Here is a 56,348-nt window from a genome sequence, read left to right on the forward strand (position 1 = left end):
GATCTACGCCTGGGACGTCGTCAACGAGGCGTTCGCCGACGGTGGCAGTGGCCGGCTCCGCGACTCGGTCTTCCAGAAGGTGCTCGGCGACGGCTTCGTCGAGGAGGCGTTCCGCACCGCCCGTGCGGCCGACTCCTCCGCCAAGCTCTGCTACAACGACTACAACATCGAGAACTGGCCGGACGCCAAGACCCAGGGCGTCTACCGCATGGTCAAGGACTTCAAGTCCCGCGGCGTGCCCATCGACTGCGTCGGGTTCCAGAGCCACTTCGGGGCGGGCGGCCCGCCGGCGTCCTTCAAGACCACCCTGGCCGGCTTCGCCGCCCTGGGCGTCGACGTCCAGATCACCGAGCTGGACATCGCCCAGGCATCACCCACCCACTACGCGAACACGGTCAGCACCTGCCTCTCCGTGGCCCGGTGCACCGGCATCACCGTGTGGGGCGTCCGTGACAGCGACTCCTGGCGCCGCGGCGAAAGCCCCCTGCTGTTCGACAGCGACGGCAAGCCCAAGCCCGCCTACACCGCCGTCATGAACACCCTCCATTCCGGCTCCGGCACCACTCCGGCCGAGCCGAACGGCGGTACCGGGGAGATCAAGGGCGTGGCCTCCGGCCGCTGTCTCGACATCCCCGGATCCGCCACCGCCAACGGCACCCGGGCGCAACTGTGGGACTGCAGCGGACAGACCAACCAGCGCTGGACCCACACCGTCGCGAAGCAGCTGAAGGTGTACGGCAACAAGTGCCTGGACGCCCAGGGCAAGGGCACCACCAACGGCACCCCGGTGGTCATCTGGGACTGCAACGGCGGCACCAACCAGCAGTGGAACCTCCACACGGACGGCTCGATCACCGGCGTCCAGTCCGGGCTGTGCCTCGACGCCGTCGGCGCCGCCACCGCGAACGGCACCAGGATCCAGCTCTACACCTGTGCGTCCGTCGGCAACCAGAAGTGGACCGGCCCCTCGTGGACGGGCGACGGCACGTGCGCCCTTCCGCCGACGTACAAGTGGAGTTCGACGGGTCCCCTCGCACAGCCGTCGAACGGGTGGGCCGCGGTGAAGGACTTCACCCACGTGATGCTGGGCGGCAAGCACCTGGTGTACGCGTCGAGCGCGTCGGGAAGCTCGTACGGCTCGATGGCGTTCAGCCCCTTCACGAACTGGTCCGACATGGCGTCGGCCGGCCAGAAGAAGATGAGCCAGAACGCGGTGGCGCCCACCCTGTTCTACTTCGCGCCCAAGAGGATCTGGGTCCTCGCCTACCAGTGGGGTGCGTCGCCCTTCAGCTACCGCACGTCCAGCGACCCCGCCGACCCCAACGGCTGGTCCGCGCCGCAGCCTCTCTTCACCGGCAGCATCCCCCGCACCGAATCCGGCACCGGCCCGATCGACCAGACCCTGATCGGCGACGAGAAGAACATGTACCTGTTCTTCGCCGGCGACAACGGCAGGATCTACCGGGCGAGCATGCCGATCGGGAACTTCCCGGGCAACTTCGGCTCGTCGTACACGACGGTCATGAGCGACACGGCGAAGAACCTCTTCGAGGCGCCGCAGGTCTACAAGGTCCAGGGCCAGAACCAGTACCTCATGATCGTCGAGGCCCGGGGCGCGAACGAGCGGCGCTACTTCCGCTCGTTCACGGCCGCCGGCCTGAGCGGCGCGTGGACCCCGCAGGCCGGCAGCGAGAGCAACCCCTTCGCGGGCAAGGCCAACAGCGGCGCCACCTGGACCGACGACATCAGCCACGGCGACCTGGTCCGCACCGACCCCGACCAGACCATGACCGTCGACCCCTGCAACCTGCAGTTCCTGTACCAGGGCAAGTCCCCCACCGCGGACGGCCCCTACGACCAACTGCCGTACCGGCCGGGCGTCCTCACCCTGCAGCGCTGACCTGCCCGACCCACGGTTCCCCAAGGAGAAACACCCCCCATGAACAACCCCACGAACGGCGGGCGCCGCGGACGCCACCGCCGTCGCAGGACCGCCACCGTCCTGCTGCTCGGAGTGCCCGCCACCGTCGTGCCGTACCTCCTGTTCGTGCAGGACGACTCGCAGGCCGCGACGGTCGACGACAGTGCCTACTACAAGCTGGTCTCCGTGCGCAGCGGCAAGGTGCTGGACGTCAACGCCTTCTCCACCGCTGACGGCACCCGTATTCAGCAGTGGACCGACCAGAACACGGCCAACCAGCAGTGGAGGCTGAGGTCCACCGGCGACGGCTACTACGAGCTGGTGAACCGCAACAGCGGCAAAGTGCTCGGCATAGCGGGCGATTCGCCCGCGCAGGCGGCTGCCGCCGAGCAGCAGACCGACCGCTCCTCCGCCTCCCAGGAGTGGCGGATCGACGACGTGAGCGGTTCCGGCGCCGTCACCCTCACCTCCCGCAGGAGCGGCCAGGTCCTGGACGTCTCCGGAGGCTCCACGGCCGACGGCGCGGCAGTCATCCAGTACCCCGGCCATGGCAGCACCAACCAGCAGTGGAAGCTGGTGAGGACGGCCGAGGCCCCGGCCACCGGGACCGGGCCGTACGTGTGGAACAACGCCCAGGTGGTGGGCGGAGGTTACGTCACCGGCCTGGTGTTCAACCCGCGGGAGAAGGGCCTGCTGTACGCGCGTACCGACATGGGTGGCGCCTACCGCTGGGACAGCGCGGCCGAGCAGTGGATCCCGCTGACCGACTGGATCGGCGAGAAGGACTGGAACCTCCTGGGCATCGACGCGCTGGCCACCGACCCCGTCGACCCCGACCGGCTCTACCTCGCGGCCGGCACCTACACCAACGAGTGGGCCGGCAACGGCGCACTCCTGCGCTCCACCGACCGGGGCCGCACCTTCCAGCGCACCGACCTGCCGTTCAAGCTGGGCGGCAACGAGGACGGCCGCGGGGCGGGCGAACGGCTCGTGATCGACCCCTCGGACCACCGCACCCTGCTGCTCGGCACCCGCAAGAACGGCCTGTGGCGCAGCACGGACAGCGGCGCGACATGGCGACAGGTCTCCTCGTTCCCCGTCAAGGACGGAGCGAGCAGCGGCGCGGGCATCTCCTTCGTGACGTACGGCCCGGCCGGCAGCAACACGGTCTACGCCGGCGTCGCCGACAAGTCCACCTCCCTGTACCGCTCCACCGACGGCGGCACCACCTGGCAGGCCGTCCCCGGTCAGCCCACCGGCAGGTTCCCGCAGCACGGCGTCCTCTCCGGCGACGGCGCGCTCTACCTGACGTACACCGACGCCCTCGGACCGAACGGTGTGACCGCGGGCTCGGTGTGGAAGTACACGCCGAGCGGCGGCGGGGCGTGGAAGAACGTCTCCCCGTCCAGCGGCTCCTACGGGTTCTCCGGCCTGGCCGTCGACCCGCGCAAGCCGTCCACGGTGATGGTCACCAGCCTCGACCGCTGGTGGCCCGAGGACGAGATCTACCGCACCACCGACGGCGGCACGACCTGGAAGGAGCTGGCGGACAAGTCGGTGCGGAACGCCTCCGGCGCTCCCTACGTCGGCACCCACACCGGGCACTGGATGACCGCCCTGGCCATCGACCCGTTCGACTCCGGTCACGTGCTGTACGGCACCGGCAACGGCATCTGGCGCAGCAAGGACGCCACCGCCACCGACAGCGGCGGCACCAGCCACTGGGCCGCCGGGGCGCGGGGGCTTGAGGAGACCGCGCTGATGGACGCGATCGCCCCGCCCGGCGGCGCCGCCGTCATCACCGCCATGGGCGACCAGGGCGGCTTCCGGCACGATGACCTGACCAGGGTGCCGACCGGGCGGCTAGACAACCCGATGATGACCAACAGCACCGACATCGACTTCGCCCAGTCGAACCCCGGGGTGATGGTCCGCGTCGGTCGCGGCGGCGCGCAGGACGGCGCCTACTCCACCGACGGCGGCAGCAGCTGGAACGGCTTCAAGACGGAGCCGGTGGCAGGTGCCCAGGACGGTCATGTCGCGATCGCGGCGGACGGCTCCACCATCGTCTGGACCCAGGCCGGTCAGGCCCCTTACCGCTCGACCGACAAGGGGGCGAGCTGGTCGAAGGCCGGCGGCCTGGGCACCGACGCCGTCGTCGTCGCCGACCGCTCCTCGGCCGGGACCTTCTACTCCCTGTCCGGTGGCACGCTCCACGCCAGCACCGACGGCGGCGCGACCTTCACCGCCCGCGCCACGAACCTGCCCGCCGGCCGGCTCACCGCCGTTCCCGGCGTCCCGGGGGACCTGTGGATCGCCGGCGGCGCCCAGGGGCTGCTGCACTCCACCGACGGCGGCCGCACCTTCACCACGCTCACCGCGGTGCAGTCCGCCTCCGCCCTCGGCTTCGGCAAGGCCGCACCCGGCGCCTCCTACCAGGCGCTCTACCTGATCGGCACCGTCAAGGACGTCACCGGCGTCTTCCGCTCCACCGACAAGGGCGCCACCTGGCTCCGCGTCAACGACGACGCCCACCAGTGGGGCAGCATCGGAGGCGTCGGCGTCATCACCGGCGACCCCGACACCTTCGGCCGCGTGTACGTCGGCACCAACGGACGCGGCCTCCAGTACGGCGACCCGTCCTGACGCCGACACCGGTGCGGACCCGCGTCTGACGTCCGCGCCGGCGTGACGTCCGCGAGGGGAAGCCGCCCTCCTGACCGGTGCGACATCCGGTCGGAGGGCGGTCTTCCGTCGCAGCGCACGGCACCGTTCGCGGTGCAGGGCCGGATCTCCGGGATGTGGTCGACTCGTACCTCGCCGACCGGGCCGGGACCATCGCGCTCTGCCTCCGGGACACCACGGCCACCCGCCCCGGCGAATGGTCCGACCCGGATCTCCTGAACCCGTGATCCGCACCCGGTCAGCCGGTCAGCCGGTCAGTCCAGGATCGTGGCGATCCCGCGCCGCCGGAGGTCGTCCAGGCCGTTCCGCATGGTCTCGATCTGCTCGGGCGAGTGTCCGGCCCAGTCCGTCAGCTCCGACACGACCCGGACCGGCTCACGGGTGCGGTAGGAGCGGGTGGGGTTGCCCGGGAACTTGCGGTCCGTGACGTTCGGGTCGTCCTCCAGCTCACCCGTCGGCTCGACCACGTAGATCCGCCCCGGGCCCTCGCCGGCCGCCAGCTCGGCACCCCACACCGCGGCGTCCAGGGTCTCGGAGACGTACACATGGCGGGAGGTGCGCCCCTCCTCGTAGTTGGACGAGCGACCGGGCGTCAGCAGGTCGCCCGGCGCGAGGTCGGCCTTCGTACCGTGGAGGTACGTGCCCTCCGCGTACACCTGGAAGGGGACAGGGGCGTTGGTCATGGACTGCTCCTTCGACCTGGACGGCAGGGACGACCTGGACGGCAGGGACGGCCTGGACGGCCTGGACGGCCCGGATGACCTCGGCGACCTGGACTCGTGGCTCCGGACGACCAGGGAACCACGAGCCCGGGTCGAGCGGGGGCTCAACCGGGCAGCAGCCGCCGTTGCCCGGCCGGCAGCCTGGGCCACCAGTGGGCGTAGCGGTGGTAGAGCCGCGGATCGCGCGCCGCCAGCAGGGAGTACAGCGCCAGGGCCTCCTCCGCCAGCGCGTCCCACACCTCTTCCGGCAGCTCGTGGAAGGCCGTCGCCTCGATCCCGCCCTCGACGGGCCGCCACACCCCCGCGACCCAGCCGTCGACCAGCAGCGTCGGCAGCACGTCGCCGTTGACCCGGATCACCGCCCGCCGGTATTCCGGCGGCACCACCCGGCCCCGGTCCGCGTACGCGAGCAGGACGCTGTCCCACATGCCGAGCAGCCGCGGCGGCGCGGGCGTCTCGCCGGCCGGCCGCCCGGCCCCCGGCAGGTCGAACAGCTCGCCGCCGTCCGGCCCTTCGAGCCGTTCCACCGCGTCGTCCAGCTCCCGCAACGCCTCCCGTACGGGACCTCGCCGCACCATCGCGAACTGCGCCACGTCCGCCACCGACGCCGGCCCGAAACCCTCCAGATAGCGCACGACGAGCCGCCGCAGTGCCCCGGGCTCCCCCTCGCGCCCCGCAGCCGGTGGACCGCCGCCCGCCGCCACGTACGACGGGCGCTCCCCGAACGACCAGGGCCCGCCGGTCGGATGGTGGTGCAGCGGCGCGTACCCGCGCAGCCCCCACCAGGCCCCGTCCCGGGCCGCCGCGCCCACCCGTTCCGCGAGCCACCCCTTGATCTCCGCGGTGCCCCGCGGCACCTCGGCGAACGCGAGCAGTCCCGGCACGAGGTTCTGCACCTCGGTGGGCGGCAGCCCGGTCCGGGACCCGAGCCGCGACGCGTACAGCGTCGGTTGCACGGCCTCCCGGAACACCCGGTAGTCCTCGGCGTGCACGGCGTGCAGCGTGATCCGCATCAGCGTCGCCTTGACCACCTCGCGCTGTGCGAACGCGGCGTCCAGCGCCGCCGGATCGAACCCGGACAGCCGGTTCCACAGCGCCACATACGGCGAGCCGGCGTGCTGCGCCTGCAACGCGACCACCCGCCGCACGCCCTCGGCGACCTCCAGGGGTGCCCGCTCCAGGAGCAGTTGACGGTGGAGGGTGGCCCTGTTGAGTTCACGCGCGCTGATCCTCACGGTCCGCATTCTCCCGGCCGGCCCGCCAGGAAGCGACGGTGGGGCGGCACGCGGGGTGTGGCGAGGCACCGGTCCCGAGGGGACCGGTGCCTGCGGGCGTCCGGGGACGCGGCGGTCGTCAGGTGCCGTCGGCCGCGCCGGTCGTCCTCGTATGACGGAGCAGGGCCGTGGCGGCCAGGGCGATCACCGCGGCGGAACTCAGCACCGCCAGGGCCTGCGCCCAGGCGAACCGGGAGCCGAGACTGCTCGCGAGGAGGTCGACGGCGCGCACACCGGCCAGCGCGTGGAGCCCGACGATCCCGACGGCGACCGCCGCCGCCGCGGCCCAGGCGGTGACGCTGTCCCGTACGGCCACCCACATCGCGGCGATCAGACAGCACGCGGTGACCACGACCGACACCATCGCCGCGGTGCCTCCGGAGCGCAGTCCGTGCACGTCGGTCGGCAGATGGATCAGGCCGCAGGCGAACAGCGCGGCCGCCGCGGGCCAGCGCAGCGCCGACCGCAGCGCGGTGGACGGGGTGTGGCTGCCCGGACCCGCCGCCAGCGCCTGGTTCAGGGGCGATCTGGCCGACCGCAGGGCCTCGCGCACCCGCTTCGATCGTCTGCCGTCCGCCGACATCGTCGGCACGGCCGCTCCGGCGGCGGCCGCCCGTGCCGGGGCATCCGCCTCACCACCCGCGGCCGAGCCGGTGCTGGTGCCGGTGCCGGTGCCGGTGCCGGTGCTGGTGCCGGTGCCGGTGCCGGTGGCGGTGCCGGTGGCGGTGGCGGTGCCGGTGGCGTTGCCAGGGCCGGCGGCGCGCCAACTGCTGCCGTCGGCACCGATGATGTTCACGAGCTCGACGATGTCCTCGATCGGCCGGCCCAGCGCCGCGGCGCGCAGCGTGGTCTCGGCCTGGTGGAGGTCGTAGCCCGACTCGTTGAGCAGCACGACCAGCTGCCGCACCTCGTCGAGGGGGCGGGAGACCGCCGCGGCGCGCAGCGCCACGTCGGCGGGGGAGGACACCTCACCGGACTCCTTGAGCTGGGCGACGAGCGCGGCGACCTCGGTCACCGGACGCTCGGTGGCCGCCGTCCACAGCAGCGTGTGGATGGCTTCCTCGCCGTCCTCGTCCTGCGGCGCGCGCTCCGGCGCCGGCTCGGGCGTCTCCGGAGGCGGGGTCCCGGGCGGTACGGGCTCCGGTGCGGTCGTCCGCGGGGCTACCGGCAAGGGAGAGCCCGACAGCGGTGCGTCGTCCCCGGGTGCGGCCGGGGTGGCCGAGCCGGCCGGGGCGGCCCGGGCGGACTCGACCGGGTCCGTCGCGGCCGGCTCCGGCGGGTGCGGGGATATCGGCGGCGGGGCGGGGGAGGTCGGGGAGGTCGGAGCCGGTGCGCGGAAGGGGAACGGCCGGGGGCCGTCGTCCGCGGGATCGCTGTCGAAGAGGTCGGGGGTCATGGTGCTCCGTTCGTGGACACCCAGTCAGGGCGTCCACCGTGACTGACTCGCGGCGCGTCGAAGAAACGCCCACGTGGACACCACTAGTGCGCAGTTCGGCACGTTGCGCCATCCGGGAATCGTCCCTGATGGGCCGACGGAGCGAAAGAAAGGTCCTCGGGGGTTTCCCGGGCTTGCTAACGTCGGTGTGTGACGCCTTGCTCGGAATGCGGCTTCGTGTACGACCTCGCCCAGGGCCCTGGAGTCCCGGCGCTCGCCAGAAGTCTCGCGGACGACTACGCCGGGCTCCTGACGGCGGAGCCGTCGGTGCTGCGGCGGCGTCCGGCGCCGCAGGTGTGGGCGCCGCTCGAGTACGCCTGCCACATGCGCGACGTGCTGCTCGTCCAACGGGAACGCCTGCTGGCCGCGCGGCGGTACGAGACGCCGGTCGCCGAACCCATGGGGCGTGACGAACGGGTCGAACACGACGGATACGCGGAGCAGGAGCCTGTCGACGTCGCCCGCCAACTCCGGGACGCGGCACAGCTGTTCGCCCGTTCCCTCGACCGCCTGCCGGCCGCCGACTGGGAGCGCACGCTGATCTACACCTATCCCGAGCCGACGGAACGCTCCCTGCGCTGGCTCGCCGTGCACACCCTCCACGAGCTGCGCCACCACCTGCTCGACATGCGCCGCCAGCTGGAGCGGCACGGGTCCGCCGCCCCGCGGCTCGGCGTGCCGGAGGCGTAGGGCGGCCTCGGTCAGGGCGTCAGCGGGGTGAAGAGGTTCTCCTCCGCGTGGTCGAGGAGGAAGCCGTTGTCGAGGCGGACGCGCACGGTCACCCGGGTGCGGCGCTGCTCGTACGCGTGCCACTCCGGCTCCAACGCCGCCACCTGCTCCTCCAGTTGCCTCCTACTGGCGGGCGGCATCTGGGGGCCGTAGGCGTCGAGGAGGGACGCGAGCCGGAGGTATTCGCGCGCCTCGGGAGTCTCGTCGCGGAGGTGCTCGGTGACGCGCTCGACGGTGCCCTCGTTGCCTGCCGCGAGGAGCAGGGAAGGCCCGTCGAAGTCACCGGCCAGGGGCAGCTTCAGCTCGCTCGCCAGCCGCACGCGCCGGCCCTCGTCCAGTGTCATGCCCCCATTAGGCCACATCGGCGCCCGGACGCTCCCGCAAGCCCCCACAGCCCCCGGCGGGACGAGCGGACCGGGTGCCGGGGCGGCGTACGGCCCGCTCTGCGGGGTCAGGGCTGTGGGGTCCCGCCGCGGCGCTGGTCGCTCTCGTTGCGGAGGTCGGTGGTGCGGCGGGTGAGGGTGTCGACGCGCGCGGCCAGGTCGGGGGGCAGGGGGGGATGGGCCGTGTGGGTGCGGGCGAGGGGTTCCAGGAGACCGGCCGGGTCGACGTCCGCCAGGGCCTGGCTGAGGTCGCGCCGCAGGCCGCCGGCGAGGTTGTCGAGGGAGCTGATCTGCGCGGCGAGCAGGCGCAGTTCGGCGGCGTTGTCGCGGGCCCAGCTCGTGACCGAGCGGTCGGCGGCGCGGCGGTCCCGGGTCGCCTGGACGCGCTGCTCGCCGGTGGCGCCGGGGCGGCCGGGGCGCACCCGCAGATAGCGGCGCTCCGCGGCCTGCCGGCTCGTGACGCCGAGGGGCTCGGCGAGCTCGGCCCAGCTGGCGCCCGCGTCCCGGGCGGCCTCGATCAGGCCGGGCTCCCAGCTCGCGAGCTGCTCGCGCAGCTCCCGCAGGAGCAGCAGCGCGGCGAGCGCCTCCTCGGAGGAGGCGCTCGGAGGCGCTGCGGGGGCGGCCGCGGAACGGGCCGCGCGGACCGTTTCGTCGATCGCGGCGAGGGCCGCCAGGGCGGCACGGAAGGTGACGGGGTCGTCGCCTTCGGTCATTCGGATCACACTCCCGGACGTCGTCATTCCGTTGACGACACCACTTGTCGTCCATCCGTTGACATGTTACAACGGTGTCAGGTGAAGCGCATTGGCAACCAAGCCTGGACCGATGGAGGTGTTTCACGATGTTGATGCGCACCGACCCGTTCCGTGAACTCGATCGCCTGACCCAGCAGATGCTGGGGACGACCGGCACGTGGTCACGTCCCGCCGCCGTCCCGATGGACGCCTACCGCGAGGGCGACGCGTACGTGATCATGATGGATCTGCCGGGCGTCTCGCCCGACGCGATCGACATCGACGTCGAGCGGAACATGCTGACGGTGAAGACCGAGCGCCGGCCGGTCGCGAAGAGCGACGACGTGCAGATGGAACTGTCCGAGCGGCCTCTCGGCGTCTTCTCGCGCCAGCTGATGCTGGCCGACACCCTCGACACCGAGAAGATCTCGGCGGACTACACGGCGGGCGTGCTCACGCTGCGCATCCCGATCGCAGAGCGGGCGAAGCCCCGCAAGATCACCATCAGCGACGGCGGCAGCCGCAGGGAGATCAGCGGCTGAGCCGGCACAGCGGGCCGGGCGCGGAGGGCGGCCGTCTCCCCCTCCGCCGTCCCTCCGCCCCGGCCGTCACCCCGTGGAAGAGCCGTCACCCCGTGGAAGAAGGGGCCGCGTCATGAGACTGCGATGGCAGACGTTCCTCGACCAGGTGCGGGAACGCGGTGACTACGGAACGGAGCACGAGGCCGAACGCGTCTCCCGGGTCGTGCTCGCACTCCTCGGCGCCCACCTGGTGGGCGACGTGCGGGCCGCGCTCGCCGCCCGCCTGCCGGAGACCTTCGCCGTCATCCTGCTCAACCCGCTCCAGGCCGGCGAACCGCTCTCGCCGGAACGCTTCGTGCGCGCGACGGCCGCCTGGATCGAGGGAGCCACCGAACGGACGGCGGCCTGGGACGTCAGCGCCGTGCTCAGCGTCGTCGCCGACGCGGCCGGCGAGGAACTCACCAGCCGGATGCTCCTCCAGCTCCCACCCGGATACGACCTCCTCTTCGGCCGGCCGAACCTGCCCGACTGAGCCCGGCCCGTCCCGTCGACACCTGTTCGCTCCGCCCGGCCCCGACCGCCGGGCCCGAAGAGAACGGCGACTGACCGCCATGACCCTGCAGACCGAGACCACGACCCCCGCCGTGTCCGCGAACGGCCACGGCGGGGCCTCCTACACCGGCCTGCTCGAACGCGTCCGATACGAGGGTGCCTACCCCACCCGCGACCGCGCCGAGCAGGCGGTCCGCTCCGTCCTCGCGGCCCTGGGACGCCAGCTCGTCGGCGACGAGCGCGTCGAGCTCGCCGCCTGTCTTCCCTTCGAGGCGGCCCTGGTCCTCACCGCCCAGGTGCCCGCCGTCACCCCGCTCACCGGCTGGGAGTTCATCAAGGACCTCGCCGAGCGCACCGGCGGCGGCCTGGCCACCACCCGCTGGGATGTCGGAGCGGTCCTCGCCCCCGTCTCCCGCCTGGCCGGCCCCGAGCTCACCGACCGGGTCATCCGGCAGCTCCCCTCCGGCTACGCACTCCTCTTCGGCAAGGCCGATCTGCGCCCCGCCGCGCGTCCGTAACGAACGCGAAGGAGAACGCGCGTACGGGCGGGGGCGGTGGAGGGGACGGGTGGTGCGAAGGTGCCGGGCGGCGTGCGGCGAGGGTGCGGTGCGCGCCCTCGCGCACGCCCGCGCAACGGGATTCCGCTCAGGAGGGACGGCGCCTCGTTGAGGCGGGCCGCGGGCGGGTGGAGGAGGCTCCGGTCCGGTTCCGGGAGGGACGGCGGGCGTGCCGGGGCGGCGAGTTTCGGCCAATCATCCCCGGACCGACCCGGGGTGGGTGATACCAGACTCCCGTGCTCTACGGGTAAGTTTGCCAACTGCGCACCGCACCCGAACGGTTGACGACTACAGTGGCTGCCTGGTGATCATCGGTAGGCTCATCACACCCACGTAGGACACCTCCCCCGTAGTGCACCCCCGTAGTACGCCGAATCCTGGGCACGTACCAAGGACACTCATGTCTCAACTTCGCGCACCCGCCGCGCGGTCCGACCGCCGCGAGGGCGGGCGGCACGGCCGGTCAGGCGCCCGCGCCGCCGTCGGCACGACCGGCGCCGGCCCCGCTCAGCAGCCCGCGCCGCTCCCGACCGAGGCGCGCATACGCCCCCAACTCCTGCGTACCTCCGTCCTTCCGGCGGTCGCGGTGGCGCTCGGCGGCGCCGCCGCCGTGCTGTTCACGATCCGTTCCACCGGCGCCCCCATGACGCCCGGCCTGTGGGCCGCGCTCACCGGCGCCGCCGCGCTCACGGTCGCCTCGGTGACCGCCGCCGCGCTCGGCGCCGACCGGGCCGCCAAGGCGGTGCTCGACCGGGCCACCGCGCTGCGCCGCACCACGGCCCGCGACCAGAGCGAACTGCGGACGATCGTCGAACAGTTGCGCAGGGGCGAGAGCCTCGCGCCCCGGCCCGCACTGCCCTCCGGCGGCGCCCACGACGAGTTCGACAAGCTCGCGCAGGAGCTGACCCGCTCCCACGAGGCCGCCGTGGCCTCCGTGGTGCAGGCGTCGCAGCTGTCCAGCAGCGTCGGCAACGAGCAGAAGGTCGAGGTCTTCGTGAACCTCGCCCGCCGGCTCCAGTCCCTCGTCCACCGCGAGATCCAGCTCCTCGACGAACTGGAGAACGAGGTCGAGGACCCCGAGCTGCTCAAGGGCCTGTTCCACGTCGACCACCTCGCCACCCGCATCCGGCGGCACGCGGAGAACCTCGCCGTCCTCGGCGGTGCCATCTCCCGTCGCCAGTGGTCGAACCCGGTCACCATGACCGAGGTGCTGCGCTCCTCCATCGCCGAGGTCGAGCAGTACCCGCGCGTCAAGCTGGTGCCGCCGATCGACGGTACGCTGCGGGGCCATGCCGTGGCCGACGTCATCCACCTCCTCGCCGAACTCGTCGAGAACGCGACGCTGTTCTCCGCACCGCACACCACGGTGCTGCTGCGCGCCCAGTACGTCACGGCCGGCCTCGCCATCGAGGTCGAGGACCGTGGCCTCGGCATGCCCGTCGACGAGCAGAACAAGATGAACGCGCTGCTCTCCGACCCCGACCAGGTCAACGTGGCGCACCTGCTCCAGGACGGCCGCATCGGACTCTTCGTCGTCTCCGCCCTCGCCCGGCGCCACGGCATCGCCGTACGCCTCCAGTCGAACATCTACGGCGGCGTGCAGGCCGTGCTCGTCCTGCCGCAGGGCCTGCTCGGCGCCGACCCGGAGGGCCTCGCCCGCCGCGAGGGCCAGGCCCAGGACCAGGCGCAGGTGCACGCGCAGATGCAGGGCGTCCAGACCCAGGCCGTCCCGCTCACCGGCGCTCCCGCCGCGAAGCCCGCGCCCCAGGCACCCGCCGCCCCGGCCGCGCCCGCGCCCGGCCCCGTACCGGCGCAGGCGCCGAACCACGCGCCGGCCCAGGCACCGAACCACGCGCCGGCGCCGGTCCACGCCCAGGCGCACACCCCGCACCACCAGCCGCGCACCTCCGCGCACCCGTCGGCCCCCCAGCCGGCCGGCGCCCCCGCCGCGGCTCCGCTCACCGCCCCGTTCACGGCCCACGCCGGCTCCCCGTACGGCAGACCCGGCCTGTCCGGGGTACCGTCCCAGCCCACCCCCACCCCCGCCGAGCCCCCCCGGCCCGGCACCGCTCATCCCGCTCCGGCCCCCGGCGAGGTCCCCCCGGCCCCGCGCTCCGGAGCACCCGGCAGGCCCGACCTCCCCAAGCGGCGCGCCCAGGAACACCTCGTCCCGCAGCTGCGCGACGAGCCCGCGGTTCGCAAGCCCGAGGAGCACGCCCTGCACGACCCGGGCCTGATGGCCGCCTTCCAGCGCGGTATCGGCCTCGCAGAATCCCAGCCCCCTGCCCCCCGCGAACCGCTGCGTCCCGATGACGCGCACAAGGAGTAGATGCACCATGGCGAGCAATGCGCCGAACGGCCATTCCGCGGATCTCGACTGGCTGCTGAGCGGCCTGGTCCAGCGGGTCCCCTACACCCGCAACGCCGTACTGCTCTCCTCCGACGGCCTGGTCAAGTCCGTCCACGGTCTCGACCCCGACGCGGCCGACCACATGGCCGCACTCGCCTCCGGCCTCTACTCGCTCGGCCGCAGCGCCGGCGCGCGTTTCGGGGACGGCGGCGAGGTCCGCCAGGTCGTGGTCGAGCTGGACTCCACGCTGCTGTTCGTGTCCACCGCCGGCTCCGGCACCTGTCTCGCGGTGCTCGCCGGCCGCGAGGCCGACGCCGCCGTTCTCGGCTACGAGATGGCCATGCTCGTCAAGAGCGTCCGGCCGTATCTGGTCACTCCGGCCCGGCAGGCCGCGGGCATGGTGGGCGGCGCGGGACAGTGACGATCGGGTCCCACCAGGAAGGACCCTGGCTCGACGACGCGGCGGGCCGGCTGATCCGTCCCTACACCGTCAGCGGTGGGCGGACCAAGCCCACCGCCGCGCTCGACCTGCTCTCGATGGTGATGGCGACCGGCACGGCACCGCAGCCGCACATGGGTCCCGAGCACAGCCTGGCCCTCGGGCTGTGCGGCGGGCCCACCTCGGTGGCGGAGATCGCGGCGCACTTAAGGCTCCCGGCCGTCGTCACCAAGGTCCTGCTCTCCGACCTCGTGGACTGCGGGGCGCTCACCGCCCGGGCGCCCCGCTTCCACGCCAATCCAACCGACCGTTCCTTGCTGGAGGCAGTGCTCGATGGCCTACGACAACGGCTCTGAGCGCCACGACCGGGGCCCCGACGCTCCCGGCGGCTTCGCGGCCGACCCCTTCCCCACCGCGCTGAAGATCCTGGTCGCCGGCGGGTTCGGGGTGGGCAAGACCACCTTCGTGGGCGCGGTCAGCGAGATCGAACCGCTCAGCACCGAAGAACTGCTGACCTCGGTCAGCGCGGCCACCGACAGCCTGGAGGGCGTGGAGTCCAAGACCACGACCACGGTCGCGATGGACTTCGGGCGCATCACGCTCGACGACCGCCATGTGCTCTATCTGTTCGGCACCCCGGGCCAGGAGCGCTTCTGGTTCATGTGGGACGAACTCTCCGAGGGAGCCCTCGGCGCGGTCGTCCTGGCCGACACCCGCCGGCTCCAGGAGTGCTTCTCCGCCGTCGACTTCTTCGAGCGGCGGGGCATCACCTTCGTGGTGGCGGTCAACGAGTTCGACGGCGCCTTCCGCTACGACCCGGACGAGGTACGGGCGGCCCTCGACCTCAAGCCCACCGTGCCGGTCGTGCTCTGCGACGCCCGGATCTCCAGCTCCGGAATCCGCACCCTGCTGACCCTCGTCCAGCATCTGCTCACCACCATCCCGGCCGCCGTGCCGAGCTACGGAGTCACGCCATGACCTACGACCCGACCGGCCACATGCTGCTGACCCCGATCGACAAGGACGCGCCCGCCCGGGTGCGGCGGCTGCGCGAGCTGGGCCTGGGCGAGCAGCCGGACCCGGCGTTCGACGAGTTCGCCCACCGCCTCGCGGAGGTGACCGGAGCCCCGTACTCGATGGTCAACTTCATCGACGAGAACCGGCAGTTCTTCGCGGGCCTGCACACCCCGGCCGGTACGCACTCGGGCTCCGACCTCGGCGCCAACGCGGCGGGCGGCGGCGTCGGCCGCTTCATGGCCCGCGACCACGGCTACTGCCCGCATGTGGTGGTGCGCCGCAAGGCCCTCGTCCTGGAGGACGTCTGCGACTACCCGCGCTTCGCGGGCAACCCGGTCGTGGACGAGATCGGCATCCGCTCGTACATGGGCGCCCCGCTCATAGACCGCACGGGTGTGGCGCTCGGCACGATCTGTGTCGTCGACACGGACGTACGGCCCTGGGGGCGGGCCGGTCTCGAGACGATCAAGGCGATGGCGGCGGAGCTGGTGGAGCAGATCAACCGCCGTGAGGACGGCCTGATCTGACGCCTGCTCGCGGATGTCGTACGGGTGCCCCGGGGTTCGGCTTCGTCGCCGGACTCCGGGGCACGGTGCTTCTGCCGGCCGTGTCAGCCGGGCCGTCAGGCGGCGTGGACGGGCTCCGGGGCCGGCGTGCGGACCACGTCGGAGAGCCGCTCCGACCAGCTGCCCTTGTCCTGGCCGAGGGCGACCTCGGCGAGGCGCAGGAGCTGGATGTCGGACGTGCCGGCGGGCGCGAAGATGTGGTGCGCGTCGCGGAGGTAGCGCTCGATGGGCCGGTCGGTGAAGAGGCCGGCGGCGGCGTGGATCTCCATGGCGTTGCGGCCGGAGTCGATCGCGGACTCGACGTTCACCAGCTTGGCGTTCATCAGCTCGGTGTCGCAGGACAGGCCTTGGTCGAGCAGATGCACCGCGTGGTAGGCGGCGAGCCGGGCCGTCATCAGGCGCGACTGCATCTGCCCCAGCTTCAGCTTGACGGTGGGCAGCGCGGCGAGCGGCTTGCCGTAGCGGATGCGCTCGGTGGCGAAGCGGGTGGTCTCCTCCAGGATGGCCTGGTGGATGCCGAGCGACACGGCCGTGAGGTTGGCCCGGCCGTAGAGCACGCTGGAGGAGTACGCGACGGAGAGGCCGTCGCCCTCGTCGCCGAGCCGGTTGGCGGCCGGCACCCGGCAGTTCTCGAAGATGAGCTCGCCGAAGCTGAAGCCGTGCAGACCCATCGAAGCCTGCTGCGGACCGGTCCTGAACCCCGGGCGATCGGATTCGACCAGGAAGGCGGTCAGTCCCTTCGAACCGGGACCGGTCCGGACCACGACACCGTGGAGGTCGCCGACGTGGCTGTTGCCGACGTACACCTTGCGGCCGTTGAGGACGTAGTCGTCGCCGTCACGGACCGCGCTCGCCTCCATGCCGAGGACGTGGCCGCCGGACTCGTACTCGGTGACCGCGATGGTCGGCAGGCACTCGCCGGCGGCGATGGCCGGAAGCCAGGTCTTGCGCTGCTCGTCGCTGCCGAAGTGGACGATCTTGGCGGTGCCCAGCTGCGACGCCTGGACCATCGCGCCCATCGCGCCGCTGACCCGGGACAGCTCCTCGATGATGATCGTCTTGGCCAGATGGCCGGCGCCCATGCCGCCGTACTCGTGGCCGATCGTCGCTCCCAGCCAGCCCTGTTCGGCGATCAGCCGGGACAGCTCGTGGTGCACGGTGCGCGACGCTTCCATCTCCGGTATCCGTGGCCGGACCTCACGCTCGGCGAAGTCCCGTACCGTCTCCCGGAGCTGATGATGCAGCCGACTGCTGAAGTAGCCGTCCATTCGAGTCCTCCCCTGCGAAAAGCCTGCCCGTCGAGTGGTCCGAGCAGGTGGAGCATCGGCAGTGGTCCCGTCCCGAACAGGCCGACCACTTCATGGTGTTGATCTTTGGGGGGCGGATCAATATCGCCACCAAGGTTGTCCGAAACAGGACCGGTTGACGTTTGATTCCGGCTGTGTTTCGCGTGGTCTTGGCCTGCTCGGTCCGGCGGGAAGGGCATTCCCCAGGAGCTTCTTTCTGCCACATGCCAACGGCAAGAGATTCCGGGGCATAGGGAAGCGAGGGCGTCGCGGTCGCCCCATACGTCACTTCATCACCCGAACAGGTGGCATTCCGGAAGCGCGCCAGGGCCCCGGCACCCCGGAACCGCACGGATTCCGGGTCGCTGAATCCTTCATCGGGGGCTTGGCAGGGGCCCGGCGGGGGCGCGTGGGAGCGCGGAGGCGGCGCAGGGGCGTATTACGGAGAGTGAGCGGTTGATGTCACGGAGCGTGTACGCGGGCGCACGCTGCTGTGGCCGGCTGTCAAAGGCGTTCGTGAGCACCCGTGGAAGTGCGGTATTGTTCTCATGCGCGTTCGGCCAGGGAAACCCCAGGTCAGACGGGCACCGGGACGTGGCGCAGCTTGGTAGCGCACTTGACTGGGGGTCAAGGGGTCGCAGGTTCAAATCCTGTCGTCCCGACTGTGCGGAAACGCAGTCGGAGGCCGTTCTCTCATCCACGAGAGGGCGGCCTTTCGTGTGTCCGGGGTGGAGCGACCCCGGGAAGAGCCGTCCGCGGTCTCCGCCGATTCGGACGATGCGTAACCGGCGGTGTGCCTGGGGTGACGAGCGAGCGGGCCATGAACAGTGGGGTCGCCGTGGCGGCGGTGCTCATTCTGGTGGAGGCACCGTGCCGACGACGCGGAGCACGGTCCAGACGATGCGGCGGAGCGAGGGCCGGGCGCCGGCCTGGTCCTGGCGCGCCGCGCCGGTGTCATCGGTCTTGACGCCCTCCGCGTCTTCTTCAGCGCCGAGCGAGCCGGGACTCCCAGACCGCGGTACCGCCGTCGGGAGGCCGCCAGGTGAGCCGCGTGACGAACGGTCCGGTGCCCTCGGCGCGCTGTTCGGGCAGCGTCGACCACGTTCCCCTGGACACCCCTCGACTCTGCCAGAGCTCATCGGAGGCGGCCCGGTGCCGGGGCGCGTGTCGGTCCGATCAGGTGGCCTGCCGAGTTTCTCACCGACGGGTCATCGAGTGCCAGAAGCCTTGTCAGGTGGACCGTGCCGTACGTCGTTTCCGGTCCGTCTCGACGGTGAAGCGCCGCCACACCGGCGCGGGCATCACGATCCGGCCGTGCTGTCCCTGCCGCGGTTCCGTAATGCCGAGGAACCGCCAGAAGTCCTCGAAGACCAGGGCATTCCCGCGGGTCCACCGGTCGCCCGGCCTGACGTGCGTGTCCCACGCGAGCTCGTCCTCCTCGTCCTCGGGAAAGGGCGAGAGGTAGCCGGCGGCATGGCGGAGGTCGAGGGAGAGTGCGGGGAAGGCCGCGACCAGGATCTCGGGCCGTCCGGTGGTGTCCTTGCCGGGGAAGAAGTCGGTCGGATCGCACCAGTGGACGAACTGGTCGAGCACCACGCCCGCGTCGAAGAGCTCGTAGCCCCACATGTCGCCGTCGTGGACGAAGGTCAGGAGCCCCGGACAGCCGAGCGCTCGGGAGACGTGCAACTGCGCCCGGCGGCGCAGGTCCCACTCCCAGCCGCGGGTCCAGCTCAGCTGGGTCCACCCGTTCCACCCGGTGAAGAGCGTGTAGGCGTCATGGCTGTCGTGTTCCTCGGCCGACAGGAAGGCGAGCCGGTGCCCCTCGGTCGTCCAGAACTCCTCCAGGGCGTGCAGGACGCCCTCGTGGTCCTCGGTGAAGAAGCTGTTGTCGCGCAGGAACAAGCCCATCCGGGCGACGGTACCGGTGCCGGCCCCACGGCCGGGCACCGGAGTCCGCCGCCCGGAGCGGGTCCGGCTGCGGCCGGTCAGGAGGCGTCCGCCCGGGCCGGCTGCTCGGGCACGGTGCCCGTCGGAGTCTGCGGCGCCGGCGCCGAAGCGGGGTCGAGGTTGCGGGCCGCCCGGTCGAAGTAGCGGAGCAGTTCCACCGGGAAGGGCATCACCAGCGTGGAGTTCTTCTCCGCGGCCACCTCGACGACGGTCTGGAGCAGTCGCAGCTGCATCGCCTCAGGGGTGTCGGACATGATCCGTGAGGCGTTGGCGAGCTGCTGTGCCGCCTGGAACTCGCCGTCCGCGGTGATCACGCGGGCCCGCCGTTCGCGCTCCGCCTCGGCCTGCCGGGACATCGACCGCTTCAGCGACTCCGGAAGCTGTACGTCCTTGATCTCGACCCGGTCGATGTGGACGCCCCAGCCGGCCGCCGGACTGTCGATCATCAGGGCGAGTCCTTCGTGCAGGCGCTCCCGGTCGGACAGGAGGTCGTCCAGGTCGCTCTTGCCGATGATGGAGCGCAGGGACGACTGAGCGACCTGGCCGACGGCGAAGGCGTAGTCCTGCACCTCGATCGCGGCGCGGGCGGGATCCGTGACCCGGTAGTAGACGACCGCGTCGACCTTGACCGACACGTTGTCCCTGGTGATGCCTTCCTGTGTCGGGATCGGCAGCGTCGCGACCTGGACGTTCACCTTCCGCATGCGGTCCGCGACGGGGATCAGGAAGGTGATGCCCGGCTGCCGGTGGCCGGGCAGCGCCTTTCCGAATCGGAACACGACACCACGCTCGACCTGATTGATCACGCGCATCCCGCTGCGGAGCAGCAGCAGGAGGAAGACGACCCCGATGACGACTCCGACCAACGCGCTCTCCATGGCGCCCTCCTTCGTGTAACCGCTTCGACACGGGTCAGGACGCCCCAGAGGGACGCGCGGATGCGTCTACTGCGTCAGGAACACGTCAAGATCTTGGGGGTGGAGCGTGATCGGCTAGGCCGCGACCGGCTCCGGCAGCGCCAGATGCAGGACGGCCGGGCGCAGGACGCGCAGTTCCTGGCGCCAGAGCTCGTGGACCAGGACCGCCCACAGGGCGGCGGCCGTGTCCGGGGCGGGGTGTCTCGCCTGGGTGGAGATCAGGTTCGAGATCGCCGTCCGGTCCCAGCGTTCGTCGAGATGGGTCTCCCGGAGGATGTCCTGGGCGAGGTCCATCAGCGCGGAGCCCGGCCGCAGCAGCTCGTCGGCGCCGACGTCGGTGCTGCGCGCGCTGCGGCGGAGCGTACCGGCCGGAAGATAGCGCTGGGCTGTCTGAAAAAGGGGAGTATCGCCTGTTGTCGGGCGTGAGAGGAGGGTCCTGGCGAAAGCGGAAACGGCGGGCTGGAGATAGGGGAAGCGCGCCTCCACCGACCACGCGGTGCTCACATGATCGATCTGGCGGAGATGGTGGGCGGGCAGCCGCCAGCCGGTCTCCACGGCGGCCAGGGTGCTGAAACGGTCCGCGCCTCCGGCGTGCAGGGTCTCGGCGAGCCGTTCGGCGGCGGAGCCCCGGAAGCGCAGGTAGTCGCGGTAGTCGGCGCTGTAGAGGGAGGTCCGGACGGAGCGCGGCACACTGGCCAGGGCATCCAGGTACGGGCCGATCCACGGCCGGTCCGGCGGTGTCGTGAGGGCGCGCCGCATGCGCTCGTGCGCGCCGAACAGCTCGCCGGCTCCGGCGGACGTCAGTGCGACCGTGTAGCCGGCGCTCCGGATGGCCCGGAAGAGGGCGTAGCGGCCCGGGGCCGCGGGATCCGCGTGCGGCTGGCCCAGGTGCCAGATGGTGCGGGGCAGGAGTTCCACCAGTTCGTCGGGGTCGAGGACGACGTCGTGATGGAGGGTCCCGCTCCGCCGGGCCGCCGCGCAGACGGAGGAGTGCCAGCGGCCGCGGTACACCACGTGGAAGCTGTGCAGCGGGCTGCCGTCCAGCTCCCTGAGCTGGCGGGTCGCCATGGCGTTGACGAGATGGGAGTCCGCGCCTTCCGTCACCACGCCGCACACGGGCACGTCGGCGCGGGTGAGCCGGGCCATCTCCCCGCGCAGGATGTCGCCGAGATCCGCCGTCCCGTCCGAGACCGGCCCTGTGGCCGGGGCAGTGGTCCGGGCCGATGCCGGGGCGGTCGCCGGAGTCGTACGGCGGTGCAGGCGCAGCCCGTCGAATCCGTTCGCGACGGCCGTGGTGCCGGGCGGCAGGGTCCTGATGCCCTCCAGGGCCGTGCGGTCGTCGGCGCAGGTGCCCACGGACAGGTACTCGTCCAGGGCGGCGGCCCGCTCCACCGCGGGCACCTGGCCGAAGGCGAGCAGGCCGGGCAGCTCGGAGGCGAAGCGCACCGCGCCGTCGGGAGCGGTGTGGTGGTAGAGCGTCTTCATGCCGTGGTCGTCGGTCGCGAGCACGAGGCGCGGCCGGCGACGCAGGTCGATCACGGCGATGGCGAACATGCCTTCCAGGTGCTCGGCGAAACGCGTGCCGTGCTCGGCGTACAGGGCCGGCAGGACGGAACCGTCACAGATGTCGGTGAAGACGTGCCCACGGGCCCGCAGCCGGCGGCGCAGCTGGTGGTGGTTGTAGATCTCGCCGTCGAAGACCACCGCGATGCCCGGGAGCCGCGGACATCGGTAGGGCTGGGCCCCGCCGCACGGATCCAGGACGGCGAGTCTGTTGCAGCCGAGGGACCATGTGTCGCCGCGCAGCACGCTGGTGCCGTCGCGGCCGCCGTGCAGTTGCCGCCCGGCGACCGCGTTCAGTTCCACCGCGCTGTTCGGTGCGCCGAACGCCCCGAAGATCCTGGACACACACACACTCCTTCAGCTCATTGCTCGCCGCCCGGTCCGAGGGCGCGTACATCGGGATCAGGTCGGGATCCGGTCGGAATCAGGCCGGGATCAGGCCGCGATCAGCCCGGGATCGTGCCGGGATCAGAAGGACTCGCCCGCCATGCCGGCGGCGAGCGTGGTGCCGTCGGCCGGGTCGATGAGGAGGAACGAGCCGGTACGGCGCGAGTCCGCGTACGAGTCCAGCGCGAGCGGCTCGGCGGTGCGGACCGTGACCCGGCCGATGTCGTTGGCGACGAGCTGCCCCGGGGCCGGGTGTTGGGAGAGGTCGTCCAGGGTGAGCCGGGACGGGATGTCCTTGACGATCGCCTTGACCGTGCGGGTGGTGTGCTTGAGCAGCACCCGCTGGCCCACGGTGAGCGGCTGGTCCGCCACGTGGCACACGGTCGCCTCGATGTCCTGGCTGCCGGCGGGCACCGCGTCGGCCGGGACGATCAGTTCTCCGCGCGAGATGTCGATGTCGTCGGCGAGGAGCAGCGTGATCGACTGCGGCGCCCACGCCGTCTCCACGCGGGTGCCGAGCAGGTCGATCCCGGTGATCGTCGACGTCCGGCCCGACGGCAGTACGGTCACCTCCTGGCCGACGCGGAAGATCCCGGCGGCGATCTGGCCCGCGTAGCCGCGGTAGTCGGGGTGCTCGGCGGTCTGCGGGCGGATCACGTACTGCACCGGGAAGCGGGCGGGCCGGCCGGCGACGTCGTGGCTGATCTCGACCGTCTCCAGGTGTTCCAGGACGGTCGGGCCCGCGTACCAGTCCATGGCGGTGGACGGCTCGACCACGTTGTCGCCGAGGAGCGCGGAGATGGGAATGGCCGTGATCTCCGGGACGCCGAGTTCGGAGGCGTAGGTGGTGAACTCCTCGGCGATGGCGGCGAAGACGGACTCCTGGTAGTCGACCAGGTCCATCTTGTTCACGGCGAGGACGACGTGCGGGACGCGCAGGAGGGCGGCGACGGCGGCGTGGCGGCGGGTCTGCTCGACGACGCCGTTGCGGGCGTCGACGAGGACCACGGCCAGCTCGGCCGTCGAGGCGCCGGTCACCATGTTCCGCGTGTACTGCACGTGACCGGGGGTGTCGGCCAGGATGAACCGGCGGCGCGGGGTCGCGAAGTAGCGGTAGGCCACGTCGATGGTGATGCCCTGCTCGCGCTCGGCGCGCAGGCCGTCGGTGAGCAGCGCCAGGTCGGGGGCGTCCTGGCCGCGGGAGCGGGAGGCGTGCTCGACGGCTTCCAGCTGGTCGGCGAGGACCGACTTGGAGTCGTGCAGCAGCCGGCCCACCAGGGTGGACTTGCCGTCGTCGACGGAACCGGCGGTCGCGAAACGCAGCAGGGTCGTGGTCTCCGGGTCGGAGCCGTGCGTCATCTGGTCGGTGGACGTGCTCATTTAGAAGTACCCCTCGCGCTTGCGGTCTTCCATGGCGGCCTCGGACAGCTTGTCGTCGGCGCGGCTCGCGCCGCGCTCGGTGAGCCGGGACGCGGCGATCTCGCTGATGACCTGCTCGACGGTCGACGCGTCGGACTCGACGGCGCCGGTGCAGGACATGTCGCCCACGGTCCGGTAGCGGACCTGGCGGGTGACGACCGGCTCGTCCTCGCGGGGGCCGCCCCAGTCGCCCGCGGTGAGCCACATGCCAGAGCGCCGGAACACGTCACGCTTGTGGGCGAAGTAGATCTCCGGCAGCACGATGTTCTCGCGGGCGATGTACTGCCAGACGTCCAGCTCGGTCCAGTTGGACAGCGGGAAGACGCGGACGTGCTCACCGGGGGCGTGCCGGCCGTTGTAGAGCTGCCACAGCTCGGGGCGCTGCCGGCGCGGGTCCCACTGCGAGAACTCGTCGCGCAGGCTGAACACCCGTTCCTTGGCGCGGGCCTTCTCCTCGTCGCGCCGCCCGCCGCCGAGCACCGCGTCGAAGCCGTGGATCCGGATGGCCTCGGTCAGCGGCACGGTCTGCAGCGGGTTACGGGTGCCGTCCGGGCGCTCCTTGAGGACGCCGCGGTCGATGTACTCCTGCACCGAGGCCACGTGGAGGCGGAGCCGGTGCTCGGCGACCACGCGGTCGCGGTACTCGATGACCTCGGGGAAGTTGTGCCCGGTGTCGACATGCATCAGGGAGAAAGGTGCCGGCGCGGGCGCGAACGCCTTCAGCGCCAGGTGGAGCATGGTGATGGAGTCCTTGCCACCGGAGAAGAGGATCACCGGCTTCTCGAACTCGCCGGCCACCTCGCGGAGGATGTGCACGGCCTCGGACTCCAGGGCGTCCAGATGGCCGAGCGTGGCGGGGCGGTCGGCCTCCCGCGCCGGCGAGGACGTGATCGTGGTCATGCGAGCTCCCTCTCGGTGAGCAGTGTGTGCAGCGCGGCCAGGGACTCCTGCACGGTCTGCTGGTGCGAAGCGATGCGCAGGTCGGGCGATTCGGGTACCTCGTAGGGGTCGTCGACGCCGGTGAGCCCGGACAGCTCGCCCGCGGCCCGCTTGGCGTACAGACCCTTCACGTCTCGTTCGGCGCACACCTCGACGGGTGCGGACACATGGACCTCCAGATAGGGCGTGTCCGACGCCTCGTGGCGTTTTCGGACGGCCTCGCGCTGGTCCGCGTACGGCGCGATCACCGGCACCAGGACCAGCACGCCGTTGCGGGCGAGGACTTCGGCGACCAGGCCGATGCGCTGCACATGGGTGTTCCGGTCCTCGCGGCTGAAGCCGAGCCCCGCGGAGAGGGTGGTGCGGATCTCGTCGCCGTCGAGCACCTCCACCCGTCGTCCGTCGGCGCGCACGCGTTCGGCCATGGCGTGCGCGATGGTCGTCTTTCCCGAGCTGGGCAAGCCGGTCAGCCAGACGGTCGCGCCCGGCCAGCAGGTGCAGATGCCGTTCTCTCTCATCAGATCTCTCTTCCGTCGGTGGTGTCCGTCGGTGGTGCTCAGAGCATGCGCAGCACAAACCCGCTTCGCGGCTTGGGACCGAATGAAGTCGACTTGTAGGGAACGCGCCCGCCGGCCATGGCGATGGCCCGCACGTCGGAGAAGTCCGGGGGCTTCAGGACGACCGCGGTGCCGTTCCTGCGGCGGGCCCGGTCGACGGCCTCGCGGGCGCCGTGGACATACGCTATATCGGAATCATCGGAATGGTCCCAGACCAGTTCGATGAACAAGGTGTGCAGAATCGCGGAATCAAGGTTTCGCCATTCCGGCGGAGCCGCCCCGGACATCGCGAGTTCAATTGCCAGCCGGTCGACGTCGGTCACCAGGAAGTGGCGATCCCCGTCACTGATCAGAAAAGATATGCCGTCCGGCGGGGTGTATTCAAGGAGACGAAGGGCGGACTCGAATTCACGGGGCGTCTCCTGGACCCGGCACACGCCCTTGGCCCGCTCGACGGCTTCCGCCAGGCACAGGTCCGGCAGGACGCGGTGAATGGCCCGCAGTCGCGGCGGATAGGCGGCCGAGTCCACGAGCAGGGCGAGTCCGTAGTGCCACGCCTCGTCGTGCGCGTGCTCCGCCCGCAGCCGCTGGTACGCCGCGTAGCGGTGGTGGCCGTCCGCGATCAGCGCGGCCCGGTCGCGCAGGTCCCGGGCGATGGTCGCGTGCGCGGCCTTGTCGGTGATGCGCCAGAGCCGGTGCGTCCGGCCGTCCTCGGTGGTCACCCGGACCATCGGACGGCGCCGGTCCGCCACGGCGTCGACGACCTCGCTCGCCGCGCCGCCGCCCTCGTACACGCAGAAGAGGGGCTCCATGTCGGCGGAGGCGGTGCGCATGAACTCAGCCCGGTCCGGAATGGAGGCGGCGAAATGCTCCTCGTGCGGCAGCACCCCGGAGGACGGATCGTCGCTCACGTGGAGCGCGCCGATCAGCCCGCGCTGGATCACGGTGCCGGCCTCGCTCTGGTCGTACACGAACAGCGCCGGCTCGGCGTCCGTGGCCAGTACGCCTTCGGAGAGCCAGCGGCGCAGCGTCACCCGCGCCCCGGCATTCCGTCCTGCTTCCGCTGATATGTCCGCGTCGGGCTGGATTATCTGCCGGACGTTGTACGGACTGACCGGCCGGCTCCCGTCTTTCGGGTACTCCTCGGGAAGCGCCGTGACACTCGCCAGATCGCCGACCACGTCCGGCACAAAGCGTGTGGCTCGAAAAGGTATCAGATCCATTCGCACCTCCTCACGGAAAAATGGACATTCTTCGACCGGATTTCGCCCCGTTGAGCGAACGGCGCCACCGGGCCTTGACATGTCAAGTAGGGGTCATGGACGATTGGCCGTCGTTCCGGCATTCATCGAAACGCGAAAGTAGGGAACGGCAGTGCCCCAGGCGCACTCGACATCGAGCTCCTCGACGAGCGAATCAGATTCCGGCGAATCAATTCCCCGGGCCGGCCGCAACGAATGGCTGCTGGTCTTCTTCACCGCCATGACGAACATGGCGGACGCCATCGCCCGGGTGGCCCTGCCGCTGCTCGCGGCGAAGATGACGCAGTCGCCGAGTCTCATCTCCGCCGTGGGTGTCCTCATCACGCTCCCCTGGTTGCTGGCCGCACTGCCGGTGGGCGTTCTCGTCGACCGGGTCAGCCGGCGCACGCTCATGGTCGTCGCGGAGGCGATCCGGCTCTGCGCCATCACGTCGCTGTTCGCCTCCGTCCTGCTCGATGCCAAGTCGCTGCCGGTCGTCTACGTCGTCGCGCTCGCCATGGGCACGGCGGAGGTCCTCGCGCTCACCTCCGGCGCGTCCATCGTTCCGGCGGCCGTTCCCAAGTCCCGCTGGGAACCGGCCACCGCGCGCATCACCGCCATGGAGTACCTCTGGAAGCAGTTCCTCGGCGCCCCCGTCGGCGGCTTCCTGGTGGCCTCGGGCTTCGTCCTCGCCTTCGGCGTCAGCGGTCTCGTGTACGCCGCCGGCATGGTGCTGCTGACGCTGCTCGTCGGCGACTTCTCGCCGAAGCCGGCCGGCGGCGCCCAGGCCCGGCCCCGGCAGCCCATCCGCGTCGAGATCCGGGAGGGACTCGACTTCCTCTGGAAGAACCGGCTGCTGCGCACGATGGCGCTGCTCATCGCGGTCATGGCCGGCTGCTGGAGCGTCTGGCTCGCCCTCATCCCCGCGTACGCCGCCGCTCCGGGCCCGCTCGGACTCAGCCCCCGCCAGTACGGCCTGCTCCTCACCTGCCTCGGCGTCGGCGGAATCGTCGGCACGCTGCTGGTCGGCCGGGTGAACCGGCTGCTCGGCCGCCGCTGGTCGATGTTCGTCGACATCATCGGTTCCTTCTTCCTCGTCGCCGCTCCGGCCGTGCTTCCCTCGGTCAAGGGGAGTGCCGTTCCCATCGCCTGCGCCGCGTTCGTCGCCGGCGTCGGCGGCACCATGTGGACGGTCAACGCCCGGGTGATCATGCAGACGTTCGTCCCCGATCACCTGCTCGGCCGGTTCAATGCCGCCTACCGCCTCATCAGTTGGGGCACCGCCCCGATCGCCGCGGCGGTCGGTGGCCTGGTGGCCCAGTTCGTCAACTACCACGTGGCCTTCGGTGTGTTCGCCGTGCTCTGCGCCCTGCTGGTCATCCCCTACCTGCGGGTGGTGACCGACAAGGCCCTGGCCGCCGTCGACACCCCGCGGTCCGACACGGCGTCCGCCGAGGGCTGATCCCCGACGCCGAACTCGCCGTTCGCGAAGAGCAGCGGCGCGGCGCGGCGCATCTGGTCGAACGAGAGCACCTCGCCCACGAGGATCACGTGGTCGCCACTGGGATGCGCCGCGTGCAGCCGGCAGTCGAAGAACGCCAGCCCCTCGGCGAGCACCGGGCAACCGGTGGCCGGCCCCGCGAACATGGTCTCGCCGCCGAACGAGGCCAGACCGGTCGGCCGCCGCGGGTTGGCGAACCAGCCCGCCTGGTACTTCTGGTCGGCCGCGAGCACGGTGACCGCGAAGATCTCCGACTGCTCGATCGCGGTCAGCATGCGCGAGGTGTTCTGCAGACTGACCAGGACGAGCAGCGGGTCGAGCGACACCGTCGAGAACGCGTTCACCGTCACTCCGAGGGGCACGTCGTCCGTCAGACTGGTGACGACGACGACGCCCGTCGCGAAACGGCCCGCGGCGCTCCGGAAGGCCGACCGCTCGGCTGAGCTCAGAGCCGAGGTCGCCTCGTTACCATGGGTCATCCCCGATTCCTTCCACAGGAGGAGTGCAGCCGGACATGCGCATCACGCGGACGAGTCCACTCACCGTCGAGAACTGGTCGGACCTGGAGGATCTCTTCGGTGAACGCGGCGCATGCGGCGGCTGCTGGTGTATGTACTGGCGTCTCACCCGCGCCGACTACGAGTCCGGTGACGCCAACCGGCGGGCGTTCCACGCGCTGGTGAAGGACGGCGAACCGACGGGTCTGCTCGCCTACACCGAGGACGAGGCGAACGGCGGGGAACGCGCGATCGGCTGGTGCGCCGTCTCGCCCCGGTCGGCGTTCGCCCGCCTGCGGACGGCCACGGTGGGCCGCGGCGGCGCCGACGAGCCGGGACGCTGGTCGGTGCCCTGCTTCTACGTCCGCGCCGGACACCGCCGGCAGGGCAGCGCGGACGTCCTGCTCGCCGCGGCCTGCGACTACGCGAGCGCCCACGGCGCCGAGGTGATCGAGGGCTATCCGACCACGAGCCCGAAGGCGGCGGCCTCGGACCTCTACGTCGGCACCCGGGGCCTGTTCGAGCGGCAGGGCTTCACCGTGGCGCGCCGGCCCACCGCCAACCGCCTGGTGATGGAACGCCGTTGCGCCTGAGCTCGCCGACGCGTCCGGGCTCATAGGTCCCTCTGGAGCTCGGCCGCCAGCTGCCGGCGGTCCGTCTTGCCGTTGGCGTTCACCGGCAGCATCGCGCGCCGGTGGTAGCGCTCGGGCACCATGTACGGCGGAAGCCTCGTGGCGACCAGGTCGGTGAACTCCTCGTCCGGGACCTCCGTGCCCGTGTAGACCGCGTGCAGAGCGGGCCCGCCCGGGCCCGGCACGGCGAGGACCACCACGTCCTGCACCTCGGGACGGGCCCGCAGCACATGCTCGATCTCACCGGTCTCGATCCGGTAGCCGCGGATCTTCACCTGGTCGTCGAGCCGGCCCAGATAGACGAACTGCCCGTCCTCGACGCGCACCCGGTCGCCGGTGCGGTACCAGCTGCCGGGCCTCACCGCGTCTCCGTCGAGGACGCTCGACCGGTCACCGTCGTAGGCCACGAACCGGCCCACGTTCTGCCGCGGATCGAGATACCCGTCGAACCGCTGGTGCCCGCGCAGGCACAGCTCGCCCTCGTCGGCGGCGCGCCCGGAGTCGTCGAGGACGACGCCGTCGAGCAGGTCGTGCACCGTGCCGATCGGCACGGTGCCGTTAGGCGTCCGCGGCCAGCGCGCCCGGTCCGCGGGCAGCCGGTACGCGGTGCACGAGATGGTCACCTCCGTGGGCCCGTACAGGTTCTCGATGACGCTGTGCGGCGCCGCCTCGGCCCATGCCGCGGCCTGTTCGAGCGTCAGCGGTTCGCCGCCGAAGAGGGTGTGCCGCAGGGTCGGCAGGCTGCCCGCCGCAAGTCCGCGCAGCCGCCGGGCGATCGAGATCACCGACGGCACCGAGAACCAGTGCGTGATGCCCTTCGCCGCGATGAACCGCGTCGGCATCATCAGCTCGCGCGACTGCGGGACGACCAGGGTGGCACCCGAGCACCACGCGACGAACATGTCGAACACCGACGGGTCGAAGGTCAGGTCGAAGGACTGGGACAGCCGACTGCCCGGGCCCGCCTCGTACCGCTCGATCCACCACGGGACGTACCGGGCCAGCTGCCGGTGCCGGATCGGCACGCCCTTGGGCCGGCCGGTGGAGCCGGAGGTGAACAGGACGTACGCGACGTCGTCCGCGGCGCCCTCCGGGGGACCGGACCAGCGCGGTCCCGCCGCCACCTCGTCCCGGGTCGACGCGTCCAGAAGGACCGAGGCCGGGCCGCTGCCGGAGCCCTCGCCGGACCGCTCGGTCACCACGACGTCCACGTCGGGCCGGTCCGTCACGACGACGTCCACGCCCGCCGCCCGGCAGACGTACGCGTTCCGCTCGGCCGGGAACGCCGGGTTCAGCGGCACCACCGTGGCCGCCAGGCGCAGCGCCGCCAGATAGCCGGCGTACGCGGCGGGCGTCCGGGCCGCCAGGATCCCCACGGCCCGGGGCGGCCGGCCGGCCACCGACACCAGTCGGTGCGCGAGCCGCTCGGCGAGGTCGAGCAGCTCCCCGTAGGTGAGCGACTCGCCGCCGACCTCCAGGGCGGTCAGCCGCGAGTGACGCAGGGCGCTGTCCCGGAACCACGTGAACAGCGTTCCGTCCGGATCTGTGTGCTGGTCCACACCGGGCCTTTCATGAGTCGGGCGGTCGGGCGGGCGGTCGGGTGGGCGGTCGGTCGGGTCGGCGGAAGGAGGGCCGGTCCGGAGGAGAACGGTCCTCCGGACCGGCCGGCGAAGGGAGGCGTCAGCCGGTCAGTTCGGCGGCGAGCAGCTTGCGGTCGACCTTGCCCACCATCGACAGCGGGATCGACTGCCGGTGGTGGTAGGAGCGCGGACGCATGTAGACCGGAAGCTCCTCGGCGAGCCGCGCGAAGTCCTTCGCCGACACCTCGTCGCCCGTGTAGAAGGCGTGCAGGTCGATCTGCTCGTCCGCCGCCGTCACGGCCACCACGACGATCTCCGCGATGTCCGGGTGCTTGCGCAGCACCGACTCGATCTCGCCCAGCTCGGTGCGGTAGCCGTGGATCTTGACCTGGTCGTCGATGCGGCCGAGGTGCACGAGCTCGCCGTGCTCGATGCGGACCCGGTCGCCGGTGCAGTACCAGTGCTTGTCGTGCAGCGGCTCCGAGCCGTCGTACGAGCGCCCCTGCACGCCGTCGAAGTCCACGAACCGGCCCACGTTGTGCGCCGGGTCGAGGTAACCGGGGCAGCGCTGCGGGCCGCGCACGCACAGCTCGCCGTCGTCCGTGCTCCGCAGCTCCTCGTCGAGCAGGACCCACTCCATGTGCGGGTAGATCTCGCCGATCGGGATGGTGCGGTTGGACGTGGGCGTGCGCGCCTCCTTGTCACGGGGCACCGGGTTGCCGGTGATGATGACCGTGAGCTCGGTCGGGCCGTAGCAGTTGTGGATCGTGGCGTTCGGCGCGGCCGTCAGCCAGGCGTCGGCCTGTTCGGCGGTGAGCGGCTCGCCGCCGAAGTTGCAGTACTGGAGCGTCGGCATGCTGTTCGGGGCGAGGGCGCGCAGCCGCTTGGCGAAGGAGATGATCGACGGCACCGAGAGCCAGTGCGTCAGCCGCTTCTCGTTCACGAAGCGCACGGGCGCGAACACGTCGCTGTGCTGCGGGATGCAGAGCGTGGCGCCGGAGCCCCAGGCGCCGAAGATCTCGATGATGGAGCCGTCGAAGGAGACCTCGAAGGTCTGCGACACCCGGCAGCCGTGGGCGAAGTGGAAGCGCGGGATGGCGTCCTCGAGGAAGGACGAGATGTTGCGGTGCGTCGTCGGGACGCCCTTGGGACGGCCGGTCGAGCCCGAGGTGAAGACGATGTACGCGTAGTCGCTGCTCGGCCGGGATATCGCGGCGACCAGGTCGTCGTCGCCGCCCTGCGTGACGAGGCTCTTGCGGTCGTCGCCGGTCATGTCGACCACGTCGACGCCGGCCTTCTGCGCGTACTCGTCGAGCTGCTCGCTCGCGGTCTCGTCGGCGACGGTGATCTCCAGACCGGAGTCCTTCGTGATGGCCAGGTTGCGGGTCACGGGAGAACGCGGGTTCAGCGGCACCACCGCGGCGCCCAGGCGCTGGATCGCGAGGTAGCCGACATAGGTGGTCAGGCTGCGGCTGGCCAGCAGGCCCACGCGCTCGGGCCGTCGGCCGAGCTGCCGCTCGATCAGCGCGGCCATGCGCTCGGACGCCTTCAGGAGTTGGTCGTAGGTCAGCGCGTGGCTGCCGACCTCCAGCGCCATGGAGTCTCCGTGGCGCTGCGCCGAGGCGAGGAACCAGTCGTAGAGGGACCGATCGATCACGGGTGGTTTCCTTTCCTTGTCACACCGGGAGCGCGGCGCGACGGGATTCGATGTCGAGAAGGCGCTCGAACGTGCTGTGGATGAGGGAGGCGCGCGGCCGGCCCCGGCGGGCGGAGTCGACGGCGAAGCGCACGGCCTTGGGCAGTGCCTCCCAGGCCCCGACGGCCTCTTCGCACCGGTGGAGTTCCTCCGCCGAGGCGTCGCCGCGCAGGGCCGGCCGCCGGTAACGGAACACGTGGTGCTGGGTCGCGGCCCAGAGGTCCTCCAGGTGGCGGCCCGCGTCGGCCTCCTGCCGGGTGAGCAGGCCGGCCAGGAAGGGCAGTGCCGAGACGCTGTCGGTGAGCCAGTCGCCAGGCAGCGGCGCGGTCGGTCCCGGCCCCGGTCCCGGTCGTCGGCCCGGCCCCGGCTCTCGTGCGAGCCACTGCAGGGCGGACGGCCCGGGTTCCGACGCCGTACCCGACGCCGGCTCCGGCTCCGGTACGGGAAAGCCGAAGGCCAGGGTGTTGCGCCGGTGCTGCGCGGGCGACCAGCCCGCGGGCAGGGTCATCATCGCGAGCAGCTCGGCGGTGGTCACCGTACCGGCGTACGGGCGCTGTTCGCCCGCGGGCAGCAGGCCGGCGAAGGCGTCGTACACCTGCCAGCGGCCCTCGCCTGCGCCGCCGGTCACCAGGAGCCAGTGCGGCGCCGACGGGCCCTGGCCGAAGACCGGGGACCAGGGCAGCCGCGCGCTGTCCGTGACGACCAGGACGCGCCCGTGCCGCCCGGCCTCCGCGGCCAGTTCCGCCGCGGCGGACTCCGCGTCGCCGGCGGTCCGGTAGCGCAGCCGGCTGCCGTCCGGGAGCTCGTCCAGCGGGGTGGCGTGGTGGGAGAAGGACAGCTCGCCGTCGGGAAGGTCGGTGCGCACCGCGAGCCGTACGGACCGGGCGAAGTGCTCGTCGGTCCGCGGGAACTCGCGGTGGAGGTACCCCGCCAGGTTCGCCGTGTAGCAGCTCAGACCCTCGAACAGCCGCAGCCACTCGGGTATGTCCGCCTGTGTCTCCGTCATGCTTCCTCCCTTCGGTAGGCACAACTCACCGGAGGTCCCTGGTCCTTGCGCAGGGACCGCCACCGGTACGACCGCCAGGCGCCGTGCTGCCGGCCGAGGTCGACGCGGATCGTCCAGGGGCGGCCGGGCAGCCCGTCCCCGGACGCCTTGACGCACGCCTCCTGCACGGTCCAGATGCGGGCGAACTCCCACTCCCGGTCCGGCGCCGGCAGTACGGACAGGCCGGCCGCGGTCGCCTCGGTGCAGCAGCGGCGGAGCATCCCCGGGCTGACCGCCCGCGGTTCCTGCACGTCCACGCCCACGGCGTGCCCGTCACCGACGACCGCCGCCGCCCACTCGCCGTCGTGCGACAGGTTGATGCCGAGGTCCGGCCGGTCGGGCAGATACGGCTTGCCGCCGTCGTGGACGGCGATCGGGGCCCGCGCCGCGCCGGGCCCGGCCGTGTCCGCGAGCGCGAGCCGCAGCAGCGTGCGGGCGCCGAGCGACTGCCGGGCCCGCCACGGCGGCAGTCCGGCGATCGCGGACCGGTCCGCCGCGGTGCAGCGCCGCGCGTGCGGGAGCAGCGCGTCGATACGGGCCACGGCCAGCGTGACGCCGTCCGCGACGGGGATCAGCTCCGGCGGTCTCACCGGCTCGCCTTGAGGACGTCCGCGGCGTGGTCGGCGACTCCGGCGAGCATGGCTCCCGTCGCGCCGCCGGCGATGCTCCATGCCGCCGCCTCGGTGTGCAGATGGGCGATGCCGTCGTCGGCGAAGGCCGCGGCGCCCTGGAGCTGGACGCACTCGCCGACCACGTACTGCAGGCTCTCGGCCACGGCCGCCTTGGCGATCATGCCGTCCACCGCCGTGCGCTGCTCGTCGGGTCCGCCCTGGATCGTCGCGCACAGCGCGTCCATCCGGCGCAGCTCCACCAGGCACTTCGCGAAGCGCGCGCGGACGGCGTCGTTGTCCCAGGCGGTCCGGCCGTGCAGCGGGTGCCCGGCCAGCTGTTCCCGGGTCCGGTCGAGCACCCGCCGGCAGATGGCCCTCGCCCACAGCGCGGACGCCAGGCGTTCCGTGCCGATGTGGCGGGCGAAGCTCGGCAGGGCCCGGCCGGGCCGGCCGACGACATGGTCGCGGCCGACGGTGACCCCGTCGAAGCGCAGGTTCCCGACGCCGGAGCCGAGGAACAGCCGGGTGGTCGTCGGTTCCACGGTGACCCCGGCCGCGTCGGTCGGGACGAGCACCCAGACGAAGCTGGTGAAGTGCCGGGCCGGCCGGTGCCGGGCGAGGACCAGGGCGTGGCCGGCGGTGGTCGCGTTGGTGATCCACCGCTTGCCGCCGTTCAGCACCACCTGGTCCTCGCCCAGTTCGGCGACGGTCGTGGCCTCCATCAGATCGGAGCCGCCGGCGCCCGAATCGGTGGTGGCGAGCGCCAGTTGAGCCTCCCCGTCCAGCGTCGCCTCGTACACCGACCGCACGGGGTCGCTGTCGAGTCCCTCGGCCAGGATCGGCAGGGCGGTGGCGAGCTGGACGCAGGCCGACAGGACCGTGCCGGTCGGATGGCGCGCGTCCAGTTCGGTCAGCAGCACCTCGAGGGCCAGCGGGTCGGCGGCCCGGCCCGGCGTCGTACCGGACGGGCCGAGCGCGCGGAGCACGCCGGCCCGGCCCAGCTCTCGCCAGAGGGCAGCGGTGTCACCGGGGGCGCCGGCCCGGTCGAGCGCCGAGGCGATCGACGTGCGCAGACCGGTCCTGTCGGTGGCGGCGGCCTCAGGCAAGGCGCACCTCCGCGTCGAGCAGCGACAGCGAACCGTTGGCGCGGTAGAGCCGGTCGTTGCTGTAGTTCAGCGAGGCGCTGCGCAGGTCGCGGAAGGTCCGCTCCAGGAACAGCGGCGAGTTGCGCAGATAGCCGTGCTGGATGCCGACCAGTTCCACGAGCTCGTCGACCGCGCCGAAGCACCGCTCCGCCGCCTCGGTCTTCAGGGTGTTGAGCAGCAGCTGCACCGGCGCCTGCGACAGGTCCTCGGTCCGGTCCAGGACGTCGAGGGTGTGCCGCAGCAGGCTGTGCACGGTGTCCAGGCCGCCGCGGACCTGGGCGAGCCGGCGCAGCAGCAGGTCGGAGCGGGTGTCGAAACGCTTCCGGCCCTGCGGGCTGCGCACATGGCGGATCACCCGGGACAGGGCGCCCGCCGAGGCGCCGAGCCAGCACGCGGCCCAGCCCAGGTGGGCGTACGGACCGAACAGGGCCGTGACCATCGACCTGAAGTCACCGGGCGGCCCCACCAGTTGGTGCTCGGGCACCGCGCCCGTGAGCCGCATGGGCACGCTGGACGTGGCCCGCATGCCGAGCGGCTGCCAGTCTCCCCGTACCTCCACCTGGAGCTGGTCGCGGTGCGCGTAGACCAGGGACACCTGGTTGGGCGAGGTCGCGCCGGGGGCGAGCGCGGTGATCAGGAAGGCGTCGGCGTGGATGCCGCCGGTGACGATCGGCGCGTTGCGGTCGATGTGCACCAGGCCGTCGCCGGCCTCGGTGGTGGACTCGGCGGCCAGCAGACTGCCGCCGGTGCCGGCCTCGGTGGTCACCGACGCCAGGTACGACTCGCCCCTGGCGATCGCCGGGAGGAGCTCCGCGCGCAGTTCGGGCGAGGCGTAGCGGACCAGGGTGGCGACCTGCTGGCAGTGCATCGCGAAGATCACCCCGACCGACAGGTCCTCGCGGGCGAGGCGCAATGCCACGTCGACCATGGTGGCCGCGGTGCCGCCGAGCCCGCCGTACTCGGTGGGTACGAGCAGACCGAGCAGGCGGTGGGTGCGCAGGGCGTCGAGCGCGGCGACGGGGAAGCCGGCGTTCTCGTCGGACTCGGCCGCCTCCTTCGCCACCACGTCGAGCACGTCGGACAGCCGGAGCGGCTCCTCGCTGAGTAGGGTCATGACCGAGCGGCTCCGTCGGCGGCGCCGTCCAGGTCCGAGATCGCCTGCCACAGGTTGCCCGCCGTCGCGAACGTCGTCTCGGTGAGCAGCTCGTCGGGCAGCTGCACACCGAAGGTGTCCTCGATGGCGAAGAGCAGCTCGATCTCCTGCATCGAGTCGAGACCGAGCTCACGCAGCCTGGACTCGGCGGTGAGCTCCTGCTCGCCCACGTACTTCAGGAACGGGCGGAGCATTCCCTCGAACTCCGGGTTCATATCCGGGTCACTTCCTTCAGATCGGTCGGTCGGTCAGTTGGCGGGCTGCCGCTGCAGCGTGAGGCGGGACTCCTCGACGATCCGGCCGCCGTCGACGACGACCTCGACGGGAGCCGGGTGCCCGAGGAAGGCGAGCAGGCTCGCGCTGAGTCCGTAGGCGCCGACGTTCGGCACCCGCACCACGTCGCCGGGCCGGACCTCGGCCACCTCGGCGGCGCGCGCCCAGGTGTCGAGCGGGGTGCACAGCGGTCCGGTGACCATGGCGTCGGCGAGCGGCAGCGTCGTGCCGGGCTCGCCATGCAGCACGGCGGGCGCGATCTGCGGCAGCCGGCGCAGGCCGGACATGCCGCCGAGGTGGTTGATGCCGGACTCGAGGACGAGCACCCGCCGTCCGTGCGAGCGCTTGACGTCCAGGACCCGGGTGAAGAGCGTGCCGCAGGTCGAGACGAGGTGGCGGCCGGACTCGAAGGCCACCGTCGGGCGGCCCTCGCGCCACCCGGGGAAGGTGCCGTCGAGCAGCTCGCCGAGCCGCCCGGCCAGGGTCGGGTACGACGGCGGCTCGCCCTCGCGGGCGTACGGAGCGGCGAACCCGCCGCCCAGGTCGAGCAGTTCGACCTCGATACCGAGCACGTCGGCAAGGTTCCGGGCGGTGTTCGCCGACTGGGTGAACTGCGCCATGAGCGCGTCCTCGTCGGGAACGTTCGTGCCCATGTAGAGGTGGAAGCCGACGAGCCTGGCCGTCGGCCGGGAGCGGAAACGTTCCGGTTCGGCGAGGATCCATTCCGCGTCCGCGCCGAACGGCGAGGCCACCCCGGTCATGGTGAGGCCCTGTCCCGGCGCGGGCGTGGAGTCGTTGACGCGCAGCACGGCGCGCACCGGCGTGTCCAGGCGGCGGGCGGTCTCGTCGAGCTGGTCGAGGCCGTGCGGCGAGTCCACCGAGAACTCGGTGACGCCCGCCTTGATCGCGTCCTCGATCGCGTGGTCCTGCTTGCCGGGGCCGGTGTAGAGCAGCTTCCCGGCCGGCACGCCGGCGTCGAGGGCGGCCCGGAGCTCGCCGGGGGAGCAGACCTCGGCCCGGCAGCCCGCGGTGTGCAGCGCGGAGACGATCGCCGGGTGCGGGTTCGCCTTGAGCGAGTAGTACACCTCGCTGGGCTCCGGCAGGGCCTGGCGCAGCCGGGCGTGGCAGCGCCGGACCTCGTCCAGGTCGTAGCGGTAGCTCGGGGTCACCCTCTCGGCGGCGTCGACGTCGTCAGGCATGGGACTCCTCAAGGAGGCGGGCGAGCGCCGCCCGGTCGATCTTCCGGCTGGCGTTGTACGGGAGTTCGGCGACGACGACGCACTTCTGCGGGACCTTGAAGTCCTCCAGCTCCGTGCGCAGCCCGGTCAGGACGTCGTGCGCCTTGAGCCCGGTCACCGCGAAGAGCACGGCCCCGTCGCGTCCCTCGGCCGGGGGCAGCACGGCGGCGGCCTCGATCTCGGGCAGGCGGTGGGCGGCGGCCTCGACCTCGGTGACGCTCACCCGGAAGCCGCGCTCCTTGTAGAGGTCGTCGCGACGGCCGCTGAAGTACAGATAGCCGTCCTCGTCGAGCCGGCCGTAGTCGCCGGTGTGAAGCTGCGGCAGCAGACCCTCGACCCGGGGGAAACGCTGGGCGGTGACCTCGGGACGGCGCCAGTAGCCCGCCATCACGTGCGGCCCGCGGACCACGATCTCGCCGTCCTTGCCGGCGGGCAGCCGCTGCCCGGACTCGTCCACGACGAAGATCTCCGTGCCGGGCAGCGCCCGGCCGCTGGCGCCGGGGCGCTCCAGGTCGCCGTCCGGCGGCATGATCGCGGCGCGCTTGCACTCCGTCAGGCCGTACATCAGCTGGATCCGGAGGCCCGGGATCTTCGCGCGGAGCGTGTTCGGGATGTCCTCGGGCATCGCCGCGCCCGTGTTCGTGATCAGCCGGAGCCGCGGGGCCTGGGCCTGCGGGCGGCGCAGCAGCCGGGCCAGCGTGCCGGCGAGCGAGGGCACGGCGGGCAGGACGGTCGCGCCGGTGGCGTTCAGGTGCCGGAGCAGCGTCGTGCCGGCCTCCGCCGCGGACGCCAGATGCAGCCGGGCGCCGGCGAGTGTGGTGAGGAACAGCTGGTAGAGGCCGTAGTCGAAGGACGGCGGGAGCGGTACGAAGACCACGTCGTCCGCGCGGTAGCCCAGGACCTGCTGGATGGCGCGGGCGGCGAAGACCACCTGGCCGTGCGTGGAGACGATGGCCTTGGGCCGGCCGGTGCTGCCGGAGGTGTAGATGAGGCAGACCGGGTCCACGCTGAGCGGGCTCTCGGGCGCCCGGAACTCCGGGCCGGCCGTGGCCGCGGCGGTGCGGACGTCGGCGAGGACGGCCGTCCTGATGCCGCGCTCCTCGGCGAGCCGCCGGCTGCCGGCGTCCTCGCTGATCAGCAGGGCGGGCTCGGCGTCGTCGAGGAGGTGTTCCATCAGGCCCGCCGGGGCCCCCTCCGCGGTGATGACGAACATGGCGCCGAGCCGCGAGCAGCCGTAGACGAGGGCCGGCCCGTGGACGTCCGCCGGGAGGCAGATGAGCACCCGGTCGCCGCGCCGGACGCCGCGGTCCGCGAGCCAGGCCGCGACCCGGTGGCCGGCGGTGCGCAGCCAGTCGTACGTCATCACGGTGTCGCCGCAGCTCACGGCGGGGGAGTCGGGGTGCTCCAGGGCGGTGGCGTCGAGCAGTTCATGCAGCAGGGTGGTTGCGGTCACGATGCCTCCTCCACGGCGGCCGGGGCCGCGAACAGCCGGCACAGCGTGTCGACGGTGTCGAAGCTGTCCTCGCGCAGTGCCTCGGGGTCGAGCGTCACGCCGAGGCGGGTCTCGACCCGCTCGATGACGTCGACGAGCCGGAACGAGTTGAACTGGGGCAGGTCACGCAGCGGCGCGCCGGCCGGCAGGCCCGCCACGTCGGCGCCGAGGACGGCGCACAGCTCCTCGACCACGACGGCGCGCGGATCCAACGGTGCTTCCCGGGCCGCCAGTTGACGGGCCAGCTCGATGTCCGTGCGCAGCAGCCGGTCCAGCTGGTCGATCACCGACGCCGGTACGGCCCCGCCGCGCCGGGCCCGGCGGGCGGCCACGTAGGTGTGCGCGGCGTAGCGCCGCCACGCCTGCGCCTGCTCCTCGGCCGCGTCGGCGGAGACGCCCGGGACCGTCCCGAGCCAGGCCGCGTGCAGGGTACGGGCCCTGCCGAGCACCCACACGTCCAGGACCAGCGCGTCGAGCGCGTCGGGGTCGCCGAGGGCCTCGCCCATCGCCGTCACGTACGCGTCGACGCGCGGCCCGGCCGCGGACATCGCGGCGGCGTTGGCGGCCAGGACCGCCGTGGCGTCGAGCGCCGGCGGGGGAGTGGCATCGAGCGACAGGGCGGTGCACCCGGTGGCCAGTACGGCGTCGAGGTCGGCGGCCGGCAGCCGCCAGACGCCGGGCCGGGCACTGCCCCACGGGGTGTCGTTGTGGTAGGCGTCGATCACGGTGACCGTGCCGGCCTCGGTATCCGCGTCGTCCGCCGTGAGCAGGAAGCTGTGCTCCATGTGATCGTGGCCGGCGTACGGCACCCACGGCATCGTGTACGCGTTGCCGACGACGTACAGGACGGCGTGGTCGCGGAGCAGTTCCCGCACCAGCGGGCCGTCCGCCTTGTCCCGGCGCGCGGTCACGCGCAGGCCGAGCAGCTCCTCGGCCTCGGCCAGCCGCTGCTCCGGGCCGGCCGGTGTCGTCTCGAAGCCGACGGGCGCGCCCAGCGCCAGGTGGGCGCCGCCGCCGTGGGCGTGGTCGGCGAGCACGGCGAGATTGGCCTGCAGACAGTCGAGCGCGTCCGCCCGCACGGTCGTCAGCGCCGGCGACCACTCACCGGCCGGCGCCTCGACGGGGGTGTCACCGCTCATCGGGCCTTCACCTCGAGGAGCTCGTCCGGGACCCGGCGCAACCCGGCGGTGGCACGGCGCAGTTGCTCCTCGTCGTGTCCGCCGTCCTCGATCGTGCCGTCGAGCAGCTGACCGTAGGCGGCGAGGTCGAGCAGGCCGTGTCCGCTCACCACCACGAGCACGCCGCGGCCCGGTGCCCGCTGCTCGTCGCGTCCGGTGACGACGTCGAGCGCGGCGGCGAGCGCGTGCCCCGACTCGGGCGCGGGCAGGATCATCTCGGTGAGCGCGAACTGCCGGTTCGCCTCCAGGGCGGCGCGCTGGCCCACCGCGACGGCGGCCACCTGGTCCCGGTGGCGCATCGCGGAGATCACCTTGGCGGCGCCGTGGAAGCGCAGGCCGGCGGAGTGCGCGGGCGGGATCGCGTAGCTGCTGCCGATGGTGTACATCGCCTCCATCGGACCGGTGCCGGTGGCGTCGGTGACGTCGTACGCGAAGACGCCCCGGCTCAGCTTCGGCGTGGCACTGGACTCGGCCGCGAGCAGGGTCGGCACCGGTGTGCCCTCGTCGGTGTGCCGGCTGAAGAACGGCAGCGCGATGCCGCCGAAGTTGGAGCCCGCGCCGACACAGCCGACGACGGTGTCGACCTCGGCGCCCTCCTCCTGCAGCTGGTCGATGGCCTCCAGGCCGATGACCGACTGGTGCAGGATGCTGTAGGTCTCGCCGCTGCCGATGCAGAAGGCGCGCCTGGTGCCGTCCTGCTCGCCCTCCTTCGCGTACTCGACCGCCTCGCCGATGGCCAGGGCCAGGGCGTTGGTCGACCCGGTGTCGCCGCGCCGGCCGAGCTCGGTGGCCCGGCTGGGGCTGGCGTGCAGCTCGGCGCCGAGCAGGCGCATCAGCGTCCCGCGGTACGGCTTGTCGTGCAGGCTGCGGCCGACCATGAACACCGTGCACTTCAGGCCGAACGCGGCGCACGCGGCGGCCATCGCGGTGCCCCACTGGCCCGCGCCGGTGCCGGTGACGAGCTCCTCGACGCCGGCCCGCTTGTAGTAGTACGCCTGCGCCAGGGCGGTGTTGAACTTGTGGCTGCCGGAGAGGTTCCCGCCCTCGTACTTCACGTAGATCGGGGCCTTGGCGCCGACGGCCTGCTCCAGGCGACGGGCGCGCCACAGCGGAGTGGGGCGGAACCTGCGGTAGTGGTCGGCCACCTCGTCGGGGATGTCCCACCACTCGCGGCCGGAGATGCTCTGCCGGACCAGTTCGAGCGGGAGGTGGGCGGTGACCGGGCCGTTCGTCGCCGGCGGTGTCACGTCCGGCGGCAGCTGGTAGCCGAGGTGCGGGAGCACGCTGCGCCAGCGGGTCGGGGTCTTCGTCACTGGTTCATCTCCGTTGCGCGCTCGATGACGGCGACGAGGTCGGCGACCGTGTGGAAGGTGTGACCGACGAAGAGGTCGTCCGGAAGGGTCACGTCGAGTTCGTCCTCGAGCCGGATGAGCATGCCGAGGAAGCCCAGCGAGTTGACCTTCAGGAGCTCGCCGTTGAGCGGCTCGTCGTCGGCGAGGGCGTCCGGCCCGACGGACAGCCGGGCCTCCGCGATGAGGATCTCCTTGACGACCCGGTTGATCTCGGCGCGGGTCGCCGCGTCCGTTGCCTCGGTCACGCCTCCTCCTCTCCGGCGCCGCGCAGCGTGCCGTTGCCCTCGACGACCCAGCTGTAGGTCATCAGGGCGGCCAGGTTCACCGGGCCCCGCACGTGCAACCGGGCCGTGCTGATGGACAGTTCGGGGCCCAGGCGCATGGTCGGGCCGTCGTGCAGGCGCAGCGAGCCGTTGACCACCAGGGCGGCGGCGTCCACCGTTCGCAGGAAGCGGTCGACGACCTCGCCGTCGGCGGCGACCACGCCCTCGGTGTGCCGCGAGCCGTACCGCCGGATGTGCGCGACCGCCTCGTCCAGGCCGTCGACGGCGCGGACGCCCAGGGTGCGGTCCAGGAACTCGCGGCCGTTGTCCGTGTCGGACAGCGCCTCGACCGTCACCGCCCCTTCGCCGCCGTCGGCCGGCGCCTGATCGGCGAGGCCGGGACCGAGCCGCAGGGCGTACGCGTGGCTGCTCTCCCCGCCGAGGTCGACGAGACGCCGTACCAGGTCGCCCGCGACATCGGAGTGGGCGAGCACCATCTCCAGCGTGTTGCACGCGGTGGGCTCGGCCAGCTTGCTGTCGAGCACGACACGGGCGGCGAGATCGACGTCCGCGCTGCTGTCCACGTACAGGTGGTTGACGCCGCCACCGCTCGCGATCACGGGAATGGTGGAGGTGCTCTGGCAGTAGTCGACCAGGGCGGCGCTGCCGCGCGGCAGCAGGGCGTCGATCGCGTCGGGCCGCTTGAGCAGCTCGCGCACGAGCTTGCGGTCCGGGTCGGTGATGATCTGGACCATGTCGGCCGGCAGGCCCGCGGCGGCGAGGGCGTCGGCGACCACGGTGCGCAGCGCGCCGGCCGTGTGGGCGATCTCCGAACCACCCCTGAGCAGCGCGCAGTTGCCGGCGGCCACCGGCAGCAGGGCGCCCTCGACGGTGACCGTCGGCCGGGCCTCGTAGATCATCAGGATCAGGCCGAGCGGCTTGGGGATGCGGCGCACCGCCATGGCGCCGCTCGCGGTGTGCGCCTCGGAGGCCGAGGTGACCTCGGGCAGCTCCGCGGCCACCCGCTCGGTGAGCCCCACGAGGTAGTCGAGCTGCGGGGTGCCCATCGTGAGCCGGTCGATCAGCGTCTCGGACAGGCCGCGCGCCCGGGCCGCCGCGATGTCCTCGGCGTTGGCCGCGAGCACCGCGTCCCAGTGGGTGCGCAGGGAGGTGGCGAGTTCCTTGCAGTACGACAGATAGTTGGCCTCGCCGGGCGGCGGGGCTGCGAGCCGGGCCGCCTTGGCGGCCGAGAGCATCTCATCGAGCATGGGTCACCTACCACATGAACTGGCCGCCGTCCATGACGAGTTTTTGACCCGTCATGTAGGCCGAGCCAGGGCCGACAAGGAATTCGAGGGCGTCCGCGATGTCGTCCACCGTGCCGATCCGCCGCCGCGGGATCTCCGCGAGCACGGCCGCGCGGGACTCGGCGTCGTCCAACCGGAACCGGGTGACGAGCTCTTCCGTCTCGGTCATCCCGGGGATCAGGCAGTTCACCCGGATGCGCGGGGCCAGCTCCAGGGCCAGACACTTGGTCAGCTGGAGCAGTCCCGCCTTGCTCGCGCAGTAGTTGGCGCCGTTGAGGCGGGGGCGGATGCCGGTGGTGGCGCCGATGTTGACGACGGAGCCGTCCTCACCGGACTCCACCATCGCCGGGGCGAGACCGCGGGTCAGATAGAAGACGCCGGACAGGTTGGTGTCGACGACGCGCCGCCACTCGTCGACGCTCATCTCCAGGAACGGGCGGTCGATGTTGACGCCCGCGTTGTTCACCAGGACCCGCGGGGTCCCGTGAGCCGAGAGGACCGTGTCGACCGCCGCGGCCGCGGAGTCCGGGTCCGCGAGGTCGGCGCGCACCACGTGGATGCCGGCGCCCGGGTCCGCGACCTGGCGGGCGGCCTCCTCGTCGGAGCGGTAGAGGGCGACGACACGGTGGCCGAGCTTCTGCAGCCGGCGGGTGAACGCGAGGCCGATGCCCCGCGTACCCCCGCTGACGACCGCGAGCGGACCGGTCACCTGGCCGCCTCCGGGTCGGCCAGGTCCAGGAACTTGCCGATGGGCTCGGTGAGTTCGGTGAAGTGCTCGGCGTCGAAGACACCGAAGTGGGTGGCCGACAGGGAGGCCGTACGCAGGTCGGCGGCGAGTTCCCGCCAGCGCTCCGTCGCCTCCTCGCGGGGGCCCATCCGGTCGCCCGTGCACATCGTCAGGAGCACCCGGCCCGCGTACGGAGTCGTCGTCTCGTACTCCGTCAGGGCCCGCACCTGGGCGCGGAAGGTCTCCAGGACCCGGGTCCTGGTGGCCTCGTCCGCGTGCGGACCGAGCTGGCGCACGATGTTGTCCTCGATGTCGCCGTCCGCCTCCGGCGTGGACTCGCGCAGCAGCGGGGAGGTGTCGATCAGGACGAGGTCGGGGCGGTGCCCGCGCTCGGCGAGACGGGTGGACAGCTCCCAGCCCAGGGTGCCGCCCATGGACCAGCCGACCACCAGATCGGGTGTCAGGCCCTGCTCGTCCAGGGTGGCGAGCACCGAGTCGGCCATCTCCGGCACGGTGGTCTCGGGCTCCTCGCCCGCGACCATGCCCAGGGTGCGCACGCCGTACACGTTGTAGCGGCTGCCGAGGTAGCCGGCCAGCCGCAGGTAGGGCTGCAGGCCGCCGCCCGCGCCGGGCAGCACGACACAGGTCGGCCGGTTCTTCTTCCGTACCAGGATCACCAGACGGCTGGTCGCGGGGGACGCGGTGGTCATGACGGGGCCTCCTCTTCGCCGTACTCGCGGACCAGCTCGGCCAGCGCGGCGATCGTGGGCAGACGGAAGAAGTCGACGATCGGCACCGCGGTGCCGAACCGCTCCTCGACGAGCGCGAGCGCGGAGAGGATGTTCAGCGAGTGCGCGCCGTAGTCGAGCAGGGTGCGGTCCCGCTCGATGCCGGTGCTGCCGAGCACCTCCTCCCAGACGGCGGCGAGACCGCGCTCAAGCTCGTCCGCGTACTCCGCGGGCGCCGGGGCCGCCGCGTCCTGACGCTCCGCGATGAGGCGGTCGGCGCGGGCGAGGAGGGCGTCCCGGTCGGTCTTGCCGGTGCCCGTCGTCGGCACGGTGTCGACGGTCAGGACCCGCGCGGGGACCATGTACGCAGGCAGGACGCCGGCGAGGTGGCGGCGGACGCGCTCGCCGTCCACGGTGGCGTCGCCCTCGGGCACCACGAAGAGCAGCAGCTCGCGGTCGGCCCCGGTGCCGCGGACGGCCACGACGGCCTGGCGGACCTCGGGCAGGTCGGTGGTGGCGATCTCGATCTCGCCGAGCTCGACGCGGTAGCCGCGGATCTTGATCTGGGTGTCGCCGCGGCCCAGGAAGACGAGCTGCCCGTGCTGGTCGCGCAGCACCCGGTCGCCGGTGCGGTACATGAACCCGGTCCCGGCGAAGCGGTCCTCGACGAAGCTCGCCGCCGTGCGCTCCGGGTCGTTGATGTAGCCCTCGGCCGGACACCTGCCGCCGAGGAACAGCTCACCGGGCACGCCCGCGGGCGCCAGGTGTCCGGTGACGTCGACCACGTAGGCGTGGACGCCGGCCAGCGGAAGGCCGATCGGCACGTGGCCCGCCCACTGCTCCTCGGCGCCGGACAGGCGCTGGGTGGTCACCGCGTGGGTCTCGGTCGGACCGTAGAGGTTGACCAGCTCGCAGTACGGATGGTCGACGAAGAACGCGCGGATCTGCTCGTCCACCAGGAGCTGCTCGCCGGAGACGCAGACGTACCGCAGCGCCGTGAAGCGGGTGCCCCTGGCCTGCGCGGCCTGGACGAACGGGCGCAGCGCGGCGACCGGCAGATAGATGTGCGTGACCTCGGCGTCGGCGACGTGCCGCACCAGGCCGGGGAAGTCCCGGCGGTCGACCGGCTCCCGCGACACGACGGTGCCGCCGGCGGCGAGCGTGGGGACGATCTCCTGGAACGACACGTCGAAGCCCAGGGGCGCGTACTGCAGGAAGCGGGTGTCGCGGTCCATCCCGAGGGCGGCGATCTGCCAGCCGGTGAGGTTGAGCAGCGGGCCCTGGCCCATGAGCACGCCCTTGGGGCGGCCGGTGGAGCCGGAGGTGAACATCACGTACGCGGGCGGGGCGGAACCGGTGAGCGGCGGCAACTCCGCGCCGTCCGCGCTCAGTTCGTCGAGCGTCACCCGGCGCACGCCGGGAATGTCGACCTCGGCGCCGACGGTGACGTGGATGCCGGCCGTCTCCGCCATGTACCGCAGGCGCTCGGCCGGCAGGCTGAGGTCGAGCGGCAGGTAGGCCGCTCCGCAGCGCATGATCGCGAGGAGCGTGACCGTGGTGTCGGACAGCGTGTCCAGGCACATGCCGACCACGTCGCCCACGGCCACACCGGCCTTGGCCAGGCCCGCGGCCACGGCGTCGACACGCGCGGCGAGTTCGCCGTACGAGACGTTCCCGCCCTCGTCCGCGATGGCGACCGCCTCGGGCTGTCCGGCGGCGACGCCGGAGAGCCACTCGGCGAGCGTGGCCGCGGGCACGTCGGCCGGGTACCCGTCGGTGCGGCGGCTGTCGACCGCCGACGCGTCGGTGAACAGGTCGGCGAGCGTGCGCGATCCGTCTTCGACGGCCCGGCGCAGCGCCGAGCGCAGCGAGGTGAGCAGTCCGTCCGCGACGACGGGCGCGATGAGCTGGGTGTCGTACTCGAGCTCGAGCAGCCAGCGGCCGTCGACCGGGGTGGCGCCGAGCCACAGGTCGAACTTGGCGGTGCCGTTGCTGGGCTCGCCCACCCCGCGGATGACCCCGGAGCTGTCCCCGTCGAAGGTGTCCTGCATGGCGAGCATGCAGGCGAACAGCGGGTTGCGGTTGGTCGAGCGGTCCGGCTGCGCGTGGGCGACGAGCTGGTTGAACGGCACGTCGACGTTGGAGCGGCAGTAGTCGACCGCCTCGCGCACCACCTCGCCGGCGTGCCGGTCGAACGGGACGGTCCAGTCGACGTCGATCGCCACCGGCAGGGTGTTGACGAAGAAGCCGCAGAGGTCGAAGGCGCCGACGGTGCGGCGGGCCATGAAGGGGCTGCCGATGAGCACGGTCTCGACCGCCGCGTGCCGGGCGACGACCGCGCTGTAGAGGGCGCTGAACAGAACGAACGGCGTCACGTTCAGCCGCTTGCAGGTCGCGGCGACCGCGTCGCTCTCGGCCTCGCCGAGCAGCCACTCCAGGCGCGCGCCGTCGAAGTCGGTCTCCGCCGGCCGGTTCGGGCGCGGGAAGAGCACCTGCGCGGGGACCTCGCGCAGCCGCTCGGCCCACTGCCTGGCCCGCTCGACGGTCTTGTCCGCGGTGGTCACGGAGTTCTGCGCGCGCAGTTCGCGCAGGAACGCCCGCTCCCGGGTGGCGCGGAGCTCCTGGGTGCGCTCGGCCGTGAGCGAGCCGCCCAGGGCGGACTCCATGTCCCGTACGACCGGGCCGAGCGACACGCCGTCACCGATGATGTGGTGCATCACCAGGAGGATCGCCGCCTGGGAGCCGTCGGCGGCGCGCACGTAACCGGCCCGCCAGGGCGACTCCTCGGTGAGGGCGAACGCGGGCCGGCCGAGGCGCACCGCCCACTCGCCGATCGTCTGGTCGAAGCGGTCCGGCGGCGCCTCGACGAGCTCCAGGGGCAGCTCCGCGCGGGCGGGCGGCTCGGCGAACCGGGCGTGCGGGGCGGGGCGCAGCGCGAAGATCTGACGCATCGACGGCTGCACCGTGACCAGCGTGATCAGCGCGTCGGCCACGGCCTCGAAACCGAAGGCCGGGTCGATGTCGAAGCGCATGACCTGGTTGTAGATCTCGGGGGTGGGCACACGGTCGTTGACGACCAGCAGGCCCTTCTGGGAGTCGGTCAGCGGGAGCGGCTCGGCAGCGGCCGCGGGGACGGCGTCGGTGTCCGTCGGAGCGCTCACGCGTCGGCCGTCCCGTCCGTGTCCGCGTCGCCGCCGGCGGCGACGTCGCGCAGCCATGCCTTGAGGTCGCCGATGGTGCGCAGATCGGCCAGGCGCGTGGCGTCGATCTCGGCGTCGTCGTCGGCGGCCACCTCCACGGCGAGGCGGATGAGGGACAGCGACTCGAGGCCGGCGTCCTGCAGGGGGGTGCTGTCGTCGAAGGCGAAGGTCGCGTACTTGGTGATGATGGCGTCGAAGTCGACAGACGTCTCCATCGATGCTCCAGTCATGTCAGAGGAATCGTGAATCGGCCGCACGCGTCGGGCGAGTGGCTGGAAATAGGCGATAGCCCAGAACTGTGAGCAGAGATGCCGCGAGGACCTGGGCAACAGCATCTGCCGGGGGTGTGTACTCCCGATGTATTCAGTATTCGCTGACGATTGTTCGCGCGTTGTATCCGCAGGTCAGCGCACCGGTACGAGCGGCGGAGCGGCCCGGGTGATCCCGTCTTTACAAGGGTCAAACCCGGACAGGACGCGTCCTTTGCGGGCGAATGTCGGACTTTCCCCTGCAATACTCCCGCAATACTCGTGCAATGTTTGATCAAGAATCACTGATGATCACAACCATTGCGCAAGGCGTGATCATGTTGGTACGGTCTTCCAACGATCGAAGACCAGTTCAGTTACGCAGGACGATCGCGAGCGACAGGGGGAGATTCGTTGCCGTCGCCGTTTGCCGAACATGAACAGTTGGCCTGCCTGAATCCGGAAAAGATCATCGATGCGGCGGGCATCGAGATCGGCGGCGTGAACCGAGATCGATCTCACGACACGGAATATCTTCTTCCCGCTCTCGAGCAGTTGACCTCGGCCCTGCAGAGCGAAGCCCGGCTCACCGTTTCGGGAGCTGCCGCAGTGGGTAAGGCCCTCGCTGATCAACTGGTAACCCGTTCCCGTGTGGACGAGTTAATCCGGCGTAATCCCGAGGTTGCTCAGCAGCAGATACCGGGACCTGTTTTCATTACCGGCATCTTCCGCAGCGGCACCACATTGCTGCAGAATCTGATGGCCGAACTCCCGGCGGTCCGCGCACCCAGACTCTGGGAAATGCTGGCGCCGGCCGCCGCCGCGGCGGGTGAGCCCGAGCGCTCCGCGGCGATCAAGGCGGCCGAGGAGTACGTCACCGAGTACTACGAGAAGGCGCCCCTCTTCAAGGCCATCCATCCGCTGGACGCGCACCGCCCCGAGGAGTGCCACCGGCTGACCGGAGGCACCTTCCGCGCCGACATCTACGCCCTGCGCTACCGCATCCCGGGCTATGTCGCCTGGCTGCGCGAGCAGGACATGCGGCCGAGCTACGCGTACCACCGCACCCTGCTCGGCTGCCTGCTGCAAGCCGAGCCGGCCGAGCACGTCGTGCTCAAGTGCCCCTCCCACATGTGGCACCTGGACACGCTGGCCGAGGTCTATCCGCAGGCCCGCGTCGTACGGCTGCACCGCGACCCCAAGGCCTGCCTGCCCTCGCTGTGCAGCCTGACGAGCGTCGTCAGAGGGGCCAGGGCCGGCGAGGTCGACAAACGCGAGATCGGCGGGTACTGGGCCGAGCACGTCGGCCGCGCCCTCGCCGAGACCCGGCCGGCCGAGGTCCTGCCGTCCGGACTTCCGGTCCTCGACCTCCGCTACTCCGACCTCGTCTCCGACCCCGTCGGGACGGTGGCGCGGGTGTGCGGCTTCGCCGGCATCCCGTGGTCGCCGGCCGCGGCCGACCGGGTCCGCGGCTTCCTCGCCGGAAACCCCAAGGACAAGCACGGAAAGCACAGCTATTCGGCCGAGGAGTTCGGCCTGGACGCCCGTGAACTCGACGAGCGCTTCGCCGCATACCGCCGAGCCTTCAACCTCTGACCGCAGATATGTGCATCCGACGCGTGCGAGTGGCCGACCTCCCACGCGTCGATCATCAGCCCCCACACGCATGATCGCTCAATGACGGAGGTATCAGACCGCATGTCCGACGAGTCGATGACCCACGAGCAGATGGCGCGCGCTGAGATAGCGGAGGTGAGCAAGCTCGCCGGAGACAACCCGGTGAAGCTGGGAATTCTCACGCCGCTCACCGGCCCCGGTGACTCCGTGGCCGGCGTGATCGTATCCCGTGGCGCCCGAATAGGTGCCGAGTACATTCGCGAGCAGGGCGGCATTCTCGGCGGCCGCCAGATCGATTTCGTCCTGCGCAACGACCAGGCCACCGCCGCCGAAGAGGGAATGGCGCGGTCCGCCGTCGGTGAACTCGCCAAACTCGCACAGATCGACGAGGTGGCCGGCGTCTTCGGCCAGTGGCATCTGCGCACGTCGAAGTACGTCTCCGCGCTCGCCGACAAGATCGGTATTCCGACATTCGTCGAGAACGGCCAGATCGACGTGACGTCCTCCGGATACCGCTCCATATTCCGACAGTATTTCTCCATCGCCGACCGCGTCCCGCTGATGATGGACTACGCCGCCAGCCTGGGATTCCGGCGCATCGCGATGATCGCCGCCGACACGGTCTTCGGCCTGACCACCGCCGACACCATCGAGGAATACGGCACGTCCGTCCACGGCATGGAGTTCCTGCGCTTCGACTTCCCGCAGGAGACCACCTACGACCTGAGCGAACAGCTCAAGGCGGTCAAGGACTGGGAGCCGGACCTCATCATCAACGACGGTGTGATCCGCACCAACTACCTGATGATCAAGCAGGCCGCCGAGCTGGGCCTGCGTCCCCAGGTCCCGATGATGGTCACCTTCGGCTTCCCGACCCGCTCCCACGACTTCTGGCGCGAGGCGGGCGACGCCGGCGTCGGCATCATGTGGGCCGGCATCCAGTACCGGCCCACCTGGGACGGGCTCACCGACATCGGGCGCTGGTTCACCGAGCGCTACGAGGCGATGTACGGCGGCTACGCGCCGGACACCACCCTCAGCGCCTTCACCGACGTCACCATCCTGGCCCGCGCCATCGAACTGGCCGGAACCACCGAACACGACGCCGTCATCGAGGCGTTGGAGTCCCACGAGTTCGACACCTGGCGCGGACCGCTGCGGTTCGAGCGGGGCTCCGAGCACTGGCACCACAACATGCCGCGGCTGCAGATCATGCAGTACCAGAAGGTCGGCCAGACCTTCGACGAGTCCGCGATCGTGTACCCGGACTCCCTTGCCAACGCGGCCTACGTGCCGGCCGACGCGCTCCGTTGATCGGTGCACCCGAACCAGAGGGACAGTTCATGACGGAGCGGAACACCGCACCGGTCTCCAGTGCACCGACACCCGGCACACCGGCACCGAGCACACCGATCACCGGCACACCCAAGACCGGCACACCGATCACCGACACACCGATCACCGGCATACCGGCACCCACCGCGGCCGCGACGATGGTGGCGAGCATGCAGGGCCACGGCGTCGACCGGGTCTTCTGCGTCGCGGGCGAGAGCTATCTGCCGGTCCTCGACTCCCTGTACGCCACCCGGGACCGCGAGGACGCCGTCGAGGTGGTCACCTCCCGGCACGAGGCGTCGGCCGGCTTCATGGCCCTGGCCGACGCCAAGCTCACGGGGCGGGCGGGCGTCTGCCTCGTCAGCCGCGGCCCCGGAGCGACGAACGCCAGCATCGCGGTGCACGCGGCCTGGCAGGAGGCCGCCCCGCTGATCCTGATCGTCGGCCAGGTCAAGCGGAGCCGGCGCAGCGGCGAGGCGTTCCAGGAGATCGACTGCGCCGGATTCTTCGGCGGCTTCAGCAAGGCCACCCTGGTCCTGAACGACCCGGCCTCGGCCGCGTCGCTCGTCGCCCGCGCCTTCCGCATCGCCGAGTCCGGCACCCCCGGACCGGTGATCATCGAGGTGCCGGAAGACGTCATCGGGCAGCCGGACCCGAGTGGTCTGCCCTCGCGGCGCGTGCCGCTCTCCGAGACCGCGCCCGCGGGCGAGGACCTCGCCGCCGTGCTCGCCCTGCTCGATGCTGCCGAACGGCCCTTGATCCTCGCTGGAGAGCAACTCGACACATCCGCGGGGCGACTGCTGTTACGTCAGGTCGCCGAGCGGCACCGCATCCCCGTGGTCACCGCGAACAAGCAGCAGCACCTCTTCGACAACCGGCACCCGCACTACGCCGGTCACCTGCACAACGCCACCCAGAAGCCGCAGCTGGCCGCCTTCCAGGAGGCCGATCTGGTCCTGGCCGTCGGCACCCGCCTGGACGAGACCACCACCCGCGGCGGGGCCTTCCCCGGCGCTCCCGTGCCGGCCCAGCCGCTCGTCCACGTGCACGGCGACCCGGCCAGGATCGGCGCCGGCCGGGCGACGGAACTGGGCCTGGCCTGCACGCCCGCCGCGTTCCTGCGCGCGCTCGCCGACGCCGCCCCGCGCTCCGCACCGCACGCCGCTCGCGGCGAGTGGATCGAACGCCTGCACCGCATCGAGACCGACAAGGCCGTCTGGCAGGGCCAGGACGCGCCCGACGGGATCGTCTTCGGCGACGTGGTCGCCGCCCTCGACGAGTGCACCCAGGGCGAGGCGACGGTCGTGGTCGACTCCGGCACCTTCACCAGCTGGGTCTACCGCTATCTGCGGTTCACCGGCACGGGCCGGCTGCTCGGCGTCACCTCCAGCCCCATGGGCTTCGGCGTCCCCGCGGGCGTCGCCGCCGCGCTGCGCGCACCCGGGAACCCGGTCGTGGTCGTCGTCGGAGACGGCGGCTTCCTGATGAACGGCAGCGAACTGATCACCGCCGTCGAGGCGGGCCTGCCGCTCGTGGTGATCGTCTCGGACAACCGCAGCTACGCCACCATCCGCCTCCACCAGGAGCGGGAGTTCCCCGGCCGGGCCATCGCGACGGACCTGCGCAACCCCGACTTCGCGCGGCTTGCCGAGGCGTACGGCGCACTCGGACTGAGCGTCACCGACCCGGCCGATGTCAAGGACGCCCTGGTGACGGCCCTGCGGCACGACGGCCCTTCGCTGCTGCACGTCCGCACGAGCCTCGCCCACACCTCTCCCTACCGGCGCATCGACGTCGCCGCGGCCGGCCACGGTGGAGGTGCCCGTGGAAGCGCATGACTCGCTCCTCGACCTGATCGGCGGCACCCCGCTGGTGCGGCTGCGCCGGGTGGCGAAGGACGTGCCGGCCACCGTGCTCGCCAAGCTGGAGTACCTCAACCCGGGCGGCTCCAGCAAGGACCGCATCGCGCTCGGCATGATCGAGGCGGCCGAGGCCGACGGCACCCTGCGGCCCGGCGCGACGATCGTGGAGCCCACCTCGGGCAACACCGGCGTCGGCCTCGCCATGGTGGCCGCCCAGCGCGGCTACTCCGTGGTCTTCACCTGCCCCGACAAGGTGTCCCCGGAGAAGATCGACCTGCTGCGCGCGTACGGCGCCCGGGTCGTGGTCTGTCCGGCCACGGCACCCTTCGACCACCCCGACTTCTACCGCAACAGGGCGCGCGCCCTGGCCGCGGAGATCCCCGGCGGACTGCTGCTCGACCAGTACTCCAACGCGGCCAATCCGCGGACGCACTACGGGTCCACCGGCCCCGAGGTCTGGAAGCAGACCGACGGCCGGGTGACCCACTTCGTCGCGGGCGTCGGCACCGGCGGCACCCTCTCCGGCACCGGGCGGTATCTCAAGGAGGTCTCCTCCGGCGGCGTCACGGTGGTCGGTGCCGACCCGGACGGCTCCATCTACACCTCGCCGGCCCTGCGACCGTATCTCCTGGAGGGCGTGGGCCAGCCGACGCTGCCCGCCTCCTACGACCCGGCGGTGCCGGACCGGCTGATCCCGGTCTCCGACGCCGCCGCCCTGGAGATGACCCGCCGCCTCGCCCGCGAGGAGGGCATGCTGGTGGGCGGCTCCGGCGGCATGGCCGTCGCCGCGGCCCTGGACGTCGCGGCCGGGCTCGGCCCGCAGGACGTCGTGGTGGTGCTCGTCCCCGACTCGGGCCGCGGCTACATCTCCAAGATCTTCAACGAGACCTGGATGGCCACCCGCGGCTTCGGCACCGGCGACGGCGCCGACGAAGGCACGGACGCCGGCGCCGGCCCGGTACTGGGGGAGGTGCTCGCGGGCGTCACCGCGCGTCCGGCGCTGCCCGCCGTCACCCCCGACGACACCCTGGCGAGCGCCCTCGCCCTGCTGAGCCGCCATCACCTGCCCGCGCTGCCGGTGACCAGGGCCACGGCATCCGTCCGGCTCGCCGAGGTCACCGGCACGATCACCGCGCGCGCGATCACCGAGGCCCTGGCCGCCGACGTACGCGTACTGGAGCGGCCGGTGGGCGAACTCGCCGAGCCGCCCCTGCCCCTCACCGGAGCCGGACAGCCGGTGGCGCAGGCCCTGGCCCTCGTCGGCGGCGACGACACCGTCCTGGTCCTGCGTGACGGCCTCGTCGAGGGCGTCGTCACCCGCGCGGACATCGCGGCCTTCCTCGCCGCCCGGGCCGCCGACGCCCCAGTCACGGGTGCCCCGGTCACGGCCGCCCCGGCCGCCGTCGCCCCGACGCCGAACCGAGAGGATGACGTCAGTGAGTGAGATCCTGGAGTACGTCGACCCCGTCGAGGGCTTCACCGGCTGGCTGGTGTACGACAGGGCGTCGGCGCGCATGGCCGCGGGCGGCTGCCGGATGCAGCCGGGTCTCACCGCGCAGACCCTGTCCTCGCTGGCCGCGCGCATGACCCTCAAGCAGCGGGTGCTCGGCATCTCGGTCGACGGGGCCAAGTGCGGTCTCGACTACGACCCCGCCGCCCCCGGCAGCAAGGCGGCGATGGAGCGCTTCCTCGCCTTCCTGCGCGAGCAGCTGCTGACCAGGTTCAGCATGGGCTGCGACATGGGCACCCGCTTCGACGAACTCGACGCGGCGGCGCGCCGGCTGGGCATCCCGTCCATCAAGTACGCCGTCAAGCGGGCCCAGGGCCTGAGCGACGACGAGTTCTTCGCCCGGTTCCGGCTCCTGGACGCCCCCGTCGGCACCCTCACCCTCGGCGAACGCCGGGCCGGGCACGCCGTCGCCCACGCCGCCCTCGCGGCCGCCCGCGCCGCCGGCCTCACCGGTGAGGTCTCCTGCTCCCTGCAGGGGTTCGGCAACCTCGGCCGGGCCGCCGCCTACACGCTCGCCGAGGAAGGCGCCGTGTTCGGGGCGGTCGCCGACCAGTTCGGCTGCGTCGCCCGCCCCGACGGTTCCGCCCTCGACATCAAGGCCATGCTGGCCACCCGTAACGGGCTGCGGGCCTCGGACGTTGCTCCGGAAGTGACGATCTTGCCCGCGGACGCCGTGTTCACGCAGCCCTGCGACGTGCTCGTCCTCGCGGCGGCGGAGAACGCGATGACCCCGGAGCAGGCGGCGGAGCTTCCCGCGTCCGTCGTCGTGGTCGGCGCCAACAACGGCCTGAGCGAACCGGTGGAGCGGGCCCTGCACGAGCGCGGAGTGCTCGTCGTACCCGACTTCATCGGCGGCATCGGCGGTTCGGCCTCCATGGAGGCGCTCTTCGGGCCGGAACGCATCGGCACACCCCGGCACACCCTCGATCTCGTCGCGGCGATGATGCACGAACTCACCGGACAGCTGATCAGCACCAGCAGGCTCGAGAACACGCTCGTACGCGAAGTCGCCGAACGCCAGGCGACGCAGGAGACGGCGGCCGAAGCGGCGGGCGCCCGCGCCTACGGCAACAGCCCGCTGCTGGCCAGGGCGCTTTCCGTGGTCTGAACATCCCGCAACGGCGTCCGGCTCCCCGGCCGGACGCCCCCCAACCCCCCTCAAAGACGGTCGCGATCTGGAGACGGAAATGTCCCTCTCAGCCCAGTCCACGGCAGTGTCGACCCTGCTCGAAGCCACCCTCGAAGCCGAGTCCGCCGACTCCGCCGAGTCCACGGAAGCCTCGGCGCCCACGACCCCCTGCTCCCACGACCGGGGGCACATCACCGACTCCTTCCTGCTCGGTGACCGCTACGCCACCCCGGAGAGCCGCGCCATATTCTGCGACACCTGTCGCATCCAGCGCTGGCTCACCGTGGAGGCCCAGCTCTCCCTCGCCCAGGCCGACCTCGGGATCATCCCCGCCTGGGCCGCCGAGCGCATCGCGGAGGCCGCGACCGTGGAGAAGGTCGACCCCGAGGAGGTCAAGAAGGCCACCCTGGAGTCCGGCCACTCCCTCGTCGGCCTGCTGCGCGTCCTGGAGCGGGCGTGCGACGGCGAGGCCGGCCAGTACATCCACTTCGGAACCACCACCCAGGACATCCAGGACACCGCGCAGTCCCTGGAACTGCGGGACGTCTTCGACGAGCTGGAGCGGCTGCTCGACGAGACCATCACGCACGTCGCGCGACTCGCCGACCAGCACGCCGAGACGCTGGCCCTGGGCCGTACCCACGCCCAGCCGGCCCTGCCCATCACCTTCGGGCTCAAGGCGGCCAGCTGGCTGGACGAACTGCTCCGGCACACCGAGCGGCTGCGCGAGGCCCGCGAGCGCGTCCTCGTCGCCCAGCTCTTCGGCGGCGCGGGCACGATGGCCGGCCTGGGCGAGCAGAGCCAGGAGCTCCTCGCCAGGTTCGCCGAGCGCCTCGGACTGCACGCCCCGCTGATCGGCTGGCACGTCGCCCGCGACCGCATCGTCGA

52 protein-coding genes and 1 tRNA gene (2 of these 53 cut by a window edge) are annotated in these 56,348 nt (G+C 72.0%); 20 read left to right on the forward strand and 33 right to left on the reverse strand.

Annotated elements, in window-relative coordinates; genetic code table 11:
• Both ACIRSU_RS07375 and ACIRSU_RS07380 read left to right on the forward strand, forming a co-directional pair.
• Positions 1–1,900, forward strand: the 3' portion of a protein-coding gene (locus tag ACIRSU_RS07375) for a non-reducing end alpha-L-arabinofuranosidase family hydrolase (protein ID WP_403789750.1). 464 nt of this gene lie to the left of the window's left edge; only the last 1,900 of its 2,364 coding nucleotides appear in the window; the start codon falls outside the window, past its left edge; the stop codon is at positions 1,898–1,900.
• A gap of 39 nt (positions 1,901–1,939) precedes the next feature.
• Positions 1,940–4,567 (forward strand): RICIN domain-containing protein, encoded by a 2,628-nt coding sequence (locus tag ACIRSU_RS07380; protein WP_403789751.1) that lies wholly within the window; start codon positions 1,940–1,942, stop codon positions 4,565–4,567.
• 293 nt (positions 4,568–4,860) lie between these two features.
• Here ACIRSU_RS07380 and arr read toward each other — a convergent pair whose 3' ends face one another.
• The 3 genes from arr to ACIRSU_RS07395 all read right to left on the reverse strand — a co-directional run bounded on the left by arr (position 4,861) and on the right by ACIRSU_RS07395 (position 7,998).
• On the reverse strand, positions 4,861–5,289 hold the full coding sequence (gene arr, locus ACIRSU_RS07385) for an NAD(+)--rifampin ADP-ribosyltransferase (protein WP_403789752.1): 429 nt from the start codon (positions 5,287–5,289) through the stop codon (positions 4,861–4,863).
• Positions 5,290–5,432: 143 nt separating this feature from the next.
• Positions 5,433–6,563, reverse strand: coding sequence for a winged helix DNA-binding domain-containing protein (locus ACIRSU_RS07390; RefSeq protein ID WP_403789753.1), 1,131 nt, complete (start codon positions 6,561–6,563; stop codon positions 5,433–5,435).
• A 118-nt stretch (positions 6,564–6,681) separates the two neighbouring features.
• On the reverse strand, positions 6,682–7,998 hold the full coding sequence (locus ACIRSU_RS07395; RefSeq protein WP_403789754.1) for a hypothetical protein: 1,317 nt from the start codon (positions 7,996–7,998) through the stop codon (positions 6,682–6,684).
• A gap of 189 nt (positions 7,999–8,187) precedes the next feature.
• Between ACIRSU_RS07395 and ACIRSU_RS07400 the strand changes: the two genes are divergently transcribed.
• Positions 8,188–8,727 carry a DinB family protein gene (locus tag ACIRSU_RS07400; RefSeq protein WP_403789755.1) on the forward strand — a complete coding sequence of 180 codons (540 nt, stop codon included), beginning with the start codon at positions 8,188–8,190 and terminating at the stop codon, positions 8,725–8,727.
• Between the two features lie 11 nt (positions 8,728–8,738).
• Here ACIRSU_RS07400 and ACIRSU_RS07405 read toward each other — a convergent pair whose 3' ends face one another.
• Positions 8,739–9,110, reverse strand: coding sequence for a hypothetical protein (locus ACIRSU_RS07405; RefSeq protein WP_403789756.1), 372 nt, complete (start codon positions 9,108–9,110; stop codon positions 8,739–8,741).
• Between the two features lie 107 nt (positions 9,111–9,217).
• Positions 9,218–9,862: a type III effector protein gene (locus tag ACIRSU_RS07410; RefSeq protein ID WP_403789757.1), complete on the reverse strand. Its 645-nt coding sequence runs from the start codon at positions 9,860–9,862 to the stop codon at positions 9,218–9,220.
• Positions 9,863–9,990: 128 nt separating this feature from the next.
• On the opposite strand from ACIRSU_RS07410, the gene ACIRSU_RS07415 reads away from it, so the two are divergent.
• The 8 genes from ACIRSU_RS07415 (at position 9,991) to ACIRSU_RS07450 (ending at position 15,846) form a co-directional block, all read left to right on the forward strand.
• A complete protein-coding gene (locus ACIRSU_RS07415) occupies positions 9,991–10,425 on the forward strand; it encodes an Hsp20/alpha crystallin family protein (protein ID WP_403789758.1) in 435 nt (144 codons plus the stop codon).
• Positions 10,426–10,537: 112 nt separating this feature from the next.
• Positions 10,538–10,936 carry a DUF2267 domain-containing protein gene (locus ACIRSU_RS07420; protein WP_403789759.1) on the forward strand — a complete coding sequence of 133 codons (399 nt, stop codon included), beginning with the start codon at positions 10,538–10,540 and terminating at the stop codon, positions 10,934–10,936.
• Between the two features lie 79 nt (positions 10,937–11,015).
• Positions 11,016–11,474: a DUF2267 domain-containing protein gene (locus tag ACIRSU_RS07425; protein ID WP_403789760.1), complete on the forward strand. Its 459-nt coding sequence runs from the start codon at positions 11,016–11,018 to the stop codon at positions 11,472–11,474.
• A 439-nt stretch (positions 11,475–11,913) separates the two neighbouring features.
• Positions 11,914–13,842, forward strand: a complete 1,929-nt coding sequence (locus ACIRSU_RS07430) for an ATP-binding protein (protein WP_403789761.1) — start codon at positions 11,914–11,916, stop codon at positions 13,840–13,842.
• 7 nt (positions 13,843–13,849) lie between these two features.
• Positions 13,850–14,284 carry a roadblock/LC7 domain-containing protein gene (locus tag ACIRSU_RS07435; protein WP_403789762.1) on the forward strand — a complete coding sequence of 145 codons (435 nt, stop codon included), beginning with the start codon at positions 13,850–13,852 and terminating at the stop codon, positions 14,282–14,284.
• A 2-nt stretch (positions 14,285–14,286) separates the two neighbouring features.
• On the forward strand, positions 14,287–14,658 hold the full coding sequence (locus ACIRSU_RS07440) for a DUF742 domain-containing protein (protein ID WP_389210360.1): 372 nt from the start codon (positions 14,287–14,289) through the stop codon (positions 14,656–14,658).
• Complete coding sequence (locus tag ACIRSU_RS07445) at positions 14,636–15,280, forward strand: GTP-binding protein (protein ID WP_403789763.1); 645 nt, start codon at positions 14,636–14,638, stop codon at positions 15,278–15,280. Before ACIRSU_RS07440 ends, ACIRSU_RS07445 begins: the two co-directional genes overlap by 23 nt.
• On the forward strand, positions 15,277–15,846 hold the full coding sequence (locus ACIRSU_RS07450) for a GAF domain-containing protein (protein WP_403789765.1): 570 nt from the start codon (positions 15,277–15,279) through the stop codon (positions 15,844–15,846). The genes ACIRSU_RS07445 and ACIRSU_RS07450 overlap by 4 nt, the downstream gene beginning before the upstream one ends.
• A 95-nt stretch (positions 15,847–15,941) precedes the next feature.
• Here ACIRSU_RS07450 and ACIRSU_RS07455 read toward each other — a convergent pair whose 3' ends face one another.
• Complete coding sequence (locus ACIRSU_RS07455) at positions 15,942–17,153, reverse strand: acyl-CoA dehydrogenase family protein (RefSeq protein WP_403789766.1); 1,212 nt, start codon at positions 17,151–17,153, stop codon at positions 15,942–15,944.
• A gap of 606 nt (positions 17,154–17,759) precedes the next feature.
• Here ACIRSU_RS07455 and ACIRSU_RS07460 point away from each other — a divergent pair.
• Positions 17,760–17,833: transfer RNA gene (locus ACIRSU_RS07460), tRNA-Pro, on the forward strand.
• A gap of 322 nt (positions 17,834–18,155) precedes the next feature.
• Here the strand turns inward: ACIRSU_RS07460 and ACIRSU_RS07465 are convergent.
• From ACIRSU_RS07465 to ACIRSU_RS07505, 9 genes are all read right to left on the reverse strand, one after another.
• On the reverse strand, positions 18,156–18,287 hold the full coding sequence (locus ACIRSU_RS07465) for a hypothetical protein (protein WP_403790236.1): 132 nt from the start codon (positions 18,285–18,287) through the stop codon (positions 18,156–18,158).
• Positions 18,288–18,401: 114 nt separating this feature from the next.
• Positions 18,402–19,079 carry a hypothetical protein gene (locus ACIRSU_RS07470; RefSeq protein ID WP_403789767.1) on the reverse strand — a complete coding sequence of 226 codons (678 nt, stop codon included), beginning with the start codon at positions 19,077–19,079 and terminating at the stop codon, positions 18,402–18,404.
• 77 nt (positions 19,080–19,156) lie between these two features.
• The gene (locus ACIRSU_RS07475; RefSeq protein WP_403789768.1) at positions 19,157–19,996 is read right to left on the reverse strand and encodes a slipin family protein; all 840 of its coding nucleotides are present in this window, start codon (positions 19,994–19,996) and stop codon (positions 19,157–19,159) included.
• Between the two features lie 114 nt (positions 19,997–20,110).
• Positions 20,111–21,943 carry an asparagine synthetase B family protein gene (locus ACIRSU_RS07480; protein ID WP_403789769.1) on the reverse strand — a complete coding sequence of 611 codons (1,833 nt, stop codon included), beginning with the start codon at positions 21,941–21,943 and terminating at the stop codon, positions 20,111–20,113.
• Positions 21,944–22,066: 123 nt separating this feature from the next.
• Complete coding sequence (locus tag ACIRSU_RS07485; protein WP_403789770.1) at positions 22,067–23,365, reverse strand: sulfate adenylyltransferase subunit 1; 1,299 nt, start codon at positions 23,363–23,365, stop codon at positions 22,067–22,069.
• Positions 23,366–24,304 carry a sulfate adenylyltransferase subunit CysD gene (gene cysD / locus ACIRSU_RS07490; RefSeq protein WP_403789771.1) on the reverse strand — a complete coding sequence of 313 codons (939 nt, stop codon included), beginning with the start codon at positions 24,302–24,304 and terminating at the stop codon, positions 23,366–23,368. It abuts the gene before it with no gap.
• Positions 24,301–24,861 (reverse strand): adenylyl-sulfate kinase, encoded by a 561-nt coding sequence (gene cysC / locus ACIRSU_RS07495; RefSeq protein WP_403789772.1) that lies wholly within the window; start codon positions 24,859–24,861, stop codon positions 24,301–24,303. Before cysC ends, cysD begins: the two co-directional genes overlap by 4 nt.
• Positions 24,862–24,899: 38 nt before the next feature.
• Positions 24,900–26,123 (reverse strand): DUF1015 family protein, encoded by a 1,224-nt coding sequence (locus tag ACIRSU_RS07500; protein ID WP_403789773.1) that lies wholly within the window; start codon positions 26,121–26,123, stop codon positions 24,900–24,902.
• Positions 26,124–26,216: 93 nt separating this feature from the next.
• Complete coding sequence (locus tag ACIRSU_RS07505; RefSeq protein WP_403789774.1) at positions 26,217–26,384, reverse strand: hypothetical protein; 168 nt, start codon at positions 26,382–26,384, stop codon at positions 26,217–26,219.
• On the opposite strand from ACIRSU_RS07505, the gene ACIRSU_RS07510 reads away from it, so the two are divergent.
• Positions 26,383–27,603, forward strand: coding sequence for an MFS transporter (locus tag ACIRSU_RS07510; RefSeq protein WP_403789775.1), 1,221 nt, complete (start codon positions 26,383–26,385; stop codon positions 27,601–27,603). The genes ACIRSU_RS07505 and ACIRSU_RS07510 overlap by 2 nt on opposite strands.
• On the opposite strand, the gene ACIRSU_RS07515 is transcribed toward ACIRSU_RS07510, so the two are convergent.
• Positions 27,525–28,121, reverse strand: coding sequence for a flavin reductase family protein (locus ACIRSU_RS07515; RefSeq protein WP_403789776.1), 597 nt, complete (start codon positions 28,119–28,121; stop codon positions 27,525–27,527). The two genes, ACIRSU_RS07510 and ACIRSU_RS07515, sit on opposite strands and share 79 nt — an antisense overlap.
• A gap of 35 nt (positions 28,122–28,156) precedes the next feature.
• Here ACIRSU_RS07515 and ACIRSU_RS07520 point away from each other — a divergent pair, with 35 nt between their 5' ends.
• Positions 28,157–28,732, forward strand: a complete 576-nt coding sequence (locus tag ACIRSU_RS07520; protein ID WP_403789777.1) for a GNAT family N-acetyltransferase — start codon at positions 28,157–28,159, stop codon at positions 28,730–28,732.
• 20 nt (positions 28,733–28,752) lie between these two features.
• On the opposite strand, the gene ACIRSU_RS07525 is transcribed toward ACIRSU_RS07520, so the two are convergent.
• The 17 genes from ACIRSU_RS07525 to ACIRSU_RS07605 form a co-directional block, all read right to left on the reverse strand.
• Positions 28,753–30,330 carry an amino acid adenylation domain-containing protein gene (locus ACIRSU_RS07525; RefSeq protein ID WP_403789778.1) on the reverse strand — a complete coding sequence of 526 codons (1,578 nt, stop codon included), beginning with the start codon at positions 30,328–30,330 and terminating at the stop codon, positions 28,753–28,755.
• 121 nt (positions 30,331–30,451) lie between these two features.
• Positions 30,452–32,008: an amino acid adenylation domain-containing protein gene (locus tag ACIRSU_RS07530; RefSeq protein WP_403789779.1), complete on the reverse strand. Its 1,557-nt coding sequence runs from the start codon at positions 32,006–32,008 to the stop codon at positions 30,452–30,454.
• A 19-nt stretch (positions 32,009–32,027) separates the two neighbouring features.
• Positions 32,028–33,053 (reverse strand): hypothetical protein, encoded by a 1,026-nt coding sequence (locus tag ACIRSU_RS07535; RefSeq protein WP_403789780.1) that lies wholly within the window; start codon positions 33,051–33,053, stop codon positions 32,028–32,030.
• Entirely contained in the window at positions 33,050–33,682 is a 633-nt protein-coding gene (locus tag ACIRSU_RS07540) for a 4'-phosphopantetheinyl transferase family protein (protein WP_403789781.1), read from the reverse strand. The genes ACIRSU_RS07535 and ACIRSU_RS07540 overlap by 4 nt, the downstream gene beginning before the upstream one ends.
• Complete coding sequence (locus ACIRSU_RS07545; RefSeq protein WP_403789782.1) at positions 33,679–34,809, reverse strand: acyl-CoA dehydrogenase family protein; 1,131 nt, start codon at positions 34,807–34,809, stop codon at positions 33,679–33,681. The genes ACIRSU_RS07540 and ACIRSU_RS07545 overlap by 4 nt, the downstream gene beginning before the upstream one ends.
• The gene (locus tag ACIRSU_RS07550; protein ID WP_403789783.1) at positions 34,802–35,962 is read right to left on the reverse strand and encodes an acyl-CoA dehydrogenase family protein; all 1,161 of its coding nucleotides are present in this window, start codon (positions 35,960–35,962) and stop codon (positions 34,802–34,804) included. Before ACIRSU_RS07550 ends, ACIRSU_RS07545 begins: the two co-directional genes overlap by 8 nt.
• Positions 35,959–36,216, reverse strand: coding sequence for a phosphopantetheine-binding protein (locus ACIRSU_RS07555; RefSeq protein WP_403789784.1), 258 nt, complete (start codon positions 36,214–36,216; stop codon positions 35,959–35,961). Before ACIRSU_RS07555 ends, ACIRSU_RS07550 begins: the two co-directional genes overlap by 4 nt.
• A 33-nt stretch (positions 36,217–36,249) precedes the next feature.
• A complete protein-coding gene (locus ACIRSU_RS07560; RefSeq protein WP_403789785.1) occupies positions 36,250–37,473 on the reverse strand; it encodes a type III PLP-dependent enzyme in 1,224 nt (407 codons plus the stop codon).
• Positions 37,466–38,965, reverse strand: a complete 1,500-nt coding sequence (locus tag ACIRSU_RS07565; RefSeq protein ID WP_403789786.1) for a class I adenylate-forming enzyme family protein — start codon at positions 38,963–38,965, stop codon at positions 37,466–37,468. The genes ACIRSU_RS07560 and ACIRSU_RS07565 overlap by 8 nt, the downstream gene beginning before the upstream one ends.
• Positions 38,962–40,143: an acyl carrier protein gene (locus tag ACIRSU_RS07570; RefSeq protein WP_403789787.1), complete on the reverse strand. Its 1,182-nt coding sequence runs from the start codon at positions 40,141–40,143 to the stop codon at positions 38,962–38,964. The genes ACIRSU_RS07565 and ACIRSU_RS07570 overlap by 4 nt, the downstream gene beginning before the upstream one ends.
• Positions 40,140–41,495 (reverse strand): TrpB-like pyridoxal phosphate-dependent enzyme, encoded by a 1,356-nt coding sequence (locus tag ACIRSU_RS07575; RefSeq protein WP_403789788.1) that lies wholly within the window; start codon positions 41,493–41,495, stop codon positions 40,140–40,142. The genes ACIRSU_RS07570 and ACIRSU_RS07575 overlap by 4 nt, the downstream gene beginning before the upstream one ends.
• The gene (locus ACIRSU_RS07580) at positions 41,492–41,779 is read right to left on the reverse strand and encodes an acyl carrier protein (protein ID WP_403789789.1); all 288 of its coding nucleotides are present in this window, start codon (positions 41,777–41,779) and stop codon (positions 41,492–41,494) included. Before ACIRSU_RS07580 ends, ACIRSU_RS07575 begins: the two co-directional genes overlap by 4 nt.
• Positions 41,776–43,065, reverse strand: coding sequence for a glutamate-5-semialdehyde dehydrogenase (locus ACIRSU_RS07585; RefSeq protein ID WP_403789790.1), 1,290 nt, complete (start codon positions 43,063–43,065; stop codon positions 41,776–41,778). The genes ACIRSU_RS07580 and ACIRSU_RS07585 overlap by 4 nt, the downstream gene beginning before the upstream one ends.
• A gap of 7 nt (positions 43,066–43,072) precedes the next feature.
• Entirely contained in the window at positions 43,073–43,813 is a 741-nt protein-coding gene (locus ACIRSU_RS07590) for an SDR family NAD(P)-dependent oxidoreductase (protein WP_403789791.1), read from the reverse strand.
• A complete protein-coding gene (locus tag ACIRSU_RS07595) occupies positions 43,810–44,541 on the reverse strand; it encodes an alpha/beta fold hydrolase (protein ID WP_403789792.1) in 732 nt (243 codons plus the stop codon). The genes ACIRSU_RS07590 and ACIRSU_RS07595 overlap by 4 nt, the downstream gene beginning before the upstream one ends.
• Complete coding sequence (locus tag ACIRSU_RS07600; RefSeq protein WP_403789793.1) at positions 44,538–47,720, reverse strand: amino acid adenylation domain-containing protein; 3,183 nt, start codon at positions 47,718–47,720, stop codon at positions 44,538–44,540. Before ACIRSU_RS07600 ends, ACIRSU_RS07595 begins: the two co-directional genes overlap by 4 nt.
• On the reverse strand, positions 47,717–47,974 hold the full coding sequence (locus ACIRSU_RS07605; RefSeq protein ID WP_403789794.1) for a phosphopantetheine-binding protein: 258 nt from the start codon (positions 47,972–47,974) through the stop codon (positions 47,717–47,719). Before ACIRSU_RS07605 ends, ACIRSU_RS07600 begins: the two co-directional genes overlap by 4 nt.
• 684 nt (positions 47,975–48,658) lie before the next feature.
• Here ACIRSU_RS07605 and ACIRSU_RS07610 point away from each other — a divergent pair.
• The 6 genes from ACIRSU_RS07610 to ACIRSU_RS07635 all read left to right on the forward strand — a co-directional run.
• Positions 48,659–49,603, forward strand: coding sequence for a sulfotransferase family protein (locus ACIRSU_RS07610; RefSeq protein ID WP_403790209.1), 945 nt, complete (start codon positions 48,659–48,661; stop codon positions 49,601–49,603).
• 81 nt (positions 49,604–49,684) lie between these two features.
• A complete protein-coding gene (locus ACIRSU_RS07615; RefSeq protein ID WP_403789795.1) occupies positions 49,685–50,938 on the forward strand; it encodes an ABC transporter substrate-binding protein in 1,254 nt (417 codons plus the stop codon).
• A 29-nt stretch (positions 50,939–50,967) separates the two neighbouring features.
• A complete protein-coding gene (locus tag ACIRSU_RS07620) occupies positions 50,968–52,797 on the forward strand; it encodes a thiamine pyrophosphate-dependent enzyme (protein WP_403789796.1) in 1,830 nt (609 codons plus the stop codon).
• A complete protein-coding gene (locus tag ACIRSU_RS07625) occupies positions 52,784–54,265 on the forward strand; it encodes a pyridoxal-phosphate dependent enzyme (RefSeq protein ID WP_403789797.1) in 1,482 nt (493 codons plus the stop codon). The genes ACIRSU_RS07620 and ACIRSU_RS07625 overlap by 14 nt, the downstream gene beginning before the upstream one ends.
• On the forward strand, positions 54,258–55,439 hold the full coding sequence (locus tag ACIRSU_RS07630) for a Glu/Leu/Phe/Val dehydrogenase dimerization domain-containing protein (protein ID WP_403789798.1): 1,182 nt from the start codon (positions 54,258–54,260) through the stop codon (positions 55,437–55,439). Before ACIRSU_RS07625 ends, ACIRSU_RS07630 begins: the two co-directional genes overlap by 8 nt.
• Positions 55,440–55,518: 79 nt before the next feature.
• Positions 55,519–56,348 carry the 5' portion of an adenylosuccinate lyase family protein gene (locus tag ACIRSU_RS07635; RefSeq protein WP_403789799.1) on the forward strand. Its footprint extends 697 nt past the window's final position, so 830 of the gene's 1,527 nt are visible here — the first part of the coding sequence; the start codon lies at positions 55,519–55,521; its stop codon lies off the right edge, out of view.

Origin of the sequence: Streptomyces sp. NPDC101160 (genome assembly GCF_044768205.1) — a bacterium.
Lineage (GTDB): Bacteria > Actinomycetota > Actinomycetes > Streptomycetales > Streptomycetaceae > Streptomyces.

Bases quoted from the DNA above. Each gene is read 5' to 3' on its own strand.
- ACIRSU_RS07380 (WP_403789751.1), top strand. From the start codon at position 1,940: ATGAACAACCCCACGAACGGCGGGCGCCGCGGACGCCACCGCCGTCGC.
- arr (WP_403789752.1), bottom strand. From the start codon at position 5,289: ATGACCAACGCCCCTGTCCCCTTCCAGGTGTACGCGGAGGGCACGTAC.
- ACIRSU_RS07395 (WP_403789754.1), bottom strand. From the start codon at position 7,998: ATGACCCCCGACCTCTTCGACAGCGATCCCGCGGACGACGGCCCCCGG.
- ACIRSU_RS07405 (WP_403789756.1), bottom strand. From the start codon at position 9,110: ATGACACTGGACGAGGGCCGGCGCGTGCGGCTGGCGAGCGAGCTGAAG.
- ACIRSU_RS07410 (WP_403789757.1), bottom strand. From the start codon at position 9,862: ATGACCGAAGGCGACGACCCCGTCACCTTCCGTGCCGCCCTGGCGGCC.
- ACIRSU_RS07415 (WP_403789758.1), top strand. From the start codon at position 9,991: ATGTTGATGCGCACCGACCCGTTCCGTGAACTCGATCGCCTGACCCAG.
- ACIRSU_RS07420 (WP_403789759.1), top strand. From the start codon at position 10,538: ATGAGACTGCGATGGCAGACGTTCCTCGACCAGGTGCGGGAACGCGGT.
- ACIRSU_RS07425 (WP_403789760.1), top strand. From the start codon at position 11,016: ATGACCCTGCAGACCGAGACCACGACCCCCGCCGTGTCCGCGAACGGC.
- ACIRSU_RS07430 (WP_403789761.1), top strand. From the start codon at position 11,914: ATGTCTCAACTTCGCGCACCCGCCGCGCGGTCCGACCGCCGCGAGGGC.
- ACIRSU_RS07435 (WP_403789762.1), top strand. From the start codon at position 13,850: ATGGCGAGCAATGCGCCGAACGGCCATTCCGCGGATCTCGACTGGCTG.
- ACIRSU_RS07445 (WP_403789763.1), top strand. From the start codon at position 14,636: ATGGCCTACGACAACGGCTCTGAGCGCCACGACCGGGGCCCCGACGCT.
- ACIRSU_RS07450 (WP_403789765.1), top strand. From the start codon at position 15,277: ATGACCTACGACCCGACCGGCCACATGCTGCTGACCCCGATCGACAAG.
- ACIRSU_RS07455 (WP_403789766.1), bottom strand. From the start codon at position 17,153: ATGGACGGCTACTTCAGCAGTCGGCTGCATCATCAGCTCCGGGAGACG.
- ACIRSU_RS07470 (WP_403789767.1), bottom strand. From the start codon at position 19,079: ATGGGCTTGTTCCTGCGCGACAACAGCTTCTTCACCGAGGACCACGAG.
- ACIRSU_RS07475 (WP_403789768.1), bottom strand. From the start codon at position 19,996: ATGGAGAGCGCGTTGGTCGGAGTCGTCATCGGGGTCGTCTTCCTCCTG.
- ACIRSU_RS07485 (WP_403789770.1), bottom strand. From the start codon at position 23,365: ATGAGCACGTCCACCGACCAGATGACGCACGGCTCCGACCCGGAGACC.
- cysD (WP_403789771.1), bottom strand. From the start codon at position 24,304: ATGACCACGATCACGTCCTCGCCGGCGCGGGAGGCCGACCGCCCCGCC.
- cysC (WP_403789772.1), bottom strand. From the start codon at position 24,861: ATGAGAGAGAACGGCATCTGCACCTGCTGGCCGGGCGCGACCGTCTGG.
- ACIRSU_RS07500 (WP_403789773.1), bottom strand. From the start codon at position 26,123: ATGGATCTGATACCTTTTCGAGCCACACGCTTTGTGCCGGACGTGGTC.
- ACIRSU_RS07510 (WP_403789775.1), top strand. From the start codon at position 26,383: ATGACGAACATGGCGGACGCCATCGCCCGGGTGGCCCTGCCGCTGCTC.
- ACIRSU_RS07505 (WP_403789774.1), bottom strand. From the start codon at position 26,384: ATGGCGGTGAAGAAGACCAGCAGCCATTCGTTGCGGCCGGCCCGGGGA.
- ACIRSU_RS07515 (WP_403789776.1), bottom strand. From the start codon at position 28,121: ATGACCCATGGTAACGAGGCGACCTCGGCTCTGAGCTCAGCCGAGCGG.
- ACIRSU_RS07520 (WP_403789777.1), top strand. From the start codon at position 28,157: ATGCGCATCACGCGGACGAGTCCACTCACCGTCGAGAACTGGTCGGAC.
- ACIRSU_RS07535 (WP_403789780.1), bottom strand. From the start codon at position 33,053: ATGACGGAGACACAGGCGGACATACCCGAGTGGCTGCGGCTGTTCGAG.
- ACIRSU_RS07550 (WP_403789783.1), bottom strand. From the start codon at position 35,962: ATGACCCTACTCAGCGAGGAGCCGCTCCGGCTGTCCGACGTGCTCGAC.
- ACIRSU_RS07555 (WP_403789784.1), bottom strand. From the start codon at position 36,216: ATGAACCCGGAGTTCGAGGGAATGCTCCGCCCGTTCCTGAAGTACGTG.
- ACIRSU_RS07560 (WP_403789785.1), bottom strand. From the start codon at position 37,473: ATGCCTGACGACGTCGACGCCGCCGAGAGGGTGACCCCGAGCTACCGC.
- ACIRSU_RS07570 (WP_403789787.1), bottom strand. From the start codon at position 40,143: ATGAGCGGTGACACCCCCGTCGAGGCGCCGGCCGGTGAGTGGTCGCCG.
- ACIRSU_RS07585 (WP_403789790.1), bottom strand. From the start codon at position 43,065: ATGCTCGATGAGATGCTCTCGGCCGCCAAGGCGGCCCGGCTCGCAGCC.
- ACIRSU_RS07595 (WP_403789792.1), bottom strand. From the start codon at position 44,541: ATGACCACCGCGTCCCCCGCGACCAGCCGTCTGGTGATCCTGGTACGG.
- ACIRSU_RS07605 (WP_403789794.1), bottom strand. From the start codon at position 47,974: ATGGAGACGTCTGTCGACTTCGACGCCATCATCACCAAGTACGCGACC.
- ACIRSU_RS07615 (WP_403789795.1), top strand. From the start codon at position 49,685: ATGACGGAGGTATCAGACCGCATGTCCGACGAGTCGATGACCCACGAG.
- ACIRSU_RS07620 (WP_403789796.1), top strand. From the start codon at position 50,968: ATGACGGAGCGGAACACCGCACCGGTCTCCAGTGCACCGACACCCGGC.